The following is a 57,671-nucleotide window of genomic DNA, read 5'->3' on the forward strand; positions in this document are numbered from 1 at the left end:
GACAAGATTAACGGGTAATTCTCATGATTAAAGTTTCTATTTACAGAAACCGTAATCAAAACATACTTTCGTTTACGATGGATGGACATGCTGATTTTGCTCCACATGGCCAAGATTTGGTTTGTGCAGCCGCAACAGCCGTGTCGTTCGGTACAATTAATGCTATTGAAAAGCTTTGCGGCTTTGAGCCGGAAGTGACCACTCATGAAGATGGTGGGTTTCTAGAATGTAAAGTACCGAATAATCTTGATGATTCTACCTATCAAAAAACGCAATGGCTTTTGGAAGGCATGATTGTATCTCTTGCTTCAATTGAAGAAGGATACAGCGAGTATATAAAATTGACTGAACATGAAGGAGGTGCAACGAATGCTTAAATTAAACCTTCAATACTTTGCCTCTAAAAAAGGGGTAGGTAGCACAAAGAATGGTCGTGATTCACAGTCTAAGCGTCTTGGCGCTAAGCGTGCTGACGGACAATTCGTTTCTGGTGGTTCAATTCTTTATCGTCAACGTGGTACTAAGATCTATCCTGGTACAAACGTAGGTAAAGGCGGAGATGACACACTATTTGCTAAGGTAGACGGAATCGTTCGTTTCGAGCGTTATGGCCGTGACCGCAAAAAGGTAAGTGTTTACCCAATCGCGCAAGAAGCGTAAGAGGGAGATGAAAACTCTAACCAGATTGGTTAGAGTTTTTTCTTTGCTTTATTGAATTTAAGTACTGCGCTAAATTTGTTGGTGTAAGGTATAGCCATATTAAAAGGAAAGGCTAGGAGTGCGATAATGTCAAAAAAATGGACAACTGTCGATCTTTTGCGCCACGCCAGGCATGACTGGCTAAACCAGCTACAGCTTATTAAAGCAAACCTATCACTTGACCGCACTGAGCGGGCAAAAGAGATTATGAATGAAGTAATTGAACTATCCCGGGAAGAATCAAGAATCTCTAACCTGAAAACCCCGAATTTATCGGAGTACTTATTAACATATAATTGGTTGAAACATCCGGTTAAATTGTATGGAAAAGTAAATGGGGAAAGCGGGGATTTCAGCTTATTTGAAGACGAATTGTTACATACAACGAAAGAAGTATGCGATGTGTTGAACAATTCCATTTCGGGTTATGATGAATACTCACTTACTGTTACATTTGATCCTGCAGCTCTTCGTGTTTGTTACGCCTTTCAAGGGGCACTGACAGACGGGGAGAGTACCTTTGAAAACATGAAGAATATTTTTTCAACACATAAAAGCATGTTACTCATCGAAAGCTATAACCAGGAAAATAAGTGTTATTTTGATATTCAGTTAACTTCTTAAAGGAAGGAGGAGAATTAAATGTTTGTCGATCAGGTCAAAATTTATTTAAAAGCAGGTGACGGCGGAAACGGAATGGTAGCATTTCGCCGTGAAAAATATGTTCCAGATGGTGGCCCGGCAGGCGGTGACGGAGGAAAAGGTGCAAACGTAATCTTCGAAGTAGAAGAAGGATTGCGTACGCTGATGGATTTTCGTTACAACCGTCATTTTAAAGCGCCACGTGGCGAGCATGGTATGTCTAAGGGCATGCATGGAAAAAAAGCTAATGATATGATTGTAAAAGTTCCTCCAGGGACTGTTGTGACAGATGCTAATACAGGTGAAACGATTGCAGACCTAGTTCATCATCAGCAGCAAGCGATTGTAGCAAAGGGTGGTCGTGGAGGACGTGGAAACACTCGTTTCGCAACTCCGGCGAATCCGGCTCCTGAGATCGCGGAAAATGGTGAACCAGGTGAAGAACGTGAAGTTACACTAGAATTAAAAGTGTTAGCGGATGTTGGATTAGTTGGTTTCCCTAGTGTTGGAAAATCAACGTTCTTATCGATCGTGTCTGCAGCTAAACCGAAAATTGCGGAATATCATTTTACAACAATCACTCCGAATTTAGGAGTAGTTGCAGTAGAAGATGGTCGCAGCTTTGTTATGGCTGACTTACCAGGATTGATTGAAGGGGCTCATGAGGGTGTTGGGCTAGGACACCAGTTCTTAAGACACATCGAAAGAACACGTGTAATTCTTCACGTTATCGATATGTCTGGGATGGAAGGCCGAGATCCTTACGATGATTTTGTGAAAATCAACGAAGAGCTTAATCAATACAACATGCGATTAATGGAACGTCCGCAAATTGTACTTGCAAACAAGATGGACATTCCGGGCGCAGAAGAAAACCTTGCAGAGTTCAAAGAAAAAGTCGGAGAAGATGTTCAAGTATTTCCGATTTCAGCAATTTCTCGTCAAGGAATTCGTGAAGTATTATTTACGACCGCTGATATTCTTGAAGTGACGCCTGAATTCCCGCTTATCCATGATGATGGTGTGGAGCAGCAAAGGGTTCTATATAAGCACGAAAAAGAGGATGCAGGTTTTTATATTACTCGTGATCCGGCAGGAACTTTTGTTATTAATGGTCCAAAGATCGAAAAGCTGTTCAAGATGACAGACTTTTCTCGCGAAGAAGCGACGAAACGTTTTGCGCGTCAGATGCGTACACTTGGTGTTGACCAGGCGCTGCGTGATCGGGGTGCAGAGCACGGTGATGTTGTTCGTATCTTGAAATATGAATTCGAATTTATTGATTAATATGAGGCAGCCTATTTTTTAGGCTGTCTTTTTGTATACAAATGTCCGCCTGGAATAGACATTTTCTTTTATTTTATTTATAATAGAGGTAAGATTGACACCGGAGGAAAGTTATATGAAAAATGATCAGCAATATTATATGGTTAGAGAAGATGTTTTGTCTGAATCTATGCAAAAAGCTTTGGAAGCTAAATCTCTCTTGGATAGAGGAAAAGTTAAGACGGTAGCAGAAGCTGCTGAGAAAGTGGGCTTGAGCCGAAGCGCGTTTTACAAGTATCGTGATGGGATCTTTCCGTTTCATACAATGGTAAAAGAGAAAATTATTACGCTTTCTATTCATCTCGAAGACAGATCCGGTGCCCTGTCGAGCCTTTTAACAGTTGTTGCTTCGCAAGGATGCAACGTATTAACAATTAATCAGACGATTCCCTTACAAGGACGAGCACATATTACATTAACGATTGAAACGAACATGCTGCAAGGTGACTTAAAGGATCTGTTAAGTACTCTTAATAGAATGGAAACCGTTGAACGAGTAGAAGTTGTAGGAACAGGCGCATAAGACAACACCCCCTTAGCAAAGCAAGGGGGTGTTTTTATGCTTTTGAAAAGTGAGCTCGTGGAGATTTCTGCTCGTTCAGCGGCTGACAAGCACGCTGGACGAGTGCTATCCGAGAAATACGAGCGCCATCCGAGGATTAAGACCAACGAAATAGAGAGCAATACTTACAGAGTACAACGATTACGCAACAGCATTTCTAAAAGATTGTTACTTTGAAACCTCATTTTTATTTTCTTCTGTGCCAGTTGACTGGAGTGCAGGGTGCGAGACTCCTGCGGGACAGGCGGGCAGTCCGAAAAGTGGAAGTGGCTCGTTCAGCCCCGACAAGCAAAAGGTGAATGGTATAGCAAGGTGCACTTTGCCTTGTGGACCATTTAACTTTTGACCTCGAGGGGCTAGCCACTGCAACTAGACAGGTGAGACACTTAAGAGTGAAACGTTTAGAATGTGGCTCACCGCCTGCCCCGCGGAAAGCGAGCACCTGGAACGGAAATCAATTACTTACAAAGCAACAAAGTTTTCGCAAAAAGCCTTTTCAAAAAAATACTACAATAAAAATCCTTTTTCTTGTAACGCATCACAAACTTTATCTAACTTTTCCTGCGAATCAGATGAGAGTGTATGCATATGAATGCCTTCAGTTAACTCACTTAACAGAGTGGCGTTCGTATCTTTAAGCCGCTTAATCAAATTCTCAACATCTTTCCGAGTGGAGAGCTTTAGTGAAGCTTTAATATCTCCATAAACAGGGTGTTCAACTGTAACATCTTCAATGGTTACACCGTAATCCACGATTGTATGGAGTTCGTCGATCGTTTCTTCTGGAAGATGGTTTGCAGCAATCACGCGCGTGAAAGAGTTTTTAATACCGGGCTTAATATAAACATAGCCTTGTGCAGTTGCCATAATCGGCTCGCCGCTCGCTTTAAGTAGCGACATATCCCCAACGATAACTTGTCTGCTAACGTTTGTTTTGGCGGCGAGTAATGAACCGCTAAGGGGCTCTTCAGCTTCTATCAGCCACGATATAAGCTGCGACCTTCTATCATCACCTTTTAATTTATCGAGTTTGCTCATCTGGATAAAACCTCACTAACAGATCTGAATTTATTTGTAATCTCATTAAGTGCTTTTCCTAACATCGTGATATCTTCTATCGTTGTTTGGTGACTAAGTGAAATCCGTACTAGACCATGGGCTTCACTGTCAGTTCTTCCTACTGCAAGTAATGCTTTGGATGGTTCTTGCTGACCATTTTTGCATGCAGATCCTGTGGAAACGGCAATCTTCCTTCTGTTAAGTTCCTGCATAACAATTTGCCCTTCCATTCCTAAAATTCTGATTGGAATGATGAAAGGCGAGCTATCAGCTTTTCCTTCAAAGATAATATCTTTATTTGTAAGTATAAGCGATAAGAACCTTTTTCGCATATCTTCAGCATGCTGAAAAACGACAGGTTGCTTACTTATATACTCATCTGCCGCAGTAACAAAAGCTACAATGGAGGGCATGTCAACCGTTCCTGGCCGGAAGCCACGCTCATGTGTTACATCAGAAAGAAGTGGTTTTATATGAACTGACGGTGAGATGTAAACAGCTCCCGTTCCTTTTGGTCCATGAATTTTATGTGCAGAGACAGTAAAAGAATTTATGAAAGCTGAGCTGAAATAGTCAATGCTATATTTTCCGAATGATTGAACACAGTCACTGTGAAACAAGATATCTTTATCGGCTAAGAAGGTTCCTATTTCCTTGATGTCTTGAACCATTCCTGTCTCACTGTTTACATGTTGAATGGTAACCAGAATGGTATCTTTCCGGATTGTGGCTTGCAATTGATCGATAGAAATTTTCCCGTTATTGTTCACAGGAATTCTTGAAACTTCATATCCATTCTTCTCTAAAAAGGTAAGAACGTATTCAACAGAAGGGTGTTCTATGTTTGAAGTAATAATGTGTCTCCCCTTTTTCTGTGCGCCAAACGCTAAAGAAGTAATGGCAAGAAAATTCCCATCAGAACCTCCGCCAGTAAAATAGATTCCTTCTCCTTCTATTCCTAATAAATTTGCTAATGAAGTTCTACCATGTTCCAATAAATCCTTTGCGTTTAAACCGCCATCGTGGAGACTTTCCGTATTGTGAAAAAAAACTTTTGATGTATGGATAAATGCTTGTAAAGCTGTTTCTGACATAGGAGTAGTAGCAGCAAAATCGAGATATATCAAGGTTTTCACCTCTGTTTAAATAAAATAGTTGTATCTAGTTTAAATCTATGTAAATATAGGTGTCAAGACACGTGTAAAGTAGAGGTGTTCTAATGAATGACTCATATTGAAGCAGATGTATTAATTGTCGGTGGAGGAATCGCTGGATTGATGGCTGCTGAATATTTAAGTTCGCATAAGAATGTGATAGTTATCACAAAGTTTTCTGAAGAGCAATCAAATTCCTATTTAGCACAAGGCGGGATCTCTGCAGCCGTTGATAAAGAAGACTCATGGGTGGAGCATCTTCTAGACACCATTAAAGCCGGTCATCTTCACAATGATCATGAGATGGTAAAGAACCTCGTTCAAGAAGGAAAAAACGTCATCCATACTCTTGCACAGTGGGGAGTGCGGTTTGACAGAACAGAAGATGGTTCTTTTATGCTTGGAAAAGAAGGTGGGCATCACCGAAATCGAATTGTTCATGCAGGTGGAGATCAAACTGGCAAAAAGGTTATGGACGCTCTTATACGCAGAGTAAAGGATAAAGTCGAGGTGATTACATATCAATACGCCGTAGACTTAATCATACAGAATAACAAATGTACCGGAGTGTATTGTAAGGATGATGCAGGTAATTCTACCTTCTTTCATGCGAAGAATACGATTTTAGCAGGTGGTGGTTATGCAGGAATCTATGCGACTACTTCTAACGCTTTTGGATCTGATGGAAGCGTTTTATGTATGGCATACCGAGCGGGTGTTGAACTTTCTGATTTGGAATTTGTTCAATTCCATCCAACATTACTAACGGGGAGAAATACAGTTGGATTGATTACAGAAGCAGTAAGAGGCAAAGGTGGTGTCATAGTCAATTCTAAAGGAATTCCTTTTATGGAAGGTGTTCATCCTCTTAAAGACTTGGCACCGAGAGATATCGTTTCAAGAAGAATATTTGAAGAGATTCATAATCATGGTGAAAGAGTTTATCTCGATATTAGAGGTATTACTGGTTTTGAAAAACACTTTCCTGGTGTAAGTATGTTGTGCGAAAAAGCGGGGGTTTCGTTAAACGAAGGGTTGATTCCCGTAGCCCCGGGTGCTCATTTTACAATGGGTGGTATTGTTTCAGATCAGAACGGCAAAACATCAATGGCAGGACTATATGCGATAGGAGAATGTGCGAATACAGGAGTACATGGAGCGAATCGTCTCGCTAGCAACTCTCTCTTAGAGGGAGCAGTTTTTGCAAAGTCGGCAGCACAAAGTATCCTTCTCACAGATGACTGTAACACGAGTTCATTTTCTTTTCGCGAATTAGAAACGCCAACTCAGGACTATGCGCTAGCATCGGAACTGCTTAGTGAAGAGCAGATTCGATCCATAATGGATAAGCATGCTGGTATTTGTAGGCACGAAGAAGGATTAATAGCAGCGGCAGAGATGCTGCAGTTAACAACTTGGAAACCACTACTTATCAATGAGCCTTTATCTGTGATTAAGAGATTAAATATGCAAACAATGGCTTGGCTAACCTTAACAAGCGCTCTGAAGCGTGAAGAAAGCAGGGGCAGTCATTATCGAAATGACTATCCATTTCCACAAAGTGAGTGGGAACAAAAAAAGATTATAAGGAGTTTACGGCATGATGAATCCATTATTGCTAAAAAAGCAGCTACAAGAGTTTTTAATTGAAGATATTGGATCAGGAGACTTGTCAGCTTCACTGTTTGAAGGAAACGCAGAAGTTACCGCAACGATTATTGCAAAGGATCAAGGTGTATTTGCAGGTGGACAGATACTTTCAGCAGGTTATGAACTGATTGACACAACTCTTCAAACAAACATTTATGTGAGTGATGGTGAATGGTTTGAAGCTGGTACTAAACTTGCAGAAATTACTGGTAAAAGACAAAGTGTATTATCTGGAGAAAGAGTGCTATTAAACTTGCTGCAGCGTCTCTCAGGCATCGCGACGGTCACAGCAAAAGCTGTTTCAAATTGCAACGGAGAAACACGAATTTGTGATACAAGAAAAACAACACCTGGACTTAGGATGCTAGAAAAATATGCAGTAAGGTGCGGAGGGGGATTTAACCACCGATTTGGATTATACGACACGGTGATGTTGAAGGAAAACCACCTTGCAGGATTTCAATCTATTCAAGCAGCAGTTGAAGCTGCGAGACAAAAGTTTGGACATACGGTAAAAATCGAAGTTGAAACTGAGACGGAAGAACAAGTAATTCAAGCAGTGCAGGCTGGAGCAGATATTATTATGTTCGATAACTGTACGCCAGAAGAAATCGTACAGAGGATGAAGCATGTACCTCAAGGCATGATTACAGAAGCATCCGGCGGCATTACACTTGAGATGATTCCAGAGTATAGCCTTACAGGGGTCCATTATATTTCATTAGGTTACTTAACTCACTCATACAAAGCATTGGATATCAGCATGAACGTTAAAGGAGTTATAAAGCATGAATATACTCAAAACCTTTTCTAAGAATAAGACATTGCCAGCTCGCTATTCAGATATGACAACAACAGAAATGGAACTCAGGATTAAGGAAATAAAGAAGATGCTAGGAAATAAGCTATTTCTTCCTGCGCATCATTATCAAAAAGATGAAGTGGTACAATTTGCAGATGGTACTGGTGATTCTCTTCAGCTTGCTAAAATTTCAGCTCTGAACAAAGAAGCTGATTTTATCGTTTTCTGTGGTGTTCATTTTATGGCTGAAACAGCTGATATGCTGAGCAGCGTAAATCAGATTGTCATACTTCCTGATTTAAAAGCAGGCTGTTCGATGGCGGACATGGCTAATATTCATCAAACCGAAAGAGCATGGGACGAACTGAATAAAATTTTTGGTGACACCATTCTTCCACTGACTTATGTGAATTCAACGGCTGAAATTAAAGCGTTTTGCGGTAAGAATGGAGGAGCTACGGTTACTTCTTCCAATGCTAAAGAGATGGTAAGCTGGGCATTTGAACAAAAGGAAAGACTGCTTTTCTTACCTGATCAGCACCTAGGTAGAAATACTGCCTATGCCCTGGGGATTCCGCTGCAGGATATGGCAATTTGGGATCCGATTAAAAATGAGCTTATCTTTGAAGGATCTGATATCGAGCAAATTAAAGTGATTCTTTGGAAGGGCCATTGTTCAGTTCATGAAAAGTTTACAGTTAATCAAATTCAAGACTTTAGACAAAACTATTCAGATTATAAAATCATCGTTCATCCCGAATGTACGCATGAAGTAGTAAGTGCAAGCGATCTGAACGGATCAACACATTACATCATTGAAACCATAAAACATGCAGCAAAAGGAACAAAATGGGCAGTCGGGACAGAGATGAATTTAGTTAACCGGTTAGCTCAACAGTTTTCAGATAAGAAAATCGTTTCATTAAACCCTAATCTTTGTCCATGTTTAACAATGAATCGCATTGATCTGCCACACTTGCTATGGTCTTTAGAAAATATTATAGATGGTAAGCTGGAGAATATTATTAAAGTGGATGATGAAACAAAAAAATATGCCGTAATGGCATTAAATCGAATGATGTAAGAGCTCAAACTCCCCTCTGTCATATCCTTCTTTTATCAGGCATAAATTGATAAAGGAATAATGACACTTCATTAAGATGTAGCAATATGCCCAAATGTTCATATACTGTAAGGAAATTTGGCAGGAGGGAGTTTTGCAGCGTGAGAATTCACATTGTGCAAAAAGGGGACACACTTGACAAAATAGCTGAAAAATACGATGTTCCAGTTCAAGAACTAAGAAGAGCAAATCCTGGTTTCTCCAAAACAGATGTAATCGAGCGGGGGGAAAAGATTAAAATCCCAATCAAGATGCCTGGAATGAAAAAAGAGCAGCCTATAGTACCAGTGAAAGAAAAACCGGTAGCACCTATACAGGAGGCTCCAAAACCAGCTCCGGTTAAGCCAGCGCCGATGAAACCAGCACCAATGAAACCGGCACCTATAAAACAAGAAATGAAGCCTGCGCCAATGAAACCGGCACCGATGAAACCAGCGCCGATGAAACCAGCCCCGGCTAAGATGGACAAAAAAGACGTGCCAATGAAAAAAGATGTTGCACCACCAATGAAAAAAGATGCTCCATTGCAAAAAGATGTTCCTATGCAAAAAGATGTTCCGATGAAGGCGCCTATGAAAGCACCTATGAAGGAACCAATGGCACCCCTTCATGACAAAGATTTTGCCGGGATGATGGAGTCTTCAAACCTAGGCCATTATGTTCCGATGGGTTATCCAAATCAGCAGCCAAACATAGCAAATCAGCCAAATATGGCAAACCAGCCTAATGTAGCCAGTAAACATGGGTTGTATCCAGGAAAAGATGGTTATGGACCTAATAAACATCAATTCTTAATGGAAGAATCCTCAGGTATGATGCAAAATATGTATGGCTCTATGCCGTCGATGTTTCCTAAGCCGCAAACGTATTCGCAGATGCCACAAGGTTATGGTATGATGCCTCCTCAAGGATTTAGTGGTATGCCGCAACTTTACGGTGGAGGGTATCCACAAGGAGGCCAACAAGCGGGTGCTGGAATGCAGCAAGGTGGTTCCATGCCATTCGGTGAATATCCTGATTCAGAAATGGATCAAATGCCAGCTGGAGAATATACACCTGGTGGTCAACAAGGCATGCAAGGAATGCAGATGGGCATGCAGCAATCGGGTGATATGGGTATGATGCCAATGGGTATGTCTGGGACGCCGCAAATGGGCCAAATGAGCATGATGCCAATGGGAATGCCACAGATGGGTATGATGCCACAAGGCGGAGAGATGTCACAAATGGGTCAGATGGCTATGATGCCGATGGGAATGCCGGGAATGCCGGGAATGCCACAAATGGGCCAGATGGGCATGATGCCACAGGGTGGAGGAATGCCAGGAATGCCACAAATGGGCCAGATGGGCATGATGCCACAGGGTGGAGGAATGCCAGGAATGCCGCAAATGGGCCAGATGGGCATGATGCCACAGGGTGGAGGAATGCCAGGAATGCCGCAGATGGGTCAGATGAGCATGATGCCACAAGGTGGAGGAATGCCAGGAATGCCGCAAATGGGTCAGATGAGTATGATGCCACAAGGTGGAGGAATGCCAGGAATGCCGCAAATGGGTCAGATGGGTATGATGCCACAGGGTGGAGGAATGCCAGGAATGCCGCAGATGGGTCAGATGGGTATGATGCCTCAAATGATGCCACAAGGTCAAGGAATGGATAACATGCCTAACCCATATTCACAAGCTCAGTCTCGTGATCTTCAGGAAGATTTTGCGGAAGAAAACGAAGACGATGAATAGGGAAGGTAGGGACGGTTTCCAAGGAGATCGTCTTTTTTTTTAAAAAGATGAAAGAAATGGGTCTTGAAATCCTTGATTTCGGGTTCTTCCGTGATAATGTAATTTGGGTTAATACTAGGCAAGGCAAGTATGTTCTAAAGGGTTTCAGCCGATCGGAAACATGCAAAAAACAATTAAAATTATCTAAACTTTATCATGGTCAAAAACCTAGAATCATGGGAACTTATACCGTTTATCCCAATCAAAAAAAGTCGATGGAGTTTGGAGAATATATATGGGCAATCATGCCTTTTTATAAAGGAGAAGGACTTCATTTCGGCAATCAATCGGATGTAAGTGCAGGAATGGATGCAATCAGTCGTTTTCATTCTTTTTCAAAAAACATTCCTTCCTCTGTTTATGATCAATTATCCTCTTATTCACTTTACAAAAAGTGGAGCGATAGGTTTGATACGTTTAAATACCATGCTCAATCAGCAAAATGGAGTCATCAAATGCAGCCGCTCATTTCTGACATACTAATATGGGGAAATTGGAGCTTAAAGAATTTTGATCATGATGCAATTGAAGCACTTGAGAAAAAAGCGCATAAAAGAAAAGAAATTACGCATGGAGATGTGGCACCGCATAACTTTGTAATCAATAAAGAAAAATCCAATAAAGCATATCTGATTGACTTTGATCTGTTTGCGGCCGTTCCTCAAGCTTTTGACTGGCTGCAATACGCGAATCGAATTTTACCATTTTGGTATTGGTCTTATGAAAAAATGGAAGAAATGGGTAACGAGGATTTCTTGAAAATGTTTACAAAAAGATGGTTTGTCAGTTGTTTAGTCTTTCCTACAGATCTTTATAGGGAATGGAATAGGGCCTTGAAATATCAAGACCAAGGCATGATTGAGGCAGTAACGAGATTTACATTGCGTGATTATTCTTACAGAAAAAAATTTGTTGAGAAAATCATAAATAAAATGAATTAAATGACATCCTACATTTAACAGATTATTTAAGACCTTCTCTTGCCAAGCTAATGGTGAAAGGAGGTTTTTCCATTGAATGCATTGATAAAGACACTTACCGTAACAATTCTTGCTAGTGGTCTTGTAGGCTGTAACGGTGTAAATGAATCACAGGACAGGAATGACAACGATACTCGCCCAATCGGATACTATTCCAATGAGGGAGATAATCGTGGTGATCTTGACCGTGGTAGTGGATTTATTTCTGATATGGCTGACCGAGATGTAAACGATCATGCCTCAACTTACCACGAAGATTATGATGGTAAGCTCGCTGAACGTATCGCCAATAAAGTAAACAATATCCGGGGTGTAGACGATGCTCACGTTATTCTTGAGGATAACAACGTCATTGTAGGAGTAGACACGGATGAGAGTAAAAGGGAAGAACTGACTAAAAAAGTCAGGGAAACCACTGCTAATTTGGCGCCAAATCGTGATGTGAAGGTTGTTTCTGATCAAAAAATGGTGAACCGCATTGAGAATGTTGATAATGACCTGCGTGATGGCCGTGCATACACGGAAGTTGAATCAGATGTACGCGGAATCAGTAAAGACATCGTAAATGCAGGAAGCGATCTTGGAAATGCTATAAAACGTCCTTTCGAAAACAACCGCTAGCTTTAAAGAACTGTCAAAAGTTTATTCAACTTTTGAGCAGTTCTTTTTTTTGTAAAGCTCACCTAGTGTAATACAGTGATTAGGTTGTTTCTAGCTGAAAGATGAATAAAGCGATAAATAAAAAATAAAGGAGATTGGACAAAAAAGAAAGTTGGGCATGGTCATCAGCCAAAGATCACAAAGTAACCAAATTCACTTTTTATAAGGAATTAGGGGGTGGGCTATGTTACAATGGGGATAGAAACATACGCTCGGTTTAGCGTTAGGGAGAGAAGAAGTTGATAGAAAGTATTTCTGGAAATGTAGATTACATAACAGCAGAATATATAGTATTGAATAATAACGGGATCGGCTATAAAGTGTTATGTCCAAACCCATTTATCTATAGACTAAACGAACAAAAAACAGTGTATACGTATCAATACGTGCGTGAAGATATTCTTGCATTATACGGTTTTAAAAATCGAAAAGAGCGGGATCTGTTTTTAAAGTTATTAAATGTTTCAGGTATTGGGCCTAAAGGAGCACTAGCAATTGTTGCTTTCGGACAGCCTGAACAAGTAGTGAATGCCATTGAACATGAAGATGAAAAGTTCCTAACGAAATTCCCAGGTGTAGGAAAGAAAACAGCGCGTCAAATGATTCTAGATTTAAAAGGCAAGCTGTCTATCTTTGCTGATGTTGAAATTACAGAGGGTCTTTTTGCTGAAGTTGAAACAGCTGGTGATGAACTTGATGAAGCACTCGAAGCACTGGCTGTTTTAGGATATGGAAGAAAAGAAATTCAAAAGATACTTCCTTCTTTAAAGAAAGAAAAGATGTCTGCTAATGAATATGTTAAAGCAGCATTAAAGAAGTTAATGAATGCATAAGGACGTGAGGATGGATGGAAGAGAGAATTGTTTCTTCAGAGGAACGTCAAGATGAAGCAAACATTGAGTTAAGCCTGCGCCCTGAAGTGTTAGATGAATACATTGGTCAAACTTCCGTAAAAGATAATTTGCGGATATTTATTAAAGCTGCAAAGCTCCGCGATGAGCCGCTTGATCATGTCCTGCTTTATGGGCCTCCTGGTCTTGGTAAGACGACCTTGGCTTCAATTATTGCAAACGAGATGGAAGTTAATTTGAGGACAACCAGTGGTCCTGCGATCGAACGTCCGGGAGATTTAGCAGCCATTCTAACTTCATTAGAACCTGGTGATGTTTTATTTATAGACGAGATACATAGACTTTCACGTGCCATTGAAGAGATTTTATATTCGGCGATGGAAGACTTTTGCTTAGACATCGTGATTGGAAAAGGAGAGGTGGCGAGGTCTGTTCGGCTCGACCTTCCTCCTTTTACGCTTATAGGAGCAACTACAAGAGCCGGGTCTTTGTCAGCTCCGCTTAGAGATCGTTTTGGAGTACTCGCTAGGCTTGAATATTATAAACCGGATGAACTTGGTGAAATTGTAAGGCGTACCGGTGATGTATTTGGCGTAAAGGTTGATGATTTATCAGCTGAGGAAATTGCAAGAAGATCAAGAGGAACCCCGAGGATCGCAAACCGTCTTTTAAGGAGGGTTCGGGATTTTGTACAAGTGGAAGGCAAAGATACCATTTCGCTGCCCATCTGCCAAAAAGCACTTGAACTTCTGCAAGTAGACCGTTTAGGTTTGGACCATATTGACCATAAATTATTACTAGGGATCATTCACACGTACAAGGGCGGTCCTGTCGGGCTAGAGACCATTTCGGCTACAATAGGAGAAGAGTCCATGACGATTGAAGATGTGTATGAACCGTATCTTCTGCAGATTGGTTTTTTACAGCGTACCCCTCGTGGACGGATGGTAACTGAACAAGCCTATCATTATTTTGGACTGGAGGCGTCCGGAGATTGAATCGGCTCTTAATTATTGCAGGAATCGTTCTGATTATAATAGGATTAGTAGGTACGTATATTGGCAAACTTCCTGGTGATATGGTTTGGAAAAAAGGAAACACAACTGTTTATTTTCCAATCATGACTTCCATTATCATCAGTGTTGTTCTTTCCTTGATCTTTATGATTATAGGTCGATTTAAATAGAAAGCAGGAATACAATACATGAACGTAAATGATTTTGATTTCCATCTTCCTGAAGAACTAATCGCTCAGACACCTTTGGAGAACAGAACTTCTTCTAGGCTGATGGTGTTAGATAGATCACAAGAAAAAATTGAGCATAAACATTTTTATGATTTAAAGCAGTCCTTAAAAGAAGGAGACTGCCTTGTTTTAAATGATACACGTGTTCTGCCAGCAAGACTTTTTGGACAAAAGTCTGATACAGGTGCAAAGGTTGAAGTTCTTCTTTTAAAAGAAGAAGGAAACGACACATGGGAGACACTGGTTAAACCAGCAAAGCGCATAAAGCCTGGAACAGAAATCACGTTTGGAGACGGACGCTTAAAAGCGGTCTGTACGGGCGAGAGCGACCATGGCGGCAGGCAGTTAAAGTTTATCTACTCAGGGATATTCTATGAACTTCTCGATGACCTTGGGCAGATGCCGCTTCCACCTTATATTAAAGAACAGCTTGAAGAGAAAGACCGCTATCAAACAGTTTTTGCTGTGCATCAAGGATCAGCAGCTGCACCGACTGCTGGACTGCATTTTACAACTGAGATGATTGAAGATATTAAAGCGATGGGTGTACATGTTACGTTTATAACGCTACACGTGGGATTAGGGACGTTTCGTCCTGTGAGTGTAGAAAACATTTTCGAACATGACATGCATGCAGAGTTTTATCAGATTACAAAAGGGACAGCTGAACTACTGAATGAAGTTAAAGCGGCTGGCGGAAGGATCATTACCGTTGGAACTACGAGTACTCGTACACTTGAAACGGTAGCAAACAAATTTGATGGAGAGTTTAAGGAAGACTCGGGCTGGACAGATATCTTTATTTATCCGGGATATACGTTTAAAGCGATCGACGGTCTGATCACAAACTTTCATCTGCCGAAATCAACGTTAATTATGTTGGTGAGCGCATTCGCAACGAAAGATTTCGTTTTAAGAGCATATCATGAAGCCGTTGAAGAAAAGTATCGTTTTTTCAGTTTCGGTGACGCGATGCTTATACTTTAAGGGGGATATATTTTAGTTATGAAACCAGCAGTAACTTATGAACTAATTAAAACGTGTAAACAGTCAGGAGCTAGACTCGGGAAAGTCCATACCCCGCATGGAACGTTCGAGACTCCTATCTTTATGCCTGTTGGTACGTTAGCTACGGTAAAAACGATGAGTCCTGAAGAACTAAAAGAGCTAGGTGCAGAGATTATCCTGAGCAATACGTATCACCTTTGGCTAAGACCAGGCCATGATATCGTAAAAGAAGCAGGAGGACTGCATAAATTTATGAATTGGGATCGTCCGATTCTCACAGATTCAGGTGGTTTTCAAGTTTTTTCTTTAAGTGACCTTAGAGAGATTAAGGAAGAAGGCGTTCACTTCAGAAACCACCTTAGTGGTGAAAAACTTTTCTTAAGTCCTGAGGGAGCGATGGAGATTCAAAATGCACTAGGCTCCGATATTATGATGGCATTTGACGAGTGCCCGCCATATCCAGCTGAATATGAGTATATGAAGGCATCTGTAGAACGTACGAGCCGTTGGGCTGAACGTTGCTTAAAAGGACATGCTAGACCTCAGGATCAAGCTCTGTTCGGTATTGTTCAAGGCGGAGAGTACGAAGAGCTTAGAAAACAAAGTGCTAGAGACCTTGTATCACTTGATTTTCCTGGCTATGCGGTTGGAGGTCTTTCTGTAGGAGAACCGAAAGATGTGATGAACCGAGTGTTAGATTTCACTACTCCGCATCTTCCGGAAAACAAGCCTCGTTATTTGATGGGTGTTGGGTCTCCAGATTCACTTATTGACGGTGCAATTAGAGGAATAGATATGTTCGACTGTGTTCTGCCTACTCGTATCGCAAGAAATGGGACATGTATGACAAGCGAAGGAAGACTCGTGGTTCGAAACGCAAAGTATGCACGAGACTTCCGTCCAATCGATGAAAAGTGTGATTGTCATGTGTGCAGAACGTATTCCAGAGCGTATATTCGTCATCTTGTAAAAGCAAACGAAACATTCGGATTTAGATTAACAAGTTACCACAATCTTTATTTTTTGGTAAACTTAATGAAGCAAGTAAGACAAGCGATCATGGAAGACAGGCTTCTTGACTTTAGAAATGAATTTTTCGAAATGTACGGCTTCAATAAACCGAATGCACGTAATTTCTAAATAAGGTTTCGAAAGCATTCCGGTTTCAGTAATATTTTACTCGGCATAAACTTTTGCTCATTTTCTTCATTGACAAGTTGATTGGAGCGTAAGGTGGCGAGACTCCTACGGGACGAGCGGTCAGGTGGAGACTCCTAATGGCGCAGAGCGGCAGGAGGCTCACCGCACGCCCCGTGGAAAGCGAGCCGCCTGAAGCGGAAATCAACTACTTTCAAAAGCTTACGAAAACAGTATTTAACTTACAGAAAGGGGTGAATAAGTATGGGAAATCTTGGAGGAATATTGCCGATTATCTTAATGTTTGCTATTTTTTATTTCTTGTTGATCCGTCCGCAGCAAAAAAGACAGAAAGCGGTTCGTGAAATGCAGTCTAATCTGAAAAAAGGCGACAAAGTAGTAACTATCGGTGGATTGCACGGAACGCTGGATAGCATTGATGACAATGTTGCAGTTATTCGTTCGAATGATGGTGCAAAGCTAACATTTGACCGCAACGCGATTCGTGAAGTAAAAGAAGAAGCTGCTCTATAGCAAAAAGATAAGACCCGTTATGTAACGGGTCTTATTTATATGTTTGCTTATGACTGCTTAAGTTAACGCCCATAATACCGCCGATCATTGCTAACAGAAGAAAAAGGCCATGATACATATACTGAGAAGAGTTAAATGTACTTTGGTAACCTAAATATTGAATGAGGAAAACAAGAAAAGAGAACAGAATACTTGTACCGCCGCCTAAAAGCCAGCCTTTACTTTGCCCTTTTTTTCCAGAAATCATCCCGCCAATAAATAATGATAAAAAAGATAAGCCGATCGTTACCCATTTGAGTGATGCTTCTGTCAGTCCGGTAAATCGTAATAATAGTGAAAGAACCAAACTGCATAGCAAAATCATAAGAAGAACTGCTATCAAACCCCGTCCCATAGAAGAAGCCATATGCTTAATCCCCATCTTTTGATCCTCCTTATTCCTACAAGCTTTCTATATACTTTATTCAGTCTTTTTCAGAATTAGAAGTACAAGCAAGGTATTTTCCCTTCGGTTCCCATTTCTTTGTTATTGGCAAAACCTTCGTATCATGTTTTTTCATTTCTGTGCCACACTAACAAATGGAATGTGATGAGAAAGATTATGGAAGGAGGGGGATTATGGAGCTTTATACGATTATATTTAGAACGCTTTTTATATATTTTTTAATTATGGTTATCTTTCGTATGATGGGTAAACGTGAGATAGGAAAATTGTCCATTATTGATTTTGTCGTATCCATCATGATTGCTGAGTTAGCGGTCATATCCATTGAAGATCCGAAAATTCCAATGTTAAATTCCCTCGTATCCATTTTTGTATTGCTTGGTATTCAGCTTTTGTTAGCTTTAGTTTCTTTGAAGAGCAGAAGAATGAGAGAGATTGTTGACGGAAAACCTTCTTTAATCATTCGTGAAGGTAAAGTAGATGAAGAAGAAATGAAAAAACAACGATATAATTTTGATGACCTTCTCACACAATTAAGAGAGAACAACATAAAAAGTTTAAATGAAGTGGAATTTGGTGTTTTAGAAACAACAGGAAAACTATCTGTAATTAAGAAAAATGAAGATTCAAACAAGACTCCGTTCCAGATGATCTTACCACTTATATTGGACGGGAAAATGTTAGAGGACAACTTAGAAAAAATGGACAAAACTCCTTTTTGGCTCAGACAAGAGCTGAAAAAAGTTGGTTATAAAGATATTAAAACCATTTCCTTCTGCACAATTAACGATGATGGATCACTATATGTTGATGAAATGAATAAGAAAAAATAAAACAGCCGAGCGGCTGTTTTATACCCATTTTTTTATGAATGGTATGTGCTTTAAATCTTCTTTTCCTAAAAGCTTAAAAAAGATTAGTGTGAACAAATATAGGCAGCATGTTGCTGTAACACAGATGATTAGACCTTGCAGTGGTGGAAACTGTGGCATCATATAACGGTATAAGTATACTGCGCCTCCGCCTGTAATGATTATAGCTAGCAAACAAAATATAAAATCTTTCACAACGATTGTATAGCTGATCGCTTTTATAACTGTAGCAAAGTGCAGCAATGTTACGACAACTATACTAATTACTATACCGAGAGCAGCGCCCATAATCCCGAATTCTGGACGTGTAGCAAGTGCAAAGATGGCTGTTAATTTCACTAGTGCACCAATAAGGCTATTGATCATCGCAGACCGAGCCAAGTCTAGGGCTTGAAGAACGGCTTGCAATGGACCTTGAAAATAGAGAAAAAAGAAAAAAGGAGTCATAATCTTTACATAAGAAGCAGATGCTGGTGAATCATACATCAAGTCCATGATGGGAACAGCAAAAACATACATTACAACTGCCGCAATACCACCTGATAGCATGGAGAGCTTCAACGCTTGATTAAGCCGGTGCTCGATAAGATGGTATTTTTTTTGTGCATTCGCTTCACTTATAGCAGGGACCAAAGACACAGAAAGAGAATAGGTTATGAACGTTGGCAAAAACAATAAAGGAATAACATAGCCTGCAAGTTCCCCATATTGGGCTGTGGCTACAGCTGTGGTGATTCCGGCAAGTGCTAAACTTTTTGCAACAACGATTGGTTCGAAAAAGTACGAAACCGAACCGATCAATTGACTTCCTGTTGTAGGAAGTGCAATATTCAAAAGGTCTTTCAGTGTTTCGTGTCCTTGTTTTAACTGTTTGAAGAAGCCTTTTCGTATGCGCATTTTCTTTTTTACTTTGAACATGGAAAACATGTATAACAGAGATGCGAGTTCGCCGATGATTACAGAGATCATCGCCCCAGCCGCTGCGTATTCAACACCGTATGGCAGAAAAAGGCCGGTTAAAAGAGCTACGAGGGCAATCCTGACAACCTGCTCGATCACTTGTGAATAAGCTGAAGGTCTCATGTTCTGCAGTCCTTGGAAGTATCCTCTCAATACAGAGGATACAGCGATTACAGGAACAACAGGTGCAATCGCGAGCAGCGGCCATATCGTTCTTTTATCTGTAAAAAAGTATTGAGCTAACAACGGGGCTGCAATAAATAAAGCAATAGTGATCAATATACTTAGAACACCAGTGATGGCGAGTGAAACGATTAAAATTTTCTTCACTTTCGATCTGTCACCTGTAGCATCAGCTTCCGCTACAAGCTTTGAAATAGCGATCGGAAGACCCAGTCTTGTCAGCGTAACGGCCAATAAAAACGTTGGAACTGCCATCATATAGAGTCCAACACCTTCAGGTCCCATTACGCGTGCCATTACAATTCGGTTAACGAAACCAAGTATCCGAGTTACAAGACCTGCTAAAATAAGCAGAATCGTTCCTTGTACAAGTGTTTGTTTTGTCATTTTAACCTGTCCTTTCTTGGACAATCTCATATATCACTATATGCACGATGTGTGAAAGGTCATGACAGCTTGTTTCATATTGAAAGGAGAGAAGAATGATGGAGGATACTCATTTTACTCATTGGAAAAAAGAAGTGAAGCCAGCCGTACAGAGCAAAAAAGAAGAATTTCATTACATGGGGTATGAAAGTGTTACAGAAGAGGAAATATGGGAATGTGTACAGGCCAGGTTAAAGAAAAAAAAGATCGAGCCTCGTCTCCATGCGCTAGTCGATCAAATTCTAGCACTTTCACTGAATGATTTTATGACATGGCTAACGATTCAATCTTATAAAGAATAGTGTTATCAAAAGTGAAGCGGATGCTTCACTTTGTTTATGTTTTATTTATGAACAATCACAGGACAAATTGACAGAAAAAAACAACAATCGCTATAATGGGAAGGATTAGTATTCGTACTTATACATAATGTTGTCTTTTTGGTGCAGCATGAAGGAGGTTTCTTAAAGTGGTAAAGAGAAGTAAGATCGTCATCTTTTTTATCGTACTTCTAATGTTTGCCGCACTTATTGGGCTTACGACAGAAAAGATCGTAAAAGAAACAAAGCTTGGACTTGATCTCCAAGGCGGTTTTGAAGTGCTTTATGATGTTGAACCTGTAAAAAAAGGTCAAAAAATAACGGAAGCAACGTTAAATAGCACGGTTGAAGCGTTAAACAGCCGTATCAACGTGTTAGGTGTGTCTGAACCTGATATTCAGATCGAAGGCAACAACCGTATCCGTGTTCAGCTTGCCGGTGTGTCTGATCAAAATAAAGCGCGTGAACTATTGTCTACGCAAGCAGAACTTACGTTTCGTGATGTAAATGACAAAGTGTTGCTTGATGGATCTGATTTAAAAGGAAATGCTGCAAAACAGTCATTTGCGCAACAAACGAACAATCCAATAGTAACACTTGAACTTAAAGATGCTGACAAGTTCAAACAAGTTACTGAACAAATCGTGAACATGCCTCCTGGTGAAAATGTTCTTGTTATTTGGTTAGATTTTGAAAAAGGTGATTCGTTTAAGAAAGAACAGCAAAAAGAATTAGCTGGTAAGGAGCCCAAATACATTTCTGCACCTGCTGTTAATCAAGTGCTTTCACAAAGCGACGTTATGATCGAGGGATCTTTCTCAGTAGAAGAAGCAAAAAGTCTTGCAAGTATCCTAAATGCAGGAGCCTTGCCAGTTAAGCTTGATGAAGTATATTCTACATCTGTTGGAGCAAAATTCGGTGAAAAAGCATTAAACGAAACAGTATTTGCTGGCTTTATCGGTATTGCAGCAATCTTTTTATTCATGCTGATCTTCTACCGTATCCCAGGAATTATTGCTGTATTAACTCTATCCATCTATATTTGGTTGATTTTAGCCATTTTCTATTTAATGAACGGCGTTTTAACATTGCCTGGTATCGCAGCACTTATTCTAGGTGTGGGTATGGCAGTTGACGCTAACATTATCACGTATGAACGTATAAAAGAGGAATTGAGAAGCGGAAAATCCGTTTTAAGTGCTTTTAAAGCGGGGAACCGCCGTTCATTTACAACGATCTTTGATGCAAACATTACAACGATTCTTGCAGCAGCTGTTTTATTCGCTTATGGGACGAGTTCAGTAAAAGGTTTTGCATTGGTTTTAATCATTTCGGTACTGGCAAGTTTCATCACAGCCGTTTTCGGAACAAGACTATTCCTTGGACTATGGGTACAGTCACGTGTGATGGATAAAAAGCCAGGGTTGTTTGGTGTAAAGGAGAGTGACATCCGTGAGCTTTAATTACGACTTTGTAAAAAACAGAAACCTTTATTTCATCATCTCAACTCTCCTTACGATTGTTGGAATTGTATTTTTACTTACAATCGGTCTAAAACTTGGTATTGATTTTGATAGTGGTTCACGTGTTAATATTCAAGCGACTGAAACGTTAACAAATGAAGGTGTTGAAGAAGAGTTTAAGTCACTTGGTCTCGATCCAGAATCGGTTGTACTAGCCGGAAATAATGATCAAGCAAATGTTGCCTTTAAGGGAGCATTATCAAAAGACGAAGTGGCAAAGATAAACACCCATTTTGAAGATAAATATGGGGAAACACCAAGTATAAGTACTGTAACACCGACTGTTGGCCGTGAGCTTGCACAAAACGCCCTATTTGCAGTTCTGATTGCTTCAGTTGGTATCATTATCTATGTAGCATTCCGTTTCGAGTGGTCCATGGCTGTTGCCTCCGTTGTTGCGTTACTGCACGATGCGTTTATGATCATTGCAATCTTTAGCATCTTAAGAATTGAAGTTGATCTGCCGTTCATCGCAGCTGTTTTGACCATTGTTGGTTATTCCATCAACGATACGATTGTTACATTTGACCGTATTCGTGAAAATATGAAACTTGAAAAAGTAAAAACACAAGAAAAGCTAGCTGAAATCGTTAATAGAAGTATTCGTGAAACGTTAGGTCGATCCATCAATACTGTACTGACGGTAATCATCGCAGCAGTTGCTCTATTAATTTTTGGAGCAGATTCCATCAGAAACTTCTCCATTGCCTTGTTAATTGGTCTAACTTTTGGTGCTTACTCATCAATCTTTATCGCCTCTCAGTTGTGGTACGTAATGAAATCACGACAGATGAAATCGAAAAAGACACGACCTGTTGAAGCAGAACCAGAAATCTAAAGATAAATTTCATTCATAAATTGTCACCTCTTATCCTGTTTTGTATAATGAATAGGTTAAGAGGTGATTTTTTATGCTGGAGCCTAGAACAAGGTGGGAAATCCAAAAACCTTCAGAAGAAAAGGCAAAATGGTTGTCCCAAGAATTAGACGTACCTCTGCTTATTGCAAATTTGCTAATCGTTAGAGGGATTGAGACAATAGAAGAAGCACAAGCATTTTTAAAAATAGATACGAATCAATTTCACGATCCGTTCTTGATGGATGGTATGAAAGAAAGTGTTGAGCGGATACATAAAGCGATAGAATCTGAAGAAAAGATATTGATTTTTGGAGACTATGATGCAGACGGTGTCAGCAGTACAACGGTTATGTATTATGCGCTGAAAGAATTAGGGGCACAGTTTGATTATTATATTCCCAATCGATTCACAGAGGGATACGGACCTAATGAACCCGCTCTCAGAAAAGCGAAAGAAGAAGGCTATTCACTTGTAGTAACCGTTGATACGGGAATTTCTGCTGTACATGAGGCAGCTGTTGCTAAAGAGATCGGACTTGATTTTATCATTACCGATCATCATGAAGCGCCGCCTGTATTACCAGATGCTTATAGCATCATTAATCCTAAAAAACCTGGCTGCACGTATCCTTTTTCCGGTCTAGCGGGGGTAGGAGTCGCTTTTAAAGTAGCGCATGCGCTTCACGGAAAACCTTTGCTGCACTTGCTTGATTTTGCGTGTATAGGAACAATAGCAGACCTTGTACCGCTTGTTGATGAAAATAGAGTGATCGCGAAACTTGGAATAGAAGCACTCTCAAAAACAGATAAGATAGGTTTGCAAGAGCTGTTAAAAGTAGCAGGACTTTACGAAAAAGAACTTTCAGCAGAAGATGTAGGGTTTGCGATCGGACCGAGAGTAAACGCAGCAGGCAGGCTTGGATCAGCGATGCCAGTTGTAGAGTTGTTTACCTCAAACGATCGTGAAGAATCTGCCATGCTGTCTGAAGAGATCGATTCGGTTAACAAAGAGCGTCAAGGGATCGTTAATGAGATCACGAAAGAAGCAATCACTATGGTTGAAGAGAGTTTTCCATCTGACGAAAATGAAGTGCTAGTTCTTGCGAAAGAAGGTTGGAACCCAGGGGTTATCGGAATAGTAGCCTCCCGTTTGGTAGAAAAATTTTACCGGCCAACCATCGTGCTTTGTTTGGATCATGAAAAGGAAACGGCAAAAGGATCGGCCAGGAGCATAAAAGGTTTCGATATGTTTGAGAATCTGTCCGAATCAAGAGATATCCTGCCTCATTTCGGAGGTCACCCGATGGCAGCAGGAATGACCTTGTCGATGCATGATGTGGATGAGCTGAGAAAGAGGCTCATTAAGCAAGCGAAGAATTGTTTACAACCAGAAGATTATCTTCCGGTTACTTCTATTGATCTTAGTGCTACTCTAGGCGAGGTTTCACTGGAAACTGTTGAGATGCTAAGTACTTTAGCTCCTTTTGGTGTAGGAAATCCATCACCTCGAGTATTGATTGAAGAAGTGCCTATACGCGAGATGAAAAGGATTGGCAGTCAGTCAAACCACCTAAAATTACAGGTAGGAAATGGTGAGATGTCTGTATTGGATTGTATCGGTTTTCAAAAAGGAAGTTTACTTGATGAGATGACTCCTTACTCTTTGCTTTCATTAGTCGGTCAAATTCAATTAAACGAATGGAACGGTTATCGAAAACCTCAACTTCTTCTTGAAGATCTTTCTGTAAATCATTTTCAGCTTTTTGACTACCGTGGTCTAAAAGACGCTGGTAAAAGGTTGATTGGTCTGCCATACTCCAAAACATGTTTTATCGCGTTTGAAAAAGACACATTAAAACTTGCGGGACTAGAGGGATTAACTGAACACGTGATCGGAGAAGATGAGCTTTCTACACTTCCGAAAGATTATTTTAAAGATAAATATTTAGTGTTCTTAGATGTCCCTTCCTCTCTTGCTCGTTTTTCAGAATGGCTGGAAACGATCGGAGAACCATCTCGGATTTATGCAGTGTTCCACCAAAACACAGAACACTTTTTCACTACGCTGCCAACAAGAGAACACTTTAAATGGTTTTATGGCTTTTTAGCCAAACGAAAAACGTTTAATGTTCGTAAAGATGGTGCAGAACTCGCGAAATGGAAGGGCTGGTCAAAAGAAACAATAGATTTTATGTCAAAGGTGTTTTTTGAGCTGGATTTTGTTACAATAGACGATGGTGTTATTTTCATTAATAAAGAACCTAGCAAAAGAGAATTAGAAAGTTCTGAAACATATCAGAAAAAGTTTGAACAAGCAGACATAGAAAATCAGCTCGTTTATTCTTCTTATCATTCTTTAAAAAGCTGGTTTACAGAACAAACCCGGCCAAAAGCCAGTTTGTAATTTTCAGGAGGCAAAGATTCATGGATTATAAGCCGTTTATTTCAGTAGTAGAAGATTTTCCAATCGAAGGCATTCGTTTTAAAGATATCACTTCACTTATGTCTGATGGTGCAGTATATAAACAAGCAATGGATGATATTGCTGTGTACGCTAAAGAAAAACAGGTCGATGTTATTGTTGGACCTGAAGCACGCGGATTTATCGTAGGATGTCCTGTAGCTTACACTCTTGGACTAGGATTTGTTCCGGTTCGAAAAGAAGGAAAACTTCCTCGTGAAGTAATTAAGGTCGATTACGGTCTTGAATATGGTAAAGATGTTTTAACAATGCATAAAGACGCGATCAAACCAGGACAAAGAGTCTTGATCACAGACGATTTACTTGCAACGGGCGGAACAATTGAAGCAACGATTAAGCTTGTTGAAGAACTTGGCGGAGTAGTTGTAGGTATCGCATTCATGATCGAACTTACTTACTTAGATGGCCGCAAGAAACTTTCAGGTTATGATATCTTCACTTTAACTCAATACTAAACAGATGAGAGAGTTCCTATTAAAGGGGCTCTTTTTTAATTTCCTTCTAAAAAGCAAAAGGGCTGTTGCTATTTGAAGATTCTTTCAAGGACATCTCGATAAGTTGATTGTAGTGTAAGGTGCGAGACTCCTGGGGGACTAGTGGGCCAGGTGAGACTCTTATCACTGCAAAGCGCTAAGAGGCTCACCGCAGACCCCCCGGAAAGCGAGCACCTGCAACGGAAATCAACCTCTTTTTACAGAATTCATTCATGCAGAAACAGCCTTTTTTTACAATCCTGTCACAAAAACTGCCCATTCATTCGACAAATTTCGTTTTTCGCTTTACATGAGGGTTCAATTTAACGATAATAGAAGCAATATACAATGACAACGTAAGGTGATTCCATGACGATTGAGCAAGTATTGCAAAAAGCGGAAAGCTATCTGTCTAAAGACGACATCGGCTTTATTACGAAGGCCTATGAATACGCAAAAAGTGCACATGAGGGACAATTCCGTAAATCGGGAGAGCCCTATATTCATCATCCTGTTGAAGTAGCAGCCATCCTTGTTAACCTGCAAATGGATCCTGTAACTGTAGCTGCAGGGTTTCTTCACGATGTAGTTGAAGATACCTCTATTACTCTTAAGGATATATCCAACCAGTTTAATGAAGAAGTGGCTATGCTTGTTGATGGTGTTACAAAACTGAAGAAGATCAAGTTCAAGTCAAAAGAGGAACAACAGGCTGAGAATCATCGCAAAATGTTTGTTGCGATGGCACAAGATATCAGATGTATTTTGATCAAGCTTGCTGACCGTCTTCACAACATGCGTACACTGAAACATATGCCAAAAGAAAAACAGATTCAAAAAGCGAATGAAACGCTTGAAATCTTCGCTCCGCTTGCCCATCGTCTTGGGATTTCAACCATTAAGTGGGAGCTTGAAGATGTTTCTTTAAGGTACCTAAATCCACAGCAATACTACAGAATCGTTAACTTAATGCAGCAAAAACGAGCTGAACGGGAAGAGTATGTTCATCTAGTGATGGATGAAATGAAGAGCAAGTTAAAAGAAGTTAACATTCAGGTAGACATTTCTGGAAGACCGAAACATATTTACAGCATCTATCGGAAAATGGCTAAGCAAGGCAAGCAGTTTAACGAGATATATGACCTGCTTGCCGTTCGAATTATCGTTCAAAATATTAAAGATTGCTATGCTGCATTAGGGATTATCCACACCGCATATAAACCTATGCCAGGGCGCTTTAAAGATTATATTGCCATGCCTAAAGCAAATATGTACCAGTCCCTTCATACGACCGTTATCGGTCCAAAAGGAGACCCGCTTGAAGTTCAAATCAGAACGGCTGATATGCACCGTGTAGCGGAATACGGGATTGCTGCACACTGGGCTTATAAAGAAGGTGCTACGAAAGCACCTGTAAGTACTTTTGAAAATAAACTGACGTGGTTCCGTGAAATTCTTGAGTGGCAAAATGATGTTGTAGATGCCGAAGAATTTATGGAATCATTAAAAGTCGACCTTTTCTCTGATATGGTGTTTGTTTTCACGCCAAAAGGAGATGTATATGAACTGCCTTCAGGTTCCGTTCCAATCGATTTTGCCTACCGCATTCATACAGAAATTGGGAATAGGTGTATTGGGGCTAAGGTGAACGGGAAGATGGTCACATTAGATTATCGCTTGAAAACTGGAGATATCATTGAGATTTTAACGAGTAAGCATTCTTATGGACCAAGTCAAGATTGGCTGAAAATTACTCAAAGTTCTCATGCGAAAAATAAAATACGTCAATGGTTTAAGCGTGAAAGAAGAGAAGAGAACGTTGCTAAAGGTAAAGAGCTCGTTGAAAAAGAGATTAAGAATCGCGGTTACGAGCTTAAAGACATATTCACAACTGAAAATCTTCAATATGTAGCTCAAAAGTATAACTTTGCAGGCGAAGAAGACATGTATGCAGCAGTCGGTTATAACGGTATCACTGCCGCTCAAATCGCTACACGTCTAACAGATAAAGTACGCCGTAAAAAAGAGCAGGACCCGGATAATTCAGAACTCCTCGACGCGATCAGGGATTCTGCTGAAAAGCCCGAGCCCAAAAAACGAACAGATTCTGGCATCGTCGTAAAAGGCATTGATAATATGCTGATTCGTTTATCTAAGTGCTGTAATCCTGTACCTGGAGATGACATTGTAGGTTACATTACAAAAGGGCGCGGTGTCTCTGTTCACCGGGAAGATTGTGTGAATGTTCATAACGAAGATGCTCAGGTACGTTTGTTGCCTGTTGAGTGGGAAGGCAATTTGGAACAGCCTAAAAATTACAATGTGGACATTGAAATTAACGGCTTTGACCGACGCGGTCTTCTTAATGAAGTTCTGCAGGCAGTTGCAGAAACAAAGACAAATATCACAGCGGTTAGTGGTAAGTCAGATCGAAATAAAATGGCTACAATCAGCATGTCTATTTCAATTCACAATGTTAGCCATCTGCAAAAAGTTGTAGAGCGAATTAAACGTATTCCTGATATTTATGCCGTAAGACGGCTTATGCAATAGGCTTTAAGGGAAGTGATCTTGTAATGAAGGTAGTATTGCAGCGTGCTAAAAATGCAGAGGTTATAGTTGATTCTGAAGTGAAGGGCAAAATTGAAAGCGGCCTTGTGCTATTAGTTGGTGTTACCCATGACGATACAGAGAAAGATGCAGATTATTTAGCAGAAAAAATTGTGAATCTCCGTATCTTTGAAGATGAAAATGAAAAAATGAACCTATCACTCAAGGATATCGATGGCAGCATACTTTCCATTTCTCAATTTACTTTGTATGGTGATACGAAAAAGGGAAGACGGCCGAATTTCATGGAAGCCGCTAAACCTGATCATGCGATTACCATGTATGAATATTTTAACAATAAGCTTAGTCATTTAGGCGTTCATGTGGAAACAGGTGTTTTTGGAGCGATGATGGATGTAACGTTTACAAATGATGGTCCTGTAACCTTGATCTTAGATTCTAAAATGTAAATACAAATGAATGAAACCTCCGCCTTTATGGAAAGACTAAACCAAAAAAGGCGGAGGGGTTTTTATGAGGCAGAACCGAAAAGGTATTGAAGGGATTCCTGGGTGGAAGAATCTAAGCTTTCATGATTTTCTTTCTCTTGAAAAATCATCGAACAATATGGAACTCGCAGAAGAGTTTGGATTAAACTTGTACCAAGTAAATCAATTAAAGAAAAAAATAAAACGCGAAAACTATTGACATCATACCCTAATGAAAAGTATGATAATCTACAATTCCAAAATGTAAAACTGATGACGAAGAAAAGTACCTTTACCCCACAGGGTTAGAGAGGAAATACCACGGCTGGAAGTATTTCTCCCTGATGATAAAGTGAAAGACACTTCATAGGTTTTAATTCGAACGGTTATTATCAACCTCAGTAGAGTTACACGTGGGCAATCGTTACTTGCATAATGAGGAAGCTTTTTAGCTTCGAAGCAGGGTGGCACCGCGGGAAAATCCCGTCCCTTATGAAATGACAGATTTCATAAGGGACGGGATTTTTTTATTTGAGTGTTTTCTAACATATTGTGCATTAAAGGCATTGTGTTCGATTCACTTCTTTGACAAGTTGATTGGAGCGCAAGGTGCGTGCCTACCACTTGAGAAACATCTCGCAAGGCATGTTACGAGGAAGCTCACTGCATAAGCATAAACTTGTAGACGCAGGAACAAGACACTTCCTTGAAGCGGGACAGGTGAGACTCCTAATAGTGTATAGCGCTAGGAGGCTCACCGCACACCCCGCGGAAAGCGAGCATCTGGAGCGGAAATCAACCACTTTCATAAGACAACAAAGTACACGAAAACTGCCTTTGATTTTAACGAACATGAAAAAGCGGGAGGATGAAAGAAAATGAGTATTAACATTCCAAGGGGAACGAAAGATATACTCCCAGGAGAAGTCGAAAAGTGGCAGCTGGTCGAACAAAAAGCGAAAGAAGTATCAGCGCGATTTAACTATAAAGAGATCCGCACACCGATCTTTGAACATACTGATTTGTTTCAAAGAGGTGTTGGAGACTCAACAGATATCGTACAAAAAGAAATGTACACATTTAATGATCGTGGTGACCGGAGCTTAACCCTTCGTCCAGAAGGCACAGCACCTGTTACTCGATCTTACGTTGAAAATAAAATGTTCGGTCTTCCCGGACAGCCAGTGAAATTATTTTACATTCAGCCTATGTTCCGTTATGAAAGACCGCAAGCAGGTCGCTATCGTCAATTTGTACAGTTTGGTATTGAAGCGATGGGTTCAGCAGATCCTGCCATTGATGCAGAAGTAATCTCACTTGCGATGACGGTATATAAAGAGCTTGGTTTGAAAAAGCTTCGTCTCGTATTGAATACATTGGGAGATGCTGAAAGCCGCAAGTCTCATAAAGAAGCACTGATCGCACATTTTGAACCTAGAATCGATGAATTCTGTTCAGATTGTCAGAACCGATTATTGAAGAATCCGCTTCGAATTCTGGATTGTAAAAAAGACCGTGATCACGAGCTTATGAAGAATGCTCCTTCAATTTTGGAACACTTAAACGAAGAGTCAAAAGCGTACTTTAAAGACGTTAAGTCAAGCTTAGATGGAATGAACATTGAGTATGTGATAGACCCAACGCTAGTTAGAGGATTAGATTACTACAACCACACTGCGTTTGAAATCATGAGTGAAGCAGAAGGCTTTGGCGCTATAACAACACTTAGCGGCGGAGGCAGATATAACGGTCTAGTTGAAGACTTAGGCGGTCCTGCTACTCCAAGTATCGGTTTTGCGATGAGCTTAGAGCGACTTTTGTTAGCACTGGAAGCAGAAGGCGTCACGCTAGAAACTGAAGAAGAGCTTGACTGTTATGTTGTTGCGCTAGGTGATGAAGCAAAACAAAAGTCAGTTTCAATCTTAAGCCAGCTTCGTCAGAACGGCATCAAGAGTGACAAAGACTACTTAGATAAAAAGATGAAAGCACAGTTTAAAGCCGCTGACCGATTGAAGGCTAAATTTGTTGCCATATTGGGTGAAGAAGAGCTGACAAAAGGAATCATCAACGTTAAAAATATGGATTCTGGCGATCAACAAGAAGTAGTGATCGAAGAATTGAGCACATTTATCAAGCAAGGGAAATAAGGAGGACACATCTTATGGAATATCGCACACATCAATGTGGTAAGATTACTGAACAAATTATTGGTGAAAAAGTAACAATCACTGGCTGGGTACAAAAAAGACGTGACTTAGGCGGTTTGATCTTCATTGATCTTCGTGACCGTTCTGGAGTTGTACAGATCGTCTTTTCACCTGAAGTATCAGCAGAAGCTCTAGAAACAGCTGAAAAAGTAAGAAGTGAGTATGTTCTTACTGTAACTGGCACTGTAATCGAACGTGATCCAAGTACAGTTAACCAAGTTATGGCTACGGGTAAGATCGAAATCTCTGGTGAAGACATAAAAATATTGAACAGCGCAAAAACACCTCCTTTCTCCATTAGTGAAGATATGGATATTACAGAAGACGTACGTTTGAAATATCGTTACCTAGACTTGCGTCGTCCGGTTATGCAAGAAACGATGAAGATGAGACATGAGGTAACTCGCTATATCCGTAACTTCCTTGAGAATGATGAATTTATGGAAATGGAAACACCGATGCTTACGAAGAGCACACCTGAGGGAGCACGTGATTATCTTGTGCCGAGTCGTGTGCATCCAGGAGAATTTTATGCACTACCGCAGTCTCCACAATTATTTAAGCAGCTTTTAATGGTTTCTGGTTTTGAAAAATACTATCAAATCGTTCGCTGTTTTAGAGATGAGGACTTGCGTGCAGACCGCCAGCCGGAATTCACACAAGTCGATATCGAAACTTCTTTTATGGGTCAGGAACCACTCTTATCTATGATGGAAGAGATGATGACTGGGTTATTGGAAAAAGTAAAAGGTGTTGAGATTCCAAAGCCATTCCCAAGAATGACATACAAAGAAGCTATGGACCGCTATGGTTCAGATAAGCCCGACACTCGTTTTGGTTTAGAGCTCATTAACGTTTCTGAAATTGTGAAGGAGTCAGGTTTTAAAGTATTTGCTGCAGCAGTTGAGAACGGCGGGCAAGTTAAAGCGATCAACGTTAAAGGAAAAGCAGCGAGCTATTCCAGAAAAGACATCGACGGACTTACTGAATTTACAGCAGTATACGGAGCAAAAGGTTTAGCTTGGATGAAGGTTGAGGCAGAAGGCTTAAAAGGACCGATCTCTAAATTCTTTAACGAAGAAGATGCAGCAAACCTTACAAGTGCCCTTCATGCAGAAGAAGGAGATTTGCTTTTATTCGTAGCAGATAAGCCTTCAGTAGTAGCAGACAGCTTAGGTGCTCTCAGACAAAAATTAGCGAAAGACCTGGATCTGATTGATCAATCAAAATTCAATTTCTTATGGGTCGTTGATTTCCCGCTTGTGGAGTACGATGAAGATGCAGATCGCTTTGTTGCTCTTCACCATCCATTTACAATGCCAAAGACAGAAGATCTTCATTTAATGGATTCGAACCCTGCTGAAGTAAGAGCTCAAGCATATGATTTAGTTCTTAACGGTTATGAGTTAGGCGGCGGATCACAGCGTATCTATCAGCGTGATGTTCAAGAAAAAATGTTTAAAACATTAGGGTTCACTGAGGAAGCGGCACGTGAAGAGTTTGGCTTCCTTTTAGAAGCTTTTGAATATGGAACACCTCCGCATGGCGGAATTGCTTTAGGGCTGGATCGTATGGTAATGCTATTAGCTGGCAGAACTAATTTAAGAGATACGATTGCATTTCCGAAAACTGCTTCTGCTTCATGCTTGCTGACCAACGCACCATCAAAGGTGAATGAAAAGCAATTAGATGAACTTCACTTATCGGTTAAAATGAAGCAAGAGACCAAGTAAATGAATATTTAGAAAAATACGAATTGTTTTTTACAGAGACACATTTTGTCTTGTATTTGATATCTTCGTATGATAGTATGAATTTAAGCGATGGGTCCTATGGTGACCGTTAACAACCCGAAAGTTTTGAGCCAACATTAAGTACTAGGGAGTTTGTGTTTTCTCACAGCGTCCATGCCCTGAGAGATAGGGGACGGACAAAATGCGAAACAGGACACCCACCTGCGAGAGCAGGTTCAAAACTAAGGGAAAACGGCATTTTTGGGGCTCATTTTTTTGTGCGAAAAAAACCAAGTAAGCATATTGATTTTGTTTCCAAAAGTGGATATGCTGATAAAGATGCATTTTCTTTATATATGTGCACGCTGAAAGGAGATTTCGTTAGTATGCTTTATCAATTTTCAAGAAATGAACTTGCGATCGGAAAAGATGGAATCGATGTTCTGAAAAACTCAACTGTTGCTGTTCTAGGAATCGGCGGAGTAGGTTCTTTTTCAGCTGAAGCTCTTGCGCGTTCAGGAGTCGGCCGTTTGATCCTTATCGATAAAGATGACGTTGATATCACAAATGTGAATCGTCAAATACATGCTCTAGTTACGACTGTTGGTCAACCAAAAGTAGATCTGATGAAAGAAAGAATCGCACTTATTAATCCTGATTGTGAAGTTATCGCTCTTAAGATGTTCTATACAGAAGAAACGTATGAACAGATCTTTGAATATGGACTGGATTTTGTAGTTGATGCATCAGATACGATCTCCTATAAGATACATCTCATGAAGGAATGTTTGAACCGCAACATCCCTATCATCTCAAGCATGGGTGTTGCGAACAAACTAGATCCGACGCGTCTTCAAATTGTTGACATTTCAAAGACAAGTTATGACCCAATTGCTAAGGTTATCCGTCAGCGTTTAAGAAAAGAAGGGATTACAAAAGGAATTCCGGTTGTTTTCTCAGATGAAAAACCAGTACAAATTCGCGAAGAAATCCGCAAAGAGATTGTACCTGAGAACGCACCTGGCATACGTAAAGCTAAAATGCCGCCTTCTTCTAACGCTTTTGTTCCGTCCGTATCAGGACTGTATATGGCTGGATATGTGATCAATAATATTATTGAGAAAAATAACATTAAGATTGAAAGAATTCGATAAATGCTAGAGGAAAAGGTTCTGTCTCAGTTGGGTCAGGGCCTTTTTTTTATTTGTATGCGAGATTTTAGTTAACAAAATACTTTTAATTACTTAAAGGTGAATCATCATGGACACCTCATTTATTTTTTACGAGGTAATCTCAATTAATTCCAAGGTAACTGCAATTAATTCCGCTTATAGCTTCAATAATTCCGCGTATAAAATTTTTTATCCGATTTTCAATAAATATCCACAAACTTAAACGAAAAAATGACTCACCCGGGCTCAGTTGCACCCTTGTGAGTCATTTAAACGTTATTTTGCTAGTTTTTCCAGATTTCCGTTCTTATCCATACGGAAGCTTACGTTTGGATTTGTTTCCTCATCTTGAAACAGCACCATTTTTCTTGCTCGATCCATAATTTGTATAAGAGCTTGATAATCTTCCTGAACCGTTTGATGCTCTTTTTCAAGAACGGCAAGCTGTTCTTTCATCACTTTATTTTGCTGCAGCAATTCGTTCATCTGCAGTCGCAGTTCCATATTTTCCTGAACAAGTTTACCGCTTGCCATTCCGTTTCGTTTTAATCCGTTTAGGAAATCTATCACTTCATCTAGTGTAACTCCATCTCTATTACTAGGTTGTGGCTGGCGATTAGAGTACGAAACTGGCGATGCTGCTGGTGTATTAGAAACTTCAGAAACTGGCGGCGCATCAGCTGCTGGCTGCTGAACATAGCTCGCTGGAGTATGAGCTGCAGGTGTTGCTGCAGACGTTGAAGCTGCAGTGTTATTATCATACGTATATGGTGTCTTAAAAAACTCTTCAGGATGATAGGTTTCATCATCATGCATCTGTGGTGTTTGAACCTGCTGAATTGGCTGAACAGGCTTTGCTGCAGGCTTAGGCTGCTGTTGTTGCGATCTTGCCAACGCACGCTGACGCTCTTTTCTTTGCTTTTTAGCAATCTTTAAAGCTTGTTCGTATTTTTTTCTAACGATCGCATTCCATCGAAAGCCAACGGCTGCACTCGTTCGTTCTAATTTATCTCCAACCTCTTCAAAAGCATGCAACTGCGTACTGCCTTCACGGACATGGCGCAAAACCGTTTCGGCCAGCAATAGATCGTCTTCTTCTGACCATGCGTCCTGTCTGATTTTTGACACGGTAATCCTCTCCTTAGCTACAAAAATATTCATTTACTATTTACATGTTTACCAATGAGAGAGAATCCTATACACAGAAGCAGAGAAATTTTGCTAGTTTGATAAGTTAGAACAGCTCATATTGCAGTCAGAATAAGAAAACCGTTAAAAGTCTCATAGATTTACTGTCCTTTTTTCTTTCGTTCATTGAAGTAGTCGAGACGTTTTTTTATATTTTTTTCAAACCCACGTTCAGTAGGTTCATAAAAAGTCTTGCCTTGCAGATGACGCGGCAAATATTCCTGCGGTACATATCCATCTTCAAAGTGATGAGGATATTTATAGTCTTCACCGTGCTTCAATTCTTTTGCCCCTTTATAATGAGCATCACGCAGGTGGATTGGAACAAGGCCTGTTTTTTCTTTTTTTACAGCGTCAAGTGCTTTATCGATTCCTGTTATCACTTTATTGCTTTTTGGAGCAGTTGCTAAATAAAGTGTTGCTTCCGCAAGCGGGATACGTGCTTCAGGCATTCCTGTAAAATCTGCCGCATAGCTTGCAGCATGGGCAACCAACAATGCGTTAGGGTCAGCTAATCCGATATCTTCAGCAGCATGCACAAGCAGACGGCGTGCAATAAATCGCGGATCTTCTCCTGCATAAATCATTTTAGCAAGCCAGTAGAGAGCGGCATCTGGATCAGAACCGCGGATGCTTTTGATAAAAGCAGAGACTGTATCATAGTGGTTGTCTCCTTTTTTATCATATTGAAGCACTCTTTGCTGTATGGATTCTTCAGCGATCTCAAGTGTGATATTGATGGTGCCATCCTTATCTGGTTTCGTGGTCAATACAGCAAGTTCCACCGCATTAAGTGCTGTTCTTGCATCACCGTTCGCAATAGAAACGATATGATTTTGAGCATCTTTTTCCATGTTGATCGGATGCTTACCGTATCCTCTTTCTTTATCAGAAAGAGCTTGATCGATGACTTTCGCGATATGCTCGTCAGTTAGCGGTTCAAAGCGAAACAATCGTGATCTTGATAAGAGAGCGGGATTGATCTCGAACATCGGACTTTCTGTTGTTGCACCTATTAAAATAACACTGCCATCTTCTACATAAGGAAGAAGAGCGTCCTGCTGGCTTTTGTTGAAGCGGTGAATTTCATCGATAAAGAGCACCGTCTTCTTCTCCTCTAACAAAAGCCGTTCCCTTGCTGCTCCCATAATCACTTTTAAGTCTGCCACTCCTGAAGTAACGGCATTTAACTGCTCAAACCATGCTGATGTTGAGTTCGCGATAATTTTAGCTAAAGTGGTCTTGCCTGTTCCAGGAGGTCCGAAAAAGATCATGGGAGTAAGCTGATCCGCTTCGATTGCCCGCCTTAATAGCTTTCCTTCTCCTGCAATATGTTCTTGGCCGATGAACTCCCCAATCTTTCTAGGACGCATGCGGTTAGCAAGAGGTCTCTTTAAGGAGTGAGAGCTTTCGTCTTTATAAGAAAACAAGTCCATTGATATTTCACCCTTCCGTACACTTGTTCTAGTCGTCATATGACAATACTATACAACAGTACGTCATGCAAGGTGAAATCATTTCATGCTATAATAAGCTTTAGATTTATGAAAAGTAGTAAGATCAGACAACTTAATAGGGAAGGATTTTGCATAGTGAAAGACCAAAAACATTCAAGATGGAACAAATTTTTGTTTCAGTGGTCTGTGTTTTTTGTGGGACTGTTTATTATGGCCTTCGGAATAGCTCTTATGATCAAGGCGAACTTAGGAAGCGCTCCATGGGATGTACTTCATATCGGTTTGTTTTCACAGTTCGGGTTATCGATAGGAACGTGGTCGATCATTATGGGCTTTTTCGTTATTTTAGCAACATCATTATTAACCAAAAAGATGCCTCAGTCTGGTGCTTTTTTAAATATGGTGTCTGTTGGCTTGTTTATTGATTTTTATTTATGGCTGCCTTTTTTCCATGATCCTATAACGTGGGTTGGAAAATGGCTTTTCCTTATAATTGGAATCCTGATATTAGGCTTTGGCATCGGACTCTATATTTCATCAGAGTGCGGAGCTGGACCGAGAGATAGTTTAATGCTCGCTCTTACCGAGAGATCAGGTATGAAAGTTTCAAACATTCGTCTATTTATGGAACTCATCGTTCTTTTCTTTGGATGGATGTTAAAAGGACCGATTTCATTCGGAACCATTATTTTTTGTGTAACAATTGGAGCAATCGTAGGCAGAACCCTTCCGTATTGCCAAAAGTTAGTGAAGTTTGTATTAGAACGGAGTGAACAATTTGAAAATATCAACAAAGGGCCGGTACGGATTAACCATCATGATGGCATTAGCAAAGAGATCAGGTGAGGGTCCTATCGCGTTAAAATTAATCGCAAAAGAATATAGTCTTTCTGAACACTATCTGGAGCAGCTTATTGCACCTCTCAGAAATGCAGGTCTTGTTAAGAGTATAAGAGGTGCTTACGGAGGTTATATTTTAGCTAAAGAAGCTTCAACGATTACAGCTGGAGACATCATTCGAGTTCTCGAAGGACCGATCTCTCCAGTAGAAGTAATGGACGATGAAGAACCGGCTAAACGCAACCTATGGATTAAAATCCGTGATGCAGTAAAAGACGTATTAGATTCTACAACACTCGAAGATTTAGCGAATTATGAAGACGAGGGCGGACAGGACGCTTACATGTTTTATATATAGGAAGGAATGGAGTAATGAAAAACGTATATTTAGATCACGCTGCAACATCTCCTGTACATCCTGAAGTGGTTGAAGAGATGATTCCGTATCTTACCGAACATTTTGGAAATCCTTCAAGTATTCATCAATTCGGCAGACGAGTTCGTAAAGTACTTGATGATGCAAGAGCGGCCATTGCAGAATCGATTGGTGCGTCCAGAAATGAAATCATTTTTACAAGCGGTGGTACGGAAAGTGATAACCTTGCAATATTAGGTGTCGCTTCTGCTTTGCAAGGTAAAGGGAAACATCTTATAACAACTCATATTGAACACCATGCAGTTCTTCATACTTTTCATGAACTTGAAAAGAGAGGCTTTGATGTGACCTACTTACCGGTTGATGAAAACGGACAAATCTCTCTTGAGGAGCTGCAGGAAGAAATAAGAAATGATACGATTTTAGCTTCTATTATGTTTTGTAACAACGAAACAGGTACATTACAGGATATTGAGTCGATCGGCAACGTATTAAAAGAAAATGGGATCATTTTTCATACGGACGCTGTTCAGGCATATGGGCTTGTATCAATTGACGTTAAGAAATTGAGCATTGATCTCTTAAGTGCTTCTGGTCATAAAATCAACAGTCCAAAAGGCACTGGTTTTCTTTATGTAAAAGAAGGCACTCCATTTATTCCACAAGGTTTCGGAGGAGAGCAAGAGCGAAAACGCCGTGCAGGAACAGAAAACGTAGCAGGAATTCGAGCTCTTCATAAAGCCGCTGTTCTTGCTGAAGCAGAGCGCAAAGATCGTTATGCTCAATATCAAAAATATAAGGAAACAATGAAAAAGATTTGGGATCAAGAGGGAATTTCTTATGTCGTAAACGGAAGTGAGAAAAGTACACTTCCACATATACTCAACGTTAGTTTTTCTGGAGTAAAAACAGAAGTTCTTCTAGTTAATCTAGATTTAGCGGGAATAGCTGCATCAAGCGGATCGGCTTGTACAGCAGGTTCGCATGAGCCTTCGCATGTATTAGCAGCGATGTTTGGAGAAGTTGAACGGACAAAGTCATCGGTTCGATTCAGCTTCGGATACGGCAATAATCTGGAAGATATTGAGTATGCGGCTATCGAGACAGCAAAAATCGTGAAACGTTTAACAAAATAAGTTACAATGTTTGTCATATGAAAGAAATGAGGTGGACAGTATGCAAACGGAATTAAACAAAAAGGCACCTCAAGATACACGAGTAGTTATTGGAATGAGCGGCGGTGTTGATTCTTCAGTTGCCGCACTTTTATTAAAAGAGCAAGGCTATGACGTTATCGGAATCTTTATGAAAAACTGGGATGATACCGATGAAAACGGCGTCTGCACAGCAACAGAAGATTACAACGATGTGATAGCGGTCTGTAACCAGATCGGCATTCCATATTACGCGGTGAATTTTGAAAAAGAATACTGGGACAAGGTATTCACGTACTTTTTGGAAGAATATAAAGCAGGAAGAACGCCTAATCCTGATGTAATGTGCAACAAGGAGATCAAATTCAAAGCATTCCTTGAGCACGCTATGAATTTAGGTGCAGATTATGTAGCGACAGGCCATTACGCACGTGTGGCTGAAATAGATGGTGAAGTAAAAATGCTTCGCGGTGTTGATGAAAATAAGGACCAAACGTATTTCCTTAACCAGCTTTCACAAGATCAGCTTAAAAGAGTTCTGTTCCCGATCGGTGAGTTAAAGAAGCCTGAGATTCGCAAGATTGCTGAGGAAGCGGGACTTGCCACTGCCAAGAAAAAAGATTCCACTGGCATTTGTTTTATTGGAGAAAGAGACTTCAAAGAATTCTTAAGTCAGTATCTACCTGCAAAACCTGGTGAGATGCAAACGTTTGAAGGCGAAGTGAAGGGCAAGCATGACGGGTTAATGTACCATACGATTGGGCAGCGTCACGGCCTCGGTATTGGTGGAAGCGGAGATCCATGGTTTGTTGTCGGGAAGAATTTGAAAGACAATGTGCTGTACGTTGAACAAGGATTCCATAATGACAAACTTTACTCAGACAGCTTGAAGGCAGTAAAATCGAGTTTTGTTTCGGATAAACCTGTACCTTCTGAATTCAAATGTACAGCAAAGTTCAGATACCGCCAGCCTGACATGGGGGTAACTGTTCATGTGATGGAAGACGAAACTCTTCATGTCGTTTTTGATGAACCGCAGCGCGCGATTACTCCCGGACAAGCTGTTGTATTTTATGACGGCGATGTTTGCTTAGGCGGAGCAACGATCGATACAGTGTACAAGAACGATAAACCAATCACGTATTTATAAGAATGATAAAAAACTGGCTCAAAAGGTATAATGACCTTTCTTAGCCAGTTTTTTTGGCTTTATTAAGGATTTAAAGGGCATTAGACTTTCTTTTTATAAGCAAAGTGTTGGTGGTGCTCGTGCAGCGGCATAACTATGCTCGCTGCATGAGCGATTCCAGAGATTTATGAGCGATTCCAGAGATTTATGAGCGATTCCAGAGATTTATGAGCGATTCCAGAGATTTATGAGCGATTCCAGAGATTTATAAGCGATTCCAGAGATTTTTCTAAACCCATCACGCCAAAGCATCCAGAAAAACTATGCGTCATCCAGCACGATTTGTTATACTTTTGAAGGAAATCAAAAGTGGGGGAATACAGATGGAACCTTCAAAAGGTCTTGAATATTTAAAAAAAGGGAAGTTTGAGGAAGCGGCAAAAAGCCTCGAAGCAATGATTGAAGCCGATCCTCAAAATCCAGTTCATTATATTAACTTTGGAAATCTGCTTTCTGCAGTTCATGAACATGAAAAGGCAATTCAATTTTTTGATAAAGCCTTGTCGCTTGATGAAAGTGCTGCAGCAGCATTGTATGGTGCGGGTATTGCTTGCTATCATTTAGAGGAATTTGCCAAAGCGGCAAAACTTTTTCAAGAAGCCATAAAAGGCGGTATGCAAGATAGCGATACTCACTTCATGACAGGTATGTCTTTCGTTTCGCTCGGTGAGAACAAGCTGGCTTTTCCATACTTGATGAGAGCGACGGAACTTAACAACGAAGATCAAGAAGCACTGTTTCAGTTTGGTCTGTGTCTAGCGAGAACTGGTGATATCCAATCAGCTTTAAACACGTTTGAAAAAGTTGTACAGGTTGATAAAAACCATGCAGATGCATGGTACAACTTAGGCGTTACACTTAGTTATTTTGACCGAAACGATGAAGCGCTTCAAGCCTTTAAAAAAGCGCTCGACATTCAACCTGACCATTATTTAGCAGGGAACGGAAAAAGAAATATCGAAAGTAAGAATACAAACCATTAAAGGGGGTGCTTTATGGCACAGCAGCCTTCCTTTCATTTAGACGACGATGAAACACAAGAAACGTCCCGATTTATAAAAGGTACGTTGATTGCTACTGTTTATCATCAATCGGAAAGCCTCTACACCGTTGCACGAATTAGGGTGAAAGAGACAAATGAAAATTATAACGAAAAAGAAGTCATGGTTACGGGAATTCTTCCGCCTTTACGAGAAGATGAACTGTATTTATTTTATGGCAAATTTAAAGATCATCCGAAATACGGTAAGCAATATGAAGTCGAATTTTTTCAGAAAGAGATGCCGCAATCAAAAGAAGCAATGGTTCAATATCTCTCCAGTGATTTGTTTAAAGGAATCGGAAAGAAGACGGCAGAACATATTGTTGAAGTAATGGGCAATGATGCGATCACCAAACTGTTGGAGTCTCCGGAATACATTAGCCAAATTCCAAAGTTAACAGAAGAACAGGCTAAAAACTTACAGGAATCACTTTTGCAGAACAGAGGATTAGATCAAGTGATGATGGCGGTCCAGCCCTATGGAATTGGCCCTCAGCTCGCTATGAAGATTTTTCAAACGTATCAGGATGAGTCGGTTACTGTCATCAAAAAAGAGCCTTATCGCTTGATTGAAGATGTTTCTGGAATTGGATTTCATCGTGCTGATGAAATCGCAAAGGGAAATGGTATGCAAGTCAATCATCCAAAACGAATACAAGCTGCTTGTCAGTTCGTGCTTCGTGATCAAGGTACAGATCTCGGGCACTCGTATTTGCCGATGGAAGAACTGTTAGAGGGTGTGAGAAAGCTTTTAGCAGATGGAAAGAACACTGTCGATGAGATGAGTATTTTTAGAGAGATTCAAGATATGGAGACCGAACAGCGTTTGATTGTAAAAGAAAATGTTGTATATTTGCCAACCCTATATTTCGCAGAGCGTGGATTTGCTCAAAAGATGAATCAATTATTACATACTCAGCCAAACGATTATCACATTGAAGATGAAAAATTGGAATCTGAGCTATCAGCTCTTGAAAAAAGACTCAACATGAAATATGCAAACAGTCAAAAAGAGGCTATTAAAAAGGCACTAACCTCTTCATTAATGGTGCTCACTGGTGGGCCAGGCACGGGTAAGACCACCGTTATCAAGGGAATCGTTGAACTTTATAGCGAGATTCATGGTGTGAGTTTGAACCCTGATGATTACAGAGGAAAAAAAGAACCTTTCCCTGTTTTACTCGTTGCGCCAACAGGCCGTGCCGCAAAGCGAATGACAGAATCAACGGGAATACCGGCGCATACCATCCATCGTTTATTAGGGTGGAAAGGCGGCGGGAATTTTGAAAAGAATGAAGATGAACCCATAGAAGGGAAGCTATTGATCGTTGATGAAATGTCGATGGTCGATATTTGGCTTGCTCATTCCTTATCGAAAGCACTGCCGCAGCATATCCAGATTATTTTTGTAGGTGATGAAGATCAGCTGCCATCTGTTGGGCCAGGTCAAGTATTAAAAGACCTGCTTCAATCCGAACATATTCCACATACACGATTAGTGGATATTTACAGGCAAGCTGAAGGGTCATCCATTATACGATTAGCTCATGAAATGAAAAATGGAAAAGTACCTGATGATCTCCTGATCCCTCAAAGCGACAGACGGTTTTTTCCATGTTCTGGTGAACAAGTTTTTCAAGCGATTCTTCAAGTTTGTGAAAATGCGATAAAAAAAGGATACACTTCAAGAGATATTCAAGTATTAGCTCCTATGTATAAAGGGTCAGTGGGTATCGACCGATTGAATGTTGAGCTTCAGCGCCTTTTTAATCCTGAGAAACCAAAACAGCGTCAACTGCAAGTAGCTGATGTTTTTTACCGAAAAGGAGATAAAGTTCTTCAGCTTGTCAATCAGCCAGAGGATCAGGTTTTCAATGGTGACATTGGTGAGATCGTAGCTGTTATTTATGCCAGAGAGAATACGGAAAAAGAAGACCAGATTGTAATCAGCTTTGACGAAATCGAAGTAACGTATAAAAGAAGTGAATTTAATCATTTCACACATGCTTTTTGCTGTTCGATCCATAAGTCACAGGGAAGTGAATATCCGATCGTGGTTCTTCCGGTTTTAAAGAGCTATTATAGGATGTTAAAGCGCAACTTGCTTTATACAGCAATAACAAGAAGTAAAGAGTACTTAATTCTATGTGGGGAACAAGAAGCTTTTACTTGGGCAGTTCAGCGCTCAGATGAATTGGAAAGATTCTCAGGATTGAAACTTCGTCTTCAAGAAACGCAGTTGGAAAAAGATTTAATGAATGAGACCCTTCTAAACGAAACAAACTAGAAATGTTCGGGAGATGTAATTTGTCATCTCGTCGGACATTTCTTTTTTATTTCTATGATTCATGATTCTTCAAAACCAATAATTGCGTATATTTTCTCTGTATTCAGGACACCCTTGTAAAAGTAAAATTTTAAAGGAGCGAGAGCAAGTGGAATGTCCGAACTGCAGTAGAAAAGATATTGGGAAAATCGGTGTAAACCAGTATTATTGCTGGAACTGTTTTATTGAGCTTTCCATTGTTAAAGGAAGACTGTCCCTTCATCAAGTGGAAGAAGACGGCTCTCTAACTTCACTAGATGATTTATTTGAAGATCAAGATCTGACTTATAGAGAAAGCACATCATAATTGTAAAACTCTAATGTCGAGGTGATACAGCATGAGCAGGACGATGAGTTCTCTTTTCGCACTTGGTATTGGAGCGGCAACATATGCGATGAGAAACAAGAGGATGTCTAGAATGTCTAAAATGAACGTCAATTTTTCCGATATCGGTGATCTTTGGACATCAAGACGGGTAAAAAGAATCCGCAAAAGAGTCGCAAAAGCTATTTATTAAAGTACGTAAGCCCCGTCTCAAACAAGGACGGGGTTTTTTAAAGAAAAGGGTGAGTGTATGACAAGAGACAGTAGAATGAAGTGGGTTTACAGACTGACCCTTTCTTTATTATTGTTTTTATGTTTGTTTCTTTTAATGAAACTTTACCCTCTGTACGAACCATTATGGAAAGCTATAAAAGGAATATTCCTGCCCTTTTTTCTAGCTGCTCTTATTACATATCTGCTGCATCCTGTCGTTGAATACGTGCATGAAAAAGGGCTGCCTCGATTTGTTGCGATCTTAAGCATCTATCTCTTGTTCTTTGGAGGATTAGGGTACGCAGCTGTTAAAGGGTTTCCTTACTTTATTGTGCAGATGAAACAGCTGTTAGAAAATGTGCCTGCCCTTGCAGAAGATTACAAAGACCTTTTATATAAAGTTGATAAAGGAACTTCGGCACTTCCACATTCTGTTCATTTAAAAATCGAAAATTACATTGGGAAAATGGAGACTAACGCTCAAAATATTTTGACCAATGCAATCTTTTCTTTGCGGAAAATTGTAGATTACTTCTTTGTGATTATCGTTGTTCCATTTTTAGTGTTTTATTTTCTAAATGATTTTGAGAAACTAAAAAAAGCACTTTGGTTTATTACGCCAAGAAAATACCGAAATGAAGGCAAGCACTTGATAAAAGATATCGATCAATCCCTTGGAGGGTATATAAGAGGGCAGTTATTTGTTGGAGCCATTTTAGGGGCAGCAGCGATGGTAGCTCTGTGGTTTGTGGGTATGCCATATCCCATCCTATTAGGTCTTGTTATTGCGATAACAGACATCATTCCGTACTTTGGTCCGATCTTAGGTGCCATTCCAGTCATCCTGATTGCCTTAACGATATCTTGGAAGATGGTCTGGATAACTGTTGGAATCATGCTTGTTTTACAGTTCATCGAAGGCAATATTTTAGGCCCTTTTATCGTAGGACGAAATCTTCATATCCATCCCGTTTTTATTATCTTTTCTCTATTGCTTGGAGGAGAGCTTGCAGGAGTGCCCGGAATGATTCTTGCCGTTCCTATTTTTAGTGTGATTAAAGTGGTTGTCATTCATATTAGGGAACATCGGCTCAGACATCCGATTGACAAGTCAGAATAAATAAACGTATACTAACGCTAGAAGATAAAAAAATCGCTGAAAGAGATAAGTACGTTTTAGACCTTCCAAAAGAGAGAAACATCCACCGGCTGAAAGATGTTTTAGGAAGAAGGAAAACGGAAAGCTACTCTGGAGTGCAGAAGAAAAATCTGCCGTTATGCCGCGTTAAGGCTTAATCAAGGTGATATGCTTTCAAATGCATATAACCAGGGTGGTACCGCGTGAATTCAAAACTCTCGTCCCTGTTTTTTTACAGGGATGGGAGTTTTTTTGTTTTGGTTGGTTTTGTACCAAACTCCAACAACAAGGTGATGAAGTCAATGCGCTCTTTTTATCAAAAAGTTGTAGCTTTTAATTTTGTCTTCTATGATTGTTGATTGGAGTGTAAGGTGCGAGACTCCTGCGGGACAGGCGGGCAGGTGAGACACTTAAGAGTGAAACGTACGAATGTGGCTCACCGCCTGCCCCGCGGAAAGCGAGCAGCCTTGAACGGAAATCAATCACTTTCAAAAGCAACAAAGCTTGCAAAAACAGCCTATCCAAAAATGCAAAGGAGAATGAATACCATGAAAAATTTGACTTCAGCTCAAGTCAGACAAATGTTTCTTGATTTTTTCCAGGAAAAGGGCCACCGTGTGGAGCCGAGTGCATCACTTGTTCCCCATGAAGATCCAACATTACTTTGGATTAACAGTGGTGTTGCGACACTTAAAAAATACTTTGATGGCCGGGTAATTCCTGAGAATCCGCGTATTACAAACGCGCAAAAATCAATTCGTACGAACGATATCGAGAATGTAGGTATAACAGCAAGACATCATACGTTCTTTGAGATGCTTGGAAATTTCTCTATCGGTGATTATTTCAAAGTAGAAGCAATCCTTTGGGCATGGGAGTTTTTAACGAGTGAAGATTGGATCGGCTTTGATCCTGAAAAGCTTTCCGTAACAATTCACCCTGAAGATGATGAAGCGTTTGACATTTGGACGAAGCAAGTGGGATTGCCAGAAGAGCGCATCATTCGTTTAGAGGGGAACTTCTGGGATATCGGTGAGGGCCCTAGTGGACCAAACACTGAGATCTTCTATGACCGCGGTGAATCTTATGGTAACGATACATCTGATCCTGAACTATATCCAGGCGGTGAGAACGATCGATATCTTGAAGTGTGGAACCTTGTGTTTTCCCAGTTCAACCACAATCCAGATGGAACGTACACGCCGCTTCCTAAGAAAAACATTGATACAGGAATGGGCCTTGAAAGAATGGTTTCTGTTATTCAAGATACAAAAACAAACTTTGAGACCGACCTTTTCATGCCGATCATCAAGGAAACAGAGAGACTTTCAGATACGTCTTACGGTTTAAATACAGAAACAGATACGGCGTTTAAAGTTATCGCCGACCACGTACGTACAGTTAGTTTTGCGATTGGTGACAGCGCACTTCCTTCGAATGAAGGAAGAGGATATATCCTTCGACGATTGATCAGAAGAGCTATCCGTTTTGCAAAAAAGATCAATATTAATAAACCGTTCATGTACGAATTAGTGCCGACAGTTGCTGATATCATGGTTGATTTTTATCCGGAAGTAAAAGAGAAAGTTCCTTTTATCCAAAAAGTCGTGAAGACAGAAGAAGAAAGATTCCATGAAACGATCAATGAAGGTCTTGCTATCTTAGAAGACGTAATGGCTAAAGAGAAGGCTGAAGGAAAATCTGTTATCTCTGGAAAAGACGCATTTAAACTATATGATACGTTTGGTTTTCCGTTCGAGCTTACTCAAGAGTATGCTGCTGAAAATGGAATGGATGTCGATTTAGAAGGTTTTGAAAATGAGATGAAAGCACAGCGTGAACGTGCACGTGCTGCAAGGCAAGAAGTGGACAGCATGCAAGTACAAGGCGGAGTACTTTCTGACATCACAGTAAAAAGTGAATTCTCTGGGTATGATCACTTATCAGGAGAAGCTAAAATTCTTGAAGTCCTTCAAAACGGTGAGCGTGTTGCAATGGTAGCAGCAGGAGAAGAAGCTCAAGTTATATTGGATGTTACACCTTTCTATGCAGAAAGCGGTGGTCAGATAGCTGACCAAGGTACCATTACAGGTAAAGAAGTGGAACTTAAAGTAAAAGATGTTCAAAAGGCTCCAAACGGACAAAACCTTCACACGGTAGTCGTTAACAAAGGTGTTCTTGAAAATAACATAGAAGTTACGGTTCAGGTTGATCCAGAAACTCGTGCAAAAATTGTTAAGAATCATACCGCTACACATCTGCTTCATCAAGCATTAAAAGATGTATTAGGAACGCATGTTAACCAAGCAGGATCACTTGTTCAAGAAGGACGTCTGCGATTTGACTTTACACATTTCGGAAGTATTTCTCCAGAAGAGCTTGAAAAGATCGAGGAGATTGTTAATGAAAAGGTTTGGGCTAACATTCCTGTAGATAAGATGGTTAAAAACATCAATGAAGCAAAGGCTATGGGAGCAATGGCTTTATTTGGCGAAAAATATGGTGAGACTGTTCGTGTTGTAAAAGTGGGAGACTATAGCTTAGAACTTTGCGGTGGGTGCCACGTGAACAATACGGCAGAGATCGGATTGTTTAAGATCGTTTCAGAATCAGGAATTGGAGCGGGAACTCGCCGTATTGAAGCTGTTACAGGAGAAAATGCATACCGCCTGATGAACGGTCAAGTTCAACTCTTGAAAGACACAGCTTCAAAATTAAAAACAAACTTAAAAGATGTTCCTCAGCGTATTGATGCACTAAACGAACAGATTCGTGAACTGCAAAAAGAAAAAGAATCTCTTGCTGCGAAAATTGGAAACATGGAAGCAGGCAGTCTTGTTGATGAAGTTCAGACAATTAATGGCGTTTCTGTAATCGCGAAGAAAGTTAACGGTATGGATATGAACGGACTTCGCACAATTGTGGATGACTTAAAGAATAAAATCCAAAGCGGAGTTGTCATTTTAGGGGCAGAAAATGCTGGAAAAGTGAATATTGTAGCTGGAGTGACAAAAGATTTAGTATCAAAAGGGTACCATGCGGGTAATCTTGTAAAAGAAGTTGCAGTTCGCTGCGGCGGAGGCGGCGGAGGCCGTCCTGATATGGCTCAAGCAGGCGGAAAAGATCCAGAAAAGCTGCAAGAAGGAATAGATTCTGCAGTTGAAATGATTAAAACGGTTTCCTAAGCTTTCCTCTTTCATGTACAATAGAGATAGAAACTAATTTGTCCCATAAGGGAGATCTTCAGAAAGAGGTGTTCGCTAGTGAGTTCCATGGACAAAACGATGAAGTTTAACTTCAACGAAGATGATGCTTATAAAACGAATGTTGAAACTGTCCTGTTTTCTGTTTATGACGCCCTGCAGGATAAAGGATACAACCCGATTAATCAAATCGTAGGTTATTTGCTCTCAGGCGATCCAGCTTATATTCCTCGTCATAATGATGCGAGAAGTATGATCAGAAAACTTGAGCGAGACGAGCTTATTGAAGAGCTTGTTAAATCGTATCTCTCAACTCAAAAAGAAGGAAGCCGTTAATGACAAAAACTCTTGGACTGGATGTCGGAACGAAGACGATAGGTGTTGCTGTTTCAGATGCACTGGGATGGACAGCACAAGGAGTCGAAACGATCCGGCGCCGTCCTAATCAACCTGAACAAGACTATGAACGAATTCAAGAACTGATTAAGCTTCATGATATCAGCAAAATTGTGGTCGGCCTTCCTAAAAATATGAACGGTTCGATCGGTCCCAGCGGCGAGGCTTGTCAAAACTTTGCCAAAGATATTGAAAACCTTACAGGTATTTCGGTTATCCTATGGGATGAAAGACTAACAACTATGGCTGCTGAAAGAACTTTGATTTCAGCTGACGTAAGCAGGAAGAAACGAAAGCTAGTGATCGATAAGCTTGCTGCTTCGATCATTCTGCAAGGTTATTTGGACAGCCAACAATAAGAAAAGTAGAGGTGAGCCAATCATGGCTAAAGAAGAACGCGAACGCATTATTATTCCTGACGAAAACGGTGACGAAAATCTATTTGAAGTATTATTCAAATTTGATGTTGACCAAACAGGTAAATCATACATGGTAACAATTCCTGTAGCTGATTCGGAAGATGACGATACAGATGAAGTAGAAGTTTTTCCTTTCCGTTATGAAGAAAAGGGAGAAGAAGAGGATGATCTAGCATTGTTCCCTCTGGAGACAGACGAAGAATGGGATATGATCGAAGAAATGTTAAATACATTCCAAGATGACGAGTTCGAAACTGAATAATATTGGTTAAGAGATAGGAAGATGGTTATGATACCATCTTCCTTTTTTTATTCCAATTTACGGCCAATCTCGACAATTTCTGCTAGCAAACGTATAATTAAACAGGTGGAAGGGGGAAACACAATGTTACATCTCCAGTCATCTGGGAATTACATAAATGAAAATAAAAGTAAAAAACGGACAAAAACCATCGTACTATCCATTCTCGCTCTCTTTTTGGCAATCATCATGGCAACGGCGGCAGGAGCGTATTTTTATTTTACTAAAAATACTGGCCCTCTAGACGCTGATAACAAAAAGAACATGACGATTGAAATTCCAATTGGCTCAACTTCTGCAGACATTGGGAAAGAACTAGAAGATAAAGGTATCATTAACAGCGGTGACTTTTTCAGACTCTACACTCGAGTTAAAGGAGAAGGGAACTTCCAAGCAGGCATCTATGAACTGTCACCTTCGATGAGTCTTTCAGAAGTGATTTCTGCACTTAAAGAAGGAAAGCTGTTCAAAAAACCTGAACTTACGCTTACCATCCCGGAAGGATATAACGTCCCACAGATTGCAGGATTAATCAGCAAGGCTACAGGGTACGATCAAGCTGATATCTTAAAGAAGATGACTGATAAAACCTATCTGAACGAGCTGAAGCAAAAATATCCTTTATTGCCGGATGAAATAACGAAAGAAGGACTTTATTATCCACTTGAAGGGTTCTTATTCCCTGCAACTTATGATTTTGAAGTTAAAAAACCCGAAATAACTGATATTATCGACAAGATGGTTGAACAATCATCTATAATCTTAAAAAAACATGAAGCTGAAATTAAAAATAGCGGATATTCACTTTTTGAAGTGATCACGCTTTCCTCTCTTATCGAAGAAGAGTCTCAACGTGATGAGGATCGAAAAAAAATCGCAGGGGTATTTTATAATCGTATCAGTAAAGATATGAAATTAGATTCTGATCCAACCGTTAAATATGCAAGGAAAGATTTCGATGTACAAGTTTTATACGAACATCTTGAGTTTGATTCTCCTTATAATACTTACAGGTATAAAGGGATTCCAATCGGTCCGATCACCTCTCCAGGTGAAAAGGCGATCGAAGCTGCATTAAATCCAGTTAAGATGGAAGAACTCTTTTTCTACGCAAGGCCTAATGGTGAAGTGATCTACACGAAAACCTTAAGTGAACATAATGCGGTATATAAAAAATACAGAGATGAATGGAAAGTTTGGCAGGAAAAAGACAAACAATAATTTTTAAGAGAGTACGTTTACGCGTATTCTCTTTCTTTTTTTAGGCTGTTTTCGTATACTTTGTTGCTTTTGGAAGTGGTTGATTTCCGTTCCAGGTGCTCGCTTTCCGCGGGGCAGGCGGTGAGCCACATTCGTAACGTTTCACTTTTAAGTGTCTCACCTGCCCGCCTGTCCCGCAGGAGTCTCACACCTTGCACTCCAATCAACGGTCATAGAAGAGCAACTATCTTTTAGAAAAGAGCCTTCTTTAAAAAGTCCTTTTTCGTGTCCCCATTGTTGTTTTTGAAAGTAGTTGGTGGAGTCTCACACCTTACACTACAACCAACTATTCAAAGAAGAAAAAAATTTAAAGCAACTTTCAAAAAGAATGTGTTGTGACATTATTTTATTGCCTTTTGTGAAATCACCTGTAAAGTGCTAACGGACATGGAAAATATGAAAAAATGATAGGACTCTCGCCTTCAAATAAAGATTATGTTACAATATACCGGTTAGTGTGAAGGAGGCGTGTTACTTTGGTCTCAAATGAAGTAAACCAATACATTGAAAAAATAATTCCAACGCGCTCTGATCAAGTTCTAGAAATGGAGCAATACGCCAAAGAGCATAATGTGCCGATTATGGATCTAGTAGGAATAGAAGCACTTCTTTCATATGTAAGGCTAAGAAAACCAAAACGTATACTAGAAGTGGGCACAGCCATTGGGTATTCAGCCATTCGAATGGCCCTTGCTTGTGAAACAGCTGAAATTATTAGTATTGAAAGAGATGAAGAACGGTACAATATAGCAAAAGATAACGTTAAAGCTCTTCATCTTGAAAGCAGGATTACCTTATTATTTGGTGATGCGAATGAATTGCAAAGCCAAGTAGAAGACTATGCCCCATATGACTTTATTTTTATAGATGCAGCTAAAGGACAATATCAAAACTTCTTTGATCACTATTCCACTATGCTGTCAGCAGACGGCATCATCGTTACAGATAATGTTCTCTTTAGAGGGTATGTAGCGGATGAAAGCGGTCTAGAGAGTAGAAGACTTCGTTCTCTAGTAAAAAAAATTAGAAGTTTTAATGAATACATGATGCAGCATCCTGATTATCAATCTTCAATCTTGCCGGTTGGTGATGGTATGATGGTCAGCATTCGAAATTCTTAAGGGTACAGGAGTTTGGAGGAGTAATAACAATGGCACAAAAACCGATTGTAATTGGGGTTGCAGGTGGATCTGGATCAGGTAAAACAACAGTAGCAAAAGAAATTTACAGGCAGTTTGCTGATCAATCCATACTCATTATTGAACAAGATGCTTATTATAGAGATCAATCTGAGAAATCTATGGAAGAGAGATTGAATACCAATTATGATCATCCTCTTGCTTTTGATAATGATCTGTTGATCAAACATATTTCCTCGTTATTAGAGTACGAATCCATTGAAAAACCAGTGTATGACTATACAGCACATACAAGAAGTGATAAAATTATCCCAGTTGATGCTAAAGATGTCATTATATTGGAAGGTATTCTAATTCTAGAAGACGAGCGTTTACGTGATCTGATGGATATCAAGCTATTTGTTGACACAGATGCAGATGTTCGAATTATTAGAAGAATGGTTCGGGACACTCGTGATCGTGGCAGAACATTAGAATCCGTAATTGATCAATATACTTCCGTAGTGCGGCCGATGCATAATCAATTTATTGAACCCACGAAAAGATATGCAGATATCATTATTCCAGAAGGCGGTCAAAACCTTGTTGCGATCGACTTAATGGTGACAAAGATAAAGACCATATTGGAAGACAAAGCATTATTGAAAAAATGAGGAACATCATCCTCATTTTTTCGGTATACACGGACAAATCACAGCTCTAAGCTGCTTGGCAATCAACTATTGTCCTATTTTTTATACATACCCTGCCCGAATTATCATATAACGTAACAAGGGTACTGATTATTGAAGGAGTGAATATTATGGCAGACGAGAAAAAACACTATATGACCTTAGAGGGTAAGCAAAAGCTAGAAAACGAATTAGAATTTTTAAAAACAGAACGAAGAAAAGAAGTTGTTGAGCGCATTAAAGTAGCGAGAAGCTTCGGGGATCTTTCTGAGAACTCTGAGTATGATGCAGCAAAGGACGAGCAGGCTTTTGTTGAAGCTCGTATCGTTCAATTAGAAAAGATGATTCGTGATTCGGTGATTATTGAAGACAATAAAGACCAATCTGATAACGTTTCCATCGGGAAAACAGTTAAGTTTCAAGAGCTTCCAGATGGAGACGAAGAAACATATGTTATCGTAGGTAGTGCAGAAGCTGATCCGTTTGAAGGGAAAATTTCAAACGACTCTCCAATGGCAAAAAGTTTGTTAGGTAAAAAGCCAGGAGATAAAGTTTCTGTTCAAACACCAGGTGGAGAAATCAGCGTTGTTATTTTAGAAGTTAAATAAAGTGTAAAGTTAAAGAAGACTTGCGATTTTTTGCAAGTCTTCTTTTTTTGACCCTTGATTAGGAATAACAAGAGTAGGTGAAAATGTGGGTAAGGTGGTGAAATGTATTTGTTATCTAAAAAAAGAACAATAGGACTGGCTATTTGTTTTCTTTCACTTATCTTTTTTTAATTTATCGCTTAATGGATATACAATTGATTTCAACAAAATCATTTTCAAAGAATAAAGTTAACCTTATACAAGAAAGTGTTGATCAGCGTACACACCGATTTACCATAAATGACGGCAGGGGTTATTTTCTGGATCGAAACGGAGAACTGTTGTCAACAGATGTTAAACCACAAGTAGTTGTTTTTCCTAATCTTTTTACAAGTAATTGGCCAGTGGCAACAATCGGTAATATACTGCAGATCCCTGCCGAAGATGTTGCAAAAATGATTGGACAACTTAAGAAGCCTTCAGCGCTCTCGCTTCAAAAAGAACTGAGTCTTGACCAAATGAATGACATTAATAAGCTTGAGATTCCAGGTCTATACGCCCAGCTCGTTACAAGAAGAAAGCCAATTCCATTTGCAAATCATATCATCGGTGCTGTAGGTCAAGATCCTGATTTAATAAAGAGAAAATACGGTGATAAATTAGAAAAGGGAACGGTGACTACATCCACAAAAACGGGCAAGAACGGGATGCAGTATACGTTCGATCCATTTTTAATATCTGAAGGGGAGACACAATATATCTATCACGTCGATAGACAAGGTCATCCTCTATTAGGTCTTGACGTCAAATATCGTTCCCAGACAAATCCTCTCTATCCTTTGTACGTCAAGACGACAATTGATAAAAAGATGCAGGAAACAGTAGAGAATGCACTGGATGTCCATGGTATTAAAGATGGTGGTGCTGTTCTATTAGATATTGAATCAAACGAGCTCTTATCTATGGCAAGCAGACCATTGTTTACGAGCAAGACAATTTTTAACCATGGAAATAATATGACGTCTCAGCAAATTCCAGGTTCTGTCTTTAAGATTGTAACGGCAGCTGCCGCCATTGAAGAGAATAGGGTTCAAAATGAGAAAAAATACGATTGCAGCCTTAATATATATGGTGAAAAAGACGAAAGACAATTAGGTAATCTTAATGTTGAAGATAGCTTTGCACAAAGCTGCAATAAAACATTCGGTGAGCTTGCGAATGAAATGATTAGGACGAATCCTGATTTTATAGAGAAGTACGCAGAAAAGATGGGACTACTTCACTATAATGGTTGGCAAGGAGAAGTGTATCATCTTAATTCCTTTACACACTTTTACCAAGAAGAGCTTGGACAAATATATAGCTCGAAAAAGAAGCATTCCCACTATCAATCTTCATTAGCCGTTTCGCAAACAGCGATCGGTCAGCTTGATGTAAAAATCACTCCCCTTGCAGTGGCGAATATGATGGCGACGATTGCACGGGGCGGGGAAAGGTATGAAGTGAAGGCGGCGAAAAGTGTTAATTTCGCCAACGGAACAGAGTTAATTGAATTTGAGGATCATACGGCAGGAGATCAAAAGCTTTCTTCGTATACAATGATGAGACTTCAATCTCTTCTGTTAAATGTCGTAAAAAATGAAAGTGGTACAGGTCATGCTTTGCAGGCACTTCCCTTTCAGGTTGCAGGCAAGTCCGGGACTGCAGAAAAGGGGGAAGGAAACAGCTTGAATAACAAATGGTTCGCGGGATATTTTCCGGCTGAACAACCACGATTCGCTTTAGTAGTAGTTGACCTGAAACATGATAAAACCAATAGAACGATTCCTGTTTTTGCGGACATAGCAAATGAAATTATGAACGATGCAAACAAAAGTGAACATAAATAATACAAAGATAGATAGTTAATAGTGTTCGCAGACATCATCCTCATGGTAAAATAAAAAAAGTAATTTTACTGAGGAGGATATTATGAAACGAAACCAACGTTATGAAACAAGACTAGAAAAACGAAAACAAAATCGTTTTTTAAACATAGCAATCGGGTTAGTTGTTTTGCTGATTGTTGTTGTTGCATTTAATCTTTTCTCAGGCGATGAAAACGAAACAGCTACAACAAACGAAACGGAACAAACAGCTGACAAAAAAGAATCCAATAATAATAATTCAATAGAAATGGAAAAGGATGATTCTGACAGCAAGCAAGAAGATTCTGCGAATAAAGAAGATACTGAGGAAGAAGCAGAAAACCAAGAAACAGATTCAGGTTCAGAACAACCTGCTGGCGGTGGTCCAGAAGGTCCATGGGAACCAATTGGAACTTCACAAACGGAGCCGCATCAAAAATCTTATGACGATGGATCGCAAGACTGGAACGAGATGGTTCAAGCCCTTTCTTATGCAACAAATATTCCTCAAGATCAGATGACTATTTTCTGGCTAGGCAACGGTGGTGGTCCTGATCTTTCAAAAGGAACCGTTCAATCCAAAGCTGATGGAACTAAGTATGATGTTATGCTGCAATGGATTCCTGAAAAAGGATGGCAGCCAACGAGTGTAACACCAGTCCAATAAATGACAAACAACCTGTTTAAATGGCAGGTTGTTTTTTTTTTTTTTTGCGAAGACTTTGGCGTCATTGAGTGGTTGATTTCCGCTCCAGATGCTCGCTTTCCTCGGGGCAGACGGTGAGCCACATTCGTACGTTTCACGTATAAGTGTCTCACCTGCCCGCCTGTCCCGCAGGACAAGGAAGGCTCCGGCAGCGACACATCGCACGAAGAAAATTTGAAGTTTAATTTTCGAGGAGTCTCGCACCTTGCACTCCAATCAACGATCCATAGAAGACAAAATTTGAAAGCAGCCATTTTTAGGATAGGGCGTTTTGGTAAAAGCATTGTTGCTCTTGTAAGTGGTTGATCTTCATTCCAGAGATGCTTGCCTTCCAAGGGTGTGCGGTAAGCCTCCTGCTGATATGCCACATTTGGAATCTCACCTGACCGGCTTTAAAAAGCAACTTTGCTCCTGCGTCTTTTCGGGAAATCAGCACTCCTCTTTAAAATTCTCTTACAATTTATTCAAATAATTGTAATCTACACCAATCCTCAAAGATATTACATTTGAAAAATTATAGAAATTATGCTAATTTGGAACCTGTAAGATTTTAATTCATAGTATATTGATAGGAATTATATAATTTAAAACGTGGAGTGGAAAAAATGGGACGAGAATTTATTGATCTTTTTGATGAGTGGTCATCTTCTTATGATGAAACTGTTTCAGGAGAGGATCAGGAATATAAGGAAGTTTTTCATAAATACGATGAAATATTAGAAACTGTTGTGCAACGTTCTGGAAATGTTGTATTAGAGTTTGGGGTAGGTACTGGTAATTTAAGCGAGAAGCTTCTTAAGAGCGGAAAAACAGTTATCGGTATTGAGCCATCAAAAGGAATGCGGGAAAAAGCGGTTAAGCGAAATCCAGATTTAAAGCTCTACGATGGTGATTTTTTATCTTTTCCAAAATTTGATCAGGAAATTGATACAGTCGTTAGTACGTATGCCTTTCACCATCTTACGGATGATGAAAAAGATAAGGCAATCGGACATTATAGCCAGCTGCTTAAAAAAGATGGTAAAATTGTCTTTGCAGATACCGCTTATCTTCACGAAGACGATAAAAAAGAACGTCATGAAAAAGTTAAATCACAAGGCTACCTTAACTTATTAAAAGATTTGCAGACAGAATATTATACAACCCTTGGTGTCCTAGAAGATATTTTTAAAAATTATGACTTTGAAGTTTCGTTTGAAAAGCTGAATGAATATGTCTGGCTGATGGAAGCGGTAAAAAAATAGACATTGGAGAATAACATGAAAAGAATCGGAATTATCGGTGCAATGGAAGAAGAAGTGGTTCTATTACGTGAGCAGCTTACAGAGCTTGAAGAGAAAAAACTTGCAGGTTGTGAATTTTATAAAGGTATGTTGAACGATCAAGAAGTTGTTCTTTTAAAATCTGGAATTGGAAAAGTAAACGCAGCAATTGGAACAACGCTATTAATCCAGTTGTACAATCCAGACGTTATCTTAAACACAGGATCTGCAGGCGGATTCCACTCAGATTTAAATGTTGGAGATGTAGTTATCTCAACAGATGTTCGTCATCATGATGTGGATGCTACAATTTTCGGTTATGAGCATGGCCAAGTGCCTCAGATGCCGCCTAATTACCTGCCTGACCAAAAGCTTGTTGAGGCGGCTGTAAGAGCTGGAGAGCGTGTACAAAACATCCAAGTTGCAAAAGGATTGATTGCTTCGGGTGATTCGTTTATGAGTGACCATGCACGGGTAGAGGACATTAGAACAAAGTTTCCAGCTTTATATGCTGCTGAAATGGAAGCGGCAGCGATTGCCCAAACGTGCTATCAGTTTTCTGTTCCTTTTGTTATCATCCGTTCTTTATCAGACATTGCAGGGAAGGATGCGCGCGTTTCTTATGATCAATTCTTAAAAACGGCATCTAAGAACTCAGCAGAACT

Annotated in this window: 56 protein-coding genes, 1 other RNA gene, 1 pseudogene and 2 other annotated features (2 of these 60 cut by a window edge); of the genes and pseudogenes, 52 read left to right on the forward strand and 6 right to left on the reverse strand. The window is 40.0% G+C overall.

The window, feature by feature from the left end:
- The 7 genes from rplU to P8610_RS01460 form a co-directional block, all read left to right on the forward strand.
- On the forward strand, positions 1-18 hold the 3' end of the coding sequence (rplU, locus tag P8610_RS01430) for a 50S ribosomal protein L21 (protein WP_289494975.1). Its footprint begins 291 nt before the window's first position; only the last 18 of its 309 coding nucleotides appear in the window; its start codon lies off the left edge, out of view; its stop codon occupies positions 16-18.
- A gap of 5 nt (positions 19-23) precedes the next feature.
- Positions 24-377: a ribosomal-processing cysteine protease Prp gene (locus P8610_RS01435; RefSeq protein WP_394602839.1), complete on the forward strand. Its 354-nt coding sequence runs from the start codon at positions 24-26 to the stop codon at positions 375-377.
- Complete coding sequence (gene rpmA / locus P8610_RS01440; protein WP_066291343.1) at positions 370-660, forward strand: 50S ribosomal protein L27; 291 nt, start codon at positions 370-372, stop codon at positions 658-660. Before P8610_RS01435 ends, rpmA begins: the two co-directional genes overlap by 8 nt.
- Positions 661-786: 126 nt before the next feature.
- Positions 787-1,323 carry a Spo0B domain-containing protein gene (locus P8610_RS01445; protein WP_289494977.1) on the forward strand — a complete coding sequence of 179 codons (537 nt, stop codon included), beginning with the start codon at positions 787-789 and terminating at the stop codon, positions 1,321-1,323.
- Between the two features lie 18 nt (positions 1,324-1,341).
- On the forward strand, positions 1,342-2,628 hold the full coding sequence (gene obgE, locus P8610_RS01450) for a GTPase ObgE (RefSeq protein ID WP_289494978.1): 1,287 nt from the start codon (positions 1,342-1,344) through the stop codon (positions 2,626-2,628).
- Positions 2,629-2,743: 115 nt separating this feature from the next.
- The gene (locus tag P8610_RS01455; protein WP_066239516.1) at positions 2,744-3,190 is read left to right on the forward strand and encodes an ACT domain-containing protein; all 447 of its coding nucleotides are present in this window, start codon (positions 2,744-2,746) and stop codon (positions 3,188-3,190) included.
- 36 nt (positions 3,191-3,226) lie between these two features.
- Entirely contained in the window at positions 3,227-3,406 is a 180-nt protein-coding gene (locus P8610_RS01460; RefSeq protein ID WP_394602840.1) for a hypothetical protein, read from the forward strand.
- Between the two features lie 330 nt (positions 3,407-3,736).
- Here the strand turns inward: P8610_RS01460 and P8610_RS01465 are convergent, their stop codons facing one another.
- Together P8610_RS01465 and P8610_RS01470 are read right to left on the reverse strand one after the other, a co-directional pair.
- Complete coding sequence (locus tag P8610_RS01465) at positions 3,737-4,273, reverse strand: transcription repressor NadR (RefSeq protein ID WP_394603092.1); 537 nt, start codon at positions 4,271-4,273, stop codon at positions 3,737-3,739.
- Complete coding sequence (locus tag P8610_RS01470; RefSeq protein WP_394602841.1) at positions 4,264-5,415, reverse strand: IscS subfamily cysteine desulfurase; 1,152 nt, start codon at positions 5,413-5,415, stop codon at positions 4,264-4,266. The genes P8610_RS01465 and P8610_RS01470 overlap by 10 nt, the downstream gene beginning before the upstream one ends.
- 96 nt (positions 5,416-5,511) lie before the next feature.
- On the opposite strand from P8610_RS01470, the gene nadB reads away from it, so the two are divergent.
- The 12 genes from nadB to yajC all read left to right on the forward strand — a co-directional run bounded on the left by nadB (position 5,512) and on the right by yajC (position 17,214).
- Positions 5,512-7,092, forward strand: a complete 1,581-nt coding sequence (gene nadB / locus P8610_RS01475) for an L-aspartate oxidase (RefSeq protein ID WP_394602842.1) — start codon at positions 5,512-5,514, stop codon at positions 7,090-7,092.
- A complete protein-coding gene (gene nadC, locus P8610_RS01480; protein WP_394603093.1) occupies positions 7,046-7,906 on the forward strand; it encodes a carboxylating nicotinate-nucleotide diphosphorylase in 861 nt (286 codons plus the stop codon). The genes nadB and nadC overlap by 47 nt, the downstream gene beginning before the upstream one ends.
- Complete coding sequence (gene nadA / locus P8610_RS01485) at positions 7,881-8,978, forward strand: quinolinate synthase NadA (RefSeq protein ID WP_394602843.1); 1,098 nt, start codon at positions 7,881-7,883, stop codon at positions 8,976-8,978. Before nadC ends, nadA begins: the two co-directional genes overlap by 26 nt.
- A gap of 140 nt (positions 8,979-9,118) precedes the next feature.
- Positions 9,119-10,759 (forward strand): LysM peptidoglycan-binding domain-containing protein, encoded by a 1,641-nt coding sequence (locus P8610_RS01490; protein WP_394602844.1) that lies wholly within the window; start codon positions 9,119-9,121, stop codon positions 10,757-10,759.
- A gap of 56 nt (positions 10,760-10,815) precedes the next feature.
- The gene (locus P8610_RS01495) at positions 10,816-11,739 is read left to right on the forward strand and encodes a phosphotransferase (protein ID WP_394602845.1); all 924 of its coding nucleotides are present in this window, start codon (positions 10,816-10,818) and stop codon (positions 11,737-11,739) included.
- Between the two features lie 72 nt (positions 11,740-11,811).
- Positions 11,812-12,399, forward strand: coding sequence for a YhcN/YlaJ family sporulation lipoprotein (locus tag P8610_RS01500; protein ID WP_289494987.1), 588 nt, complete (start codon positions 11,812-11,814; stop codon positions 12,397-12,399).
- A gap of 278 nt (positions 12,400-12,677) precedes the next feature.
- A complete protein-coding gene (gene ruvA, locus P8610_RS01505) occupies positions 12,678-13,271 on the forward strand; it encodes a Holliday junction branch migration protein RuvA (protein ID WP_394602846.1) in 594 nt (197 codons plus the stop codon).
- Positions 13,272-13,285: 14 nt separating this feature from the next.
- Entirely contained in the window at positions 13,286-14,287 is a 1,002-nt protein-coding gene (ruvB, locus tag P8610_RS01510; RefSeq protein ID WP_394602847.1) for a Holliday junction branch migration DNA helicase RuvB, read from the forward strand.
- Positions 14,284-14,475: a DUF2905 domain-containing protein gene (locus tag P8610_RS01515; protein WP_066239545.1), complete on the forward strand. Its 192-nt coding sequence runs from the start codon at positions 14,284-14,286 to the stop codon at positions 14,473-14,475. The genes ruvB and P8610_RS01515 overlap by 4 nt, the downstream gene beginning before the upstream one ends.
- A gap of 18 nt (positions 14,476-14,493) precedes the next feature.
- Positions 14,494-15,522, forward strand: coding sequence for a tRNA preQ1(34) S-adenosylmethionine ribosyltransferase-isomerase QueA (queA, locus tag P8610_RS01520; RefSeq protein WP_394602848.1), 1,029 nt, complete (start codon positions 14,494-14,496; stop codon positions 15,520-15,522).
- A gap of 18 nt (positions 15,523-15,540) precedes the next feature.
- Positions 15,541-16,683, forward strand: coding sequence for a tRNA guanosine(34) transglycosylase Tgt (tgt, locus tag P8610_RS01525; RefSeq protein ID WP_289494991.1), 1,143 nt, complete (start codon positions 15,541-15,543; stop codon positions 16,681-16,683).
- Between the two features lie 261 nt (positions 16,684-16,944).
- Entirely contained in the window at positions 16,945-17,214 is a 270-nt protein-coding gene (yajC, locus tag P8610_RS01530) for a preprotein translocase subunit YajC (RefSeq protein ID WP_066239553.1), read from the forward strand.
- Positions 17,215-17,245: 31 nt separating this feature from the next.
- On the opposite strand, the gene P8610_RS01535 is transcribed toward yajC, so the two are convergent.
- Positions 17,246-17,635 (reverse strand): TIGR04086 family membrane protein, encoded by a 390-nt coding sequence (locus P8610_RS01535; protein ID WP_394602849.1) that lies wholly within the window; start codon positions 17,633-17,635, stop codon positions 17,246-17,248.
- Between the two features lie 197 nt (positions 17,636-17,832).
- On the opposite strand from P8610_RS01535, the gene P8610_RS01540 reads away from it, so the two are divergent.
- On the forward strand, positions 17,833-18,492 hold the full coding sequence (locus tag P8610_RS01540; protein WP_394602850.1) for a DUF421 domain-containing protein: 660 nt from the start codon (positions 17,833-17,835) through the stop codon (positions 18,490-18,492).
- Between the two features lie 18 nt (positions 18,493-18,510).
- Here P8610_RS01540 and spoVB read toward each other — a convergent pair whose 3' ends face one another.
- Entirely contained in the window at positions 18,511-20,061 is a 1,551-nt protein-coding gene (gene spoVB / locus P8610_RS01545; RefSeq protein ID WP_394602851.1) for a stage V sporulation protein B, read from the reverse strand.
- Between the two features lie 98 nt (positions 20,062-20,159).
- Between spoVB and P8610_RS01550 the strand changes: the two genes are divergently transcribed.
- The 11 genes and pseudogenes from P8610_RS01550 (at position 20,160) to P8610_RS01600 (ending at position 33,889) form a co-directional block, all read left to right on the forward strand.
- Positions 20,160-20,402, forward strand: a complete 243-nt coding sequence (locus tag P8610_RS01550) for a post-transcriptional regulator (protein ID WP_394602852.1) — start codon at positions 20,160-20,162, stop codon at positions 20,400-20,402.
- Between the two features lie 167 nt (positions 20,403-20,569).
- A pseudogene (gene secDF, locus P8610_RS01555) lies at positions 20,570-22,781 on the forward strand (protein translocase subunit SecDF).
- A 73-nt stretch (positions 22,782-22,854) separates the two neighbouring features.
- Complete coding sequence (recJ, locus tag P8610_RS01560; RefSeq protein WP_394602853.1) at positions 22,855-25,206, forward strand: single-stranded-DNA-specific exonuclease RecJ; 2,352 nt, start codon at positions 22,855-22,857, stop codon at positions 25,204-25,206.
- A gap of 20 nt (positions 25,207-25,226) precedes the next feature.
- Entirely contained in the window at positions 25,227-25,739 is a 513-nt protein-coding gene (locus P8610_RS01565; protein ID WP_289494998.1) for an adenine phosphoribosyltransferase, read from the forward strand.
- A gap of 387 nt (positions 25,740-26,126) precedes the next feature.
- Positions 26,127-28,310, forward strand: coding sequence for a RelA/SpoT family protein (locus tag P8610_RS01570; RefSeq protein WP_289495000.1), 2,184 nt, complete (start codon positions 26,127-26,129; stop codon positions 28,308-28,310).
- A 23-nt stretch (positions 28,311-28,333) separates the two neighbouring features.
- Entirely contained in the window at positions 28,334-28,777 is a 444-nt protein-coding gene (gene dtd, locus P8610_RS01575) for a D-aminoacyl-tRNA deacylase (RefSeq protein WP_394602854.1), read from the forward strand.
- A 64-nt stretch (positions 28,778-28,841) separates the two neighbouring features.
- Complete coding sequence (locus P8610_RS01580) at positions 28,842-29,015, forward strand: hypothetical protein (RefSeq protein WP_289495002.1); 174 nt, start codon at positions 28,842-28,844, stop codon at positions 29,013-29,015.
- Positions 29,016-29,059: 44 nt separating this feature from the next.
- Positions 29,060-29,289, forward strand: a binding site (T-box leader).
- Between the two features lie 384 nt (positions 29,290-29,673).
- Entirely contained in the window at positions 29,674-30,942 is a 1,269-nt protein-coding gene (gene hisS / locus P8610_RS01585; RefSeq protein WP_394602855.1) for a histidine--tRNA ligase, read from the forward strand.
- Between the two features lie 14 nt (positions 30,943-30,956).
- Complete coding sequence (aspS, locus tag P8610_RS01590; RefSeq protein ID WP_394602856.1) at positions 30,957-32,735, forward strand: aspartate--tRNA ligase; 1,779 nt, start codon at positions 30,957-30,959, stop codon at positions 32,733-32,735.
- Between the two features lie 91 nt (positions 32,736-32,826).
- A non-coding RNA gene (gene ssrS, locus P8610_RS01595) (6S RNA) lies at positions 32,827-33,007 on the forward strand.
- 114 nt (positions 33,008-33,121) lie between these two features.
- Positions 33,122-33,889, forward strand: coding sequence for a tRNA threonylcarbamoyladenosine dehydratase (locus P8610_RS01600; protein WP_394602857.1), 768 nt, complete (start codon positions 33,122-33,124; stop codon positions 33,887-33,889).
- Positions 33,890-34,183: 294 nt separating this feature from the next.
- Here P8610_RS01600 and P8610_RS01605 read toward each other — a convergent pair whose 3' ends face one another.
- Together P8610_RS01605 and P8610_RS01610 are read right to left on the reverse strand one after the other, a co-directional pair.
- Positions 34,184-35,035, reverse strand: coding sequence for an RsfA family transcriptional regulator (locus tag P8610_RS01605; RefSeq protein ID WP_394602858.1), 852 nt, complete (start codon positions 35,033-35,035; stop codon positions 34,184-34,186).
- Positions 35,036-35,196: 161 nt separating this feature from the next.
- A complete protein-coding gene (locus tag P8610_RS01610; RefSeq protein WP_394602859.1) occupies positions 35,197-36,531 on the reverse strand; it encodes an AAA family ATPase in 1,335 nt (444 codons plus the stop codon).
- 156 nt (positions 36,532-36,687) lie between these two features.
- On the opposite strand from P8610_RS01610, the gene P8610_RS01615 reads away from it, so the two are divergent.
- From P8610_RS01615 to mtnN, 21 genes are all read left to right on the forward strand, one after another.
- Positions 36,688-37,398, forward strand: a complete 711-nt coding sequence (locus P8610_RS01615; protein WP_394602860.1) for a YczE/YyaS/YitT family protein — start codon at positions 36,688-36,690, stop codon at positions 37,396-37,398.
- The gene (gene cymR / locus P8610_RS01620; RefSeq protein WP_066239593.1) at positions 37,331-37,750 is read left to right on the forward strand and encodes a cysteine metabolism transcriptional regulator CymR; all 420 of its coding nucleotides are present in this window, start codon (positions 37,331-37,333) and stop codon (positions 37,748-37,750) included. The genes P8610_RS01615 and cymR overlap by 68 nt, the downstream gene beginning before the upstream one ends.
- 14 nt (positions 37,751-37,764) lie before the next feature.
- Positions 37,765-38,904, forward strand: coding sequence for a cysteine desulfurase family protein (locus P8610_RS01625; protein ID WP_394602861.1), 1,140 nt, complete (start codon positions 37,765-37,767; stop codon positions 38,902-38,904).
- 40 nt (positions 38,905-38,944) lie between these two features.
- Entirely contained in the window at positions 38,945-40,072 is a 1,128-nt protein-coding gene (gene mnmA, locus P8610_RS01630; RefSeq protein ID WP_394602862.1) for a tRNA 2-thiouridine(34) synthase MnmA, read from the forward strand.
- 362 nt (positions 40,073-40,434) lie between these two features.
- Positions 40,435-41,094, forward strand: coding sequence for a tetratricopeptide repeat protein (locus P8610_RS01635; RefSeq protein WP_289495010.1), 660 nt, complete (start codon positions 40,435-40,437; stop codon positions 41,092-41,094).
- 12 nt (positions 41,095-41,106) lie between these two features.
- A complete protein-coding gene (recD2, locus tag P8610_RS01640; protein ID WP_394602863.1) occupies positions 41,107-43,440 on the forward strand; it encodes an SF1B family DNA helicase RecD2 in 2,334 nt (777 codons plus the stop codon).
- A 148-nt stretch (positions 43,441-43,588) separates the two neighbouring features.
- Complete coding sequence (locus tag P8610_RS01645) at positions 43,589-43,786, forward strand: hypothetical protein (protein WP_066240196.1); 198 nt, start codon at positions 43,589-43,591, stop codon at positions 43,784-43,786.
- Positions 43,787-43,817: 31 nt separating this feature from the next.
- Complete coding sequence (locus P8610_RS01650; protein ID WP_394602864.1) at positions 43,818-43,997, forward strand: DUF3918 domain-containing protein; 180 nt, start codon at positions 43,818-43,820, stop codon at positions 43,995-43,997.
- Between the two features lie 75 nt (positions 43,998-44,072).
- Positions 44,073-45,137: an AI-2E family transporter gene (locus tag P8610_RS01655; RefSeq protein WP_394602865.1), complete on the forward strand. Its 1,065-nt coding sequence runs from the start codon at positions 44,073-44,075 to the stop codon at positions 45,135-45,137.
- 27 nt (positions 45,138-45,164) lie between these two features.
- Positions 45,165-45,384 (forward strand) — a binding site (T-box leader).
- Positions 45,385-45,703: 319 nt separating this feature from the next.
- Positions 45,704-48,340 (forward strand): alanine--tRNA ligase, encoded by a 2,637-nt coding sequence (gene alaS / locus P8610_RS01660; protein ID WP_394603094.1) that lies wholly within the window; start codon positions 45,704-45,706, stop codon positions 48,338-48,340.
- 78 nt (positions 48,341-48,418) lie between these two features.
- Entirely contained in the window at positions 48,419-48,694 is a 276-nt protein-coding gene (locus P8610_RS01665) for an IreB family regulatory phosphoprotein (protein ID WP_066240205.1), read from the forward strand.
- Positions 48,694-49,113 carry a Holliday junction resolvase RuvX gene (gene ruvX / locus P8610_RS01670; protein WP_289495015.1) on the forward strand — a complete coding sequence of 140 codons (420 nt, stop codon included), beginning with the start codon at positions 48,694-48,696 and terminating at the stop codon, positions 49,111-49,113. Before P8610_RS01665 ends, ruvX begins: the two co-directional genes overlap by 1 nt.
- Positions 49,114-49,135: 22 nt before the next feature.
- Positions 49,136-49,435 carry a DUF1292 domain-containing protein gene (locus P8610_RS01675; RefSeq protein ID WP_289495016.1) on the forward strand — a complete coding sequence of 100 codons (300 nt, stop codon included), beginning with the start codon at positions 49,136-49,138 and terminating at the stop codon, positions 49,433-49,435.
- Positions 49,436-49,558: 123 nt separating this feature from the next.
- On the forward strand, positions 49,559-50,695 hold the full coding sequence (gene mltG / locus P8610_RS01680; protein WP_394602866.1) for an endolytic transglycosylase MltG: 1,137 nt from the start codon (positions 49,559-49,561) through the stop codon (positions 50,693-50,695).
- 515 nt (positions 50,696-51,210) lie between these two features.
- Entirely contained in the window at positions 51,211-51,855 is a 645-nt protein-coding gene (locus P8610_RS01685; protein WP_289495018.1) for an O-methyltransferase, read from the forward strand.
- Positions 51,856-51,884: 29 nt separating this feature from the next.
- On the forward strand, positions 51,885-52,526 hold the full coding sequence (gene udk / locus P8610_RS01690; RefSeq protein ID WP_394602867.1) for a uridine kinase: 642 nt from the start codon (positions 51,885-51,887) through the stop codon (positions 52,524-52,526).
- Positions 52,527-52,675: 149 nt separating this feature from the next.
- Positions 52,676-53,152: a transcription elongation factor GreA gene (greA, locus tag P8610_RS01695; protein ID WP_066291237.1), complete on the forward strand. Its 477-nt coding sequence runs from the start codon at positions 52,676-52,678 to the stop codon at positions 53,150-53,152.
- A 194-nt stretch (positions 53,153-53,346) separates the two neighbouring features.
- A complete protein-coding gene (locus tag P8610_RS01700; RefSeq protein ID WP_394602868.1) occupies positions 53,347-55,020 on the forward strand; it encodes a peptidoglycan D,D-transpeptidase FtsI family protein in 1,674 nt (557 codons plus the stop codon).
- Positions 55,021-55,102: 82 nt separating this feature from the next.
- Positions 55,103-55,705: a YrrS family protein gene (locus P8610_RS01705; RefSeq protein ID WP_289495021.1), complete on the forward strand. Its 603-nt coding sequence runs from the start codon at positions 55,103-55,105 to the stop codon at positions 55,703-55,705.
- 644 nt (positions 55,706-56,349) lie between these two features.
- Positions 56,350-56,988: a class I SAM-dependent methyltransferase gene (locus tag P8610_RS01710; protein ID WP_394602869.1), complete on the forward strand. Its 639-nt coding sequence runs from the start codon at positions 56,350-56,352 to the stop codon at positions 56,986-56,988.
- A 15-nt stretch (positions 56,989-57,003) separates the two neighbouring features.
- Positions 57,004-57,671, forward strand: the 5' portion of a protein-coding gene (gene mtnN, locus P8610_RS01715; RefSeq protein ID WP_394602870.1) for a 5'-methylthioadenosine/S-adenosylhomocysteine nucleosidase. Its footprint extends 37 nt past the window's final position; 668 of the gene's 705 nt are visible here — the first part of the coding sequence; the start codon lies at positions 57,004-57,006; its stop codon lies off the right edge, out of view.

The organism is Fictibacillus sp. UD, from assembly GCF_043558025.1.
GTDB lineage: Bacteria > Bacillota > Bacilli > Bacillales > Fictibacillaceae > Fictibacillus.

Bases quoted from the DNA above. Each gene is read 5' to 3' on its own strand.
- P8610_RS01435 (WP_394602839.1), top strand. From the start codon at position 24: ATGATTAAAGTTTCTATTTACAGAAACCGTAATCAAAACATACTTTCG.
- rpmA (WP_066291343.1), top strand. From the start codon at position 370: ATGCTTAAATTAAACCTTCAATACTTTGCCTCTAAAAAAGGGGTAGGT.
- P8610_RS01445 (WP_289494977.1), top strand. From the start codon at position 787: ATGTCAAAAAAATGGACAACTGTCGATCTTTTGCGCCACGCCAGGCAT.
- obgE (WP_289494978.1), top strand. From the start codon at position 1,342: ATGTTTGTCGATCAGGTCAAAATTTATTTAAAAGCAGGTGACGGCGGA.
- P8610_RS01455 (WP_066239516.1), top strand. From the start codon at position 2,744: ATGAAAAATGATCAGCAATATTATATGGTTAGAGAAGATGTTTTGTCT.
- P8610_RS01460 (WP_394602840.1), top strand. From the start codon at position 3,227: ATGCTTTTGAAAAGTGAGCTCGTGGAGATTTCTGCTCGTTCAGCGGCT.
- nadB (WP_394602842.1), top strand. From the start codon at position 5,512: ATGACTCATATTGAAGCAGATGTATTAATTGTCGGTGGAGGAATCGCT.
- nadC (WP_394603093.1), top strand. From the start codon at position 7,046: ATGAATCCATTATTGCTAAAAAAGCAGCTACAAGAGTTTTTAATTGAA.
- nadA (WP_394602843.1), top strand. From the start codon at position 7,881: ATGAATATACTCAAAACCTTTTCTAAGAATAAGACATTGCCAGCTCGC.
- P8610_RS01495 (WP_394602845.1), top strand. From the start codon at position 10,816: ATGGGTCTTGAAATCCTTGATTTCGGGTTCTTCCGTGATAATGTAATT.
- ruvB (WP_394602847.1), top strand. From the start codon at position 13,286: ATGGAAGAGAGAATTGTTTCTTCAGAGGAACGTCAAGATGAAGCAAAC.
- queA (WP_394602848.1), top strand. From the start codon at position 14,494: ATGAACGTAAATGATTTTGATTTCCATCTTCCTGAAGAACTAATCGCT.
- tgt (WP_289494991.1), top strand. From the start codon at position 15,541: ATGAAACCAGCAGTAACTTATGAACTAATTAAAACGTGTAAACAGTCA.
- yajC (WP_066239553.1), top strand. From the start codon at position 16,945: ATGGGAAATCTTGGAGGAATATTGCCGATTATCTTAATGTTTGCTATT.
- P8610_RS01535 (WP_394602849.1), bottom strand. From the start codon at position 17,635: ATGGGGATTAAGCATATGGCTTCTTCTATGGGACGGGGTTTGATAGCA.
- P8610_RS01540 (WP_394602850.1), top strand. From the start codon at position 17,833: ATGGAGCTTTATACGATTATATTTAGAACGCTTTTTATATATTTTTTA.
- spoVB (WP_394602851.1), bottom strand. From the start codon at position 20,061: ATGACAAAACAAACACTTGTACAAGGAACGATTCTGCTTATTTTAGCA.
- P8610_RS01550 (WP_394602852.1), top strand. From the start codon at position 20,160: ATGGAGGATACTCATTTTACTCATTGGAAAAAAGAAGTGAAGCCAGCC.
- recJ (WP_394602853.1), top strand. From the start codon at position 22,855: ATGCTGGAGCCTAGAACAAGGTGGGAAATCCAAAAACCTTCAGAAGAA.
- P8610_RS01565 (WP_289494998.1), top strand. From the start codon at position 25,227: ATGGATTATAAGCCGTTTATTTCAGTAGTAGAAGATTTTCCAATCGAA.
- P8610_RS01570 (WP_289495000.1), top strand. From the start codon at position 26,127: ATGACGATTGAGCAAGTATTGCAAAAAGCGGAAAGCTATCTGTCTAAA.
- dtd (WP_394602854.1), top strand. From the start codon at position 28,334: ATGAAGGTAGTATTGCAGCGTGCTAAAAATGCAGAGGTTATAGTTGAT.
- P8610_RS01580 (WP_289495002.1), top strand. From the start codon at position 28,842: ATGAGGCAGAACCGAAAAGGTATTGAAGGGATTCCTGGGTGGAAGAAT.
- hisS (WP_394602855.1), top strand. From the start codon at position 29,674: ATGAGTATTAACATTCCAAGGGGAACGAAAGATATACTCCCAGGAGAA.
- aspS (WP_394602856.1), top strand. From the start codon at position 30,957: ATGGAATATCGCACACATCAATGTGGTAAGATTACTGAACAAATTATT.
- P8610_RS01600 (WP_394602857.1), top strand. From the start codon at position 33,122: ATGCTTTATCAATTTTCAAGAAATGAACTTGCGATCGGAAAAGATGGA.
- P8610_RS01610 (WP_394602859.1), bottom strand. From the start codon at position 36,531: ATGGACTTGTTTTCTTATAAAGACGAAAGCTCTCACTCCTTAAAGAGA.
- P8610_RS01625 (WP_394602861.1), top strand. From the start codon at position 37,765: ATGAAAAACGTATATTTAGATCACGCTGCAACATCTCCTGTACATCCT.
- mnmA (WP_394602862.1), top strand. From the start codon at position 38,945: ATGCAAACGGAATTAAACAAAAAGGCACCTCAAGATACACGAGTAGTT.
- P8610_RS01635 (WP_289495010.1), top strand. From the start codon at position 40,435: ATGGAACCTTCAAAAGGTCTTGAATATTTAAAAAAAGGGAAGTTTGAG.
- recD2 (WP_394602863.1), top strand. From the start codon at position 41,107: ATGGCACAGCAGCCTTCCTTTCATTTAGACGACGATGAAACACAAGAA.
- P8610_RS01650 (WP_394602864.1), top strand. From the start codon at position 43,818: ATGAGCAGGACGATGAGTTCTCTTTTCGCACTTGGTATTGGAGCGGCA.
- P8610_RS01655 (WP_394602865.1), top strand. From the start codon at position 44,073: ATGAAGTGGGTTTACAGACTGACCCTTTCTTTATTATTGTTTTTATGT.
- alaS (WP_394603094.1), top strand. From the start codon at position 45,704: ATGAAAAATTTGACTTCAGCTCAAGTCAGACAAATGTTTCTTGATTTT.
- ruvX (WP_289495015.1), top strand. From the start codon at position 48,694: ATGACAAAAACTCTTGGACTGGATGTCGGAACGAAGACGATAGGTGTT.
- P8610_RS01675 (WP_289495016.1), top strand. From the start codon at position 49,136: ATGGCTAAAGAAGAACGCGAACGCATTATTATTCCTGACGAAAACGGT.
- mltG (WP_394602866.1), top strand. From the start codon at position 49,559: ATGTTACATCTCCAGTCATCTGGGAATTACATAAATGAAAATAAAAGT.
- udk (WP_394602867.1), top strand. From the start codon at position 51,885: ATGGCACAAAAACCGATTGTAATTGGGGTTGCAGGTGGATCTGGATCA.
- greA (WP_066291237.1), top strand. From the start codon at position 52,676: ATGGCAGACGAGAAAAAACACTATATGACCTTAGAGGGTAAGCAAAAG.
- P8610_RS01705 (WP_289495021.1), top strand. From the start codon at position 55,103: ATGAAACGAAACCAACGTTATGAAACAAGACTAGAAAAACGAAAACAA.
- P8610_RS01710 (WP_394602869.1), top strand. From the start codon at position 56,350: ATGGGACGAGAATTTATTGATCTTTTTGATGAGTGGTCATCTTCTTAT.